Genomic DNA, 49,971 nt, shown 5'->3' with positions numbered 1-49,971 from the left:
GATACCATCGGAAGCCAGGCTGATGCTGACAAGGCTCGGGCAAAGCAATCCGGCAAAACTTCCGAAACGAGCTCTGATAAGTAATGGCATTCGCAACGGTAACGGAAGTCCGTGACCAAACTTCTTTTGGTGAGGTTACGGCTCTTTCGGATGCCAAAATCGAAAAGTATATTGACCTGGCTAATGCGTACCTCAGACGATATACAGGAAAAAATTATCGGGATGAAACTGACCCCGATAGGTTGATAGATTTGAATAGAGTCACGGTTTTGCTAGTTGAATATATATGGATGAATGACCAAATCGAAGTAAAAGAAGCCAATTTTACAGGAATGACTTCTGAGAGAATCGGAACCTATTCTTATAATCTTGGTGGAAAAGGTGAGGGCACAGGGAATCCGGAATTAGACCAATTGCTCATAAGTTTAAGAGGTAGCATTGGTCTTAATTTATTTTCGGTGAATGGACCTTCCAGGGCTAGAAAAAGAAATGACGATAATCCTCATGCCTATGTGACCGATATTGAGGGGTGATAATTTATGAGAATCAAACGACTTCTCATACACCGGGCAACCCTTTTAATTCCTGGTCAGCAAAATGGGGAGGATGATTACGGCAGACCCATTTTTTCAGAACCTAGTGAAAAAGTGGTGGCCTGTCGTTTGGATCAGTTGACTACGAGAGTCATCCAGGATGAAAACGGAAAAGACATTACCTTGTCTTATGTCCTTATTTTAGGACCGGATGACAGAGTGACAACAGATACCCAGGTAACAAATGTGATTGATAAAGACGGTTTCGTGGTTGCTGAGGGAACATTCAATGTGAGCGACATTCATGCCGTTTATTCTCTGAGAAAATTACATCATTACGAGCTCCAACTTTCGAGAGGTGATGTGAATTATGCCTAGAGATGGACTTAATATCAGAGTGAATATTGACCCGAGAGCTATACGTTGGTTTCAGTCCAATGCTCCACAGAGATTAGTACAGGCTAGAAAAAATGCTGTAGAAGCTGCCGGAATGGTATGGGCTGATGAAGCAAAGGGCATTACCCGAGCTGAGGACCATATTGATACCGGGCTTTATATTAACTCGATAGGGTACTCCACCGGAAGCCCTTCTAATCCAATTTGGGATATTCAAGAAGGAGCTCAGTCCACAAAATTGACTGCCGGAGCCGATGTGGAATATGCCGAGAGCTTGGAAAAGCGTTATAGCATTTTTATGAGAGGGCTCGATGTGGGTAAAAACCGGATGCAGCGTGTAGCTGAAACCCAGGTGAAAAATACGTTGGGCTTGTAGGTGGTGAGTGAATGTATAAATATGTGGAAGAATCATTTCCTTATGTGGAAGTACAGAATATTCTAGCAGAACAGGAGGAATAAGCCATGATTCAGTATGTGGACCCTGTTCCTCCGGCAATACGATTATTGAAATCTCATTTTCAAACTCGTTTGCGGATTTACGGAAATACGTTTCCATCTAGCATCGCACTTCCGGCTCTGTTGGTGAAACAAGCCGGGGGTACGGATGCCTACCGTTTGCAGTTATTAGTAAGAGCCAATGACGATATAACGGCTATGAGTTTTCTCATTGAAGCCATGAATCATCTGTTAATGTACGGACAGTCCATGACTCAGATCCGTGTGAAATGGGTAAGCCGTGAAAGTAATCCAATTCCAAGTGTTGATACCGACTCCGGTAAGCCGGAAGCCTGGTGTTATTTGAATATAGAAGCTATGGAAGTATAAAGGAGAGTTGAAAAATGGCTGATAATACAGGAAATCCGATTAATGCAAATAATCAAGGGAATGCAAATCAAGCTCAATCTGCTGCCAATACAGGCAATGCCTCAACTGCTAATACAGGTGGAACAATGTCACAGGCTGATTTGCAGAGTCAGAGTGCTCAGAATAACTCAACGACAGGAAACCAGGCTCAGACAAATGTTAATCCTAATGTGAATGCTAATTCTAATGTTAATAATAATGCTAATCCTAATGCGAATACTCAAAATCAGTCCGTGGCAAACGCTCCGGTAAATCCACAGGCTAACGCTGAGGCTTTACGACAACAAAATGCACCACAAGTCCAGGGAAATGTACCACAAACGAACGACCAAGTGCAAACTCAAATTGTTCCAACAGATTTAGGTAACGGTTGGTATCAATTGCCGGATGGTTCCCAAGTTCAAGGCAGAGAACAAGCCTATGCACAATATGAGCAATGGAAACAATCAAATCAAGTGACCATTCAGCAACAACAAGCCGAGGCTCAAATGGTGAGGCAACAGGCTAATACTAATCCTAATGCCCAAAATAACGTTAATACTAATGACCAGGCTAATGCTAATAATAACGCTCAAATTAACGTTGGAAATAATGCTGAAACTAACGCTAATTCTAATGTTAATGCTCAAAATAATGTTAATACTAATGCTAATTCTAACCAAGTTCCATATGAGCCGAAGCACGTTGGTGGAGGTTGGTACCAATTAAGCACAGGTGAAAAAATCCAGGGTGAGCAAAAAGCCAAAGAAGCCCAGGCTGAAATTAGCCGTGATGAAGCTCGGAACCAAGCCGGAGAGCAGAGAGCTCAAACACAAATTCAGCAACCGGTTCGTGTTCAAGTCGTGGAGGGTGAGGCTATTCAAGCATTCGGACCGACTCAGATTGGCAATTTAGCTACGGTTTTACGTTTTACCAAACACGATGACCATTCCCAAAAAATTGATATTAGCTCCGGGCAGATTTTATATGTTGGACAGGATCTGACTCCGGAAGAAGCCGAGCAACTATTGGCATTAAACAATTGGAAGTTTGAAAGGGTGAATGTAAACAATGGCTGACATTTATTCCGTTAATTCCGAGAACATCGTTGGTGGCCCAGGGCGATTAGTCGTGAAAGCCTGGGATGGAACATACCCGGATACCATTGCAGAGGTTATGAGTTTAAATTCGCCTTATTCGCTCATGGGTGGATGGAGAGATTTAGGAGCGACAACTGAAGGTATTACCATCAATCGTTCCTTTGAAACAGAGGACTTCACGGTTGACCAGGTTTCGGGTCCTGTTGATACGGATATTACCGGGTGGACTCATTCACTTACAACGAACCTGGCTGAAAATACCGTGGAAAATCGTCAACTTGCATTAATTGGTGGAACGATTATTGAAACGGCTCCTGTCCTGGGAACCTCCACCACCACGGCATCGGCAACGACTGCCGGAGGAACCATTCTGAATTTGACAGAGGCAGCCGGATTTACGGAAGGACAATATTTGCAAGTTGGTGGAGAAACATACCGAATTGCTTCCGTAACTGGAAGTGCGGTGACATTAACAAGACCTGTTACGGCTGATGTGGCAGCAGCAGCAGCCGTTTCCCCGGTCACTGAATTAGCCACAAGACGAATTGGGTACGGCTCAGTCAATGATATTCCGTTTTACACTTATGCGTTGATTAGCCAAAAGAAAGATGGTTCCTTGTATATGGCTGTTTTCCGTAAATGTAAAATCACAGGGGATGACAAGGAGCAGGTCTTTGGAGCTGAGAAGCGTGTTCTTCCATTGGGTGTGGCAGCTTATCCGGATGGAAGCCAGGCTGAAAATGAAAACGTGTATTACGAAATTGAGCAAGTGCTTTAATAGGAGGGCTTATGGAAACAAAATTAAAATCACTCGATTTGGATAGTCAAATTGGGAGTGTCACTCTGTCCGATGGGCAGAGTTTAGACATTCCCAAACTGTCCATGTTAAAGATAATCAAAATCGTAAAATTCTTAGGGATTGACGGCTCGAAGCTATATAGCCAATGCCGGGAAATTCTGATTGATGAAAACCTGGAGGATTTAGAAAAATTCGCGGTTGTCCTGGAAACGCTAGACGAAAAGCAATTGGTGAAGATATTTGCCATTACGCTTGATATGTCGGAAGAAGAAGTTTTGGCATTAGATCAGAATGAAATGCTCGAAGTGTTATTGGTGTATGTGGAGAAAACCAATTTAAAAAAAACTTATTCCCTCATTCGTCAGCTCATGGCGAAAATGTTCAACAAGGAAATGCCGGAGAGCCTGGGCGATTGGCTGAAACAAAGGCAAGAGAATCGGATGAAGCTAATGGAAATGAGACAACAAGCCCTGGCAGCAGCACAAGCGGATGGGAAAAATTCATAAATGCCTTTATCCAACAGATTGAATTTGTGTCGAAGCATTTCAACTATACCGAGGAATATGTCTTGGAGCATAGCCCTGATTGGTTGACCCGGAAATTTAAACAGGCACAGAAAGAGCAATTTGATGACCATAATACGAAAGTGTTAGAAGGTTTTCAGAGTACATTGCTTGTCCTGGATGCCGTGTTTAACAAAGGGAAAGAGTTTAATAAAATCCTTCCTCCATCCATCGAGGAAGCTATGGAACAGAGCCGTAAGAGAATTGAAATAGAAAGCAAGTTTGTCACCGGAATGTGGTGGAAAGGTCAAAATGTACATTAATTCTAATATTAATTTTAATTCTAGTATTAGGTTTAATGTTAAGGCTAAAGGCAAGGAGGTGAACCGAAATGGCTAATGTCGGTAACGCCAATATAGACATTACGGCTAACAGTGGACAGGCGAGGTCGGAAGTAGGAGGATTTTTTGGGTTTCTGAAAAGATCTGCTTCACTCGCAACAGGGATAATGGGTGGACTCGCACTCTTTGAAACGGTCAAAAGTAGTTTAAGTGGAGCCTATGAAGCGACCATTGGGGCAAATGCTGCAATGGAACAATATGAAAATACGCTGACCATCGTACAAGGTTCTGCGAAAACGGCTGCGGAAACTCTAGCTTGGGCGAAGAAGTTTGCAGCTCAAACGCCCTTTGAAATTCCGGACATTGTGGAAGCGACTACTAGACTAGAAGCCTATGGATTGAAAGCCCAGGATGTATTGGGAGCTACCGGAGATATGGCAAGTGCGATGGGTAAACCTCTTATGCAAGCAGTCGAGGCAGTTGCCGATGCTCAGACAGGCGAACTTGAAAGATTGAAAGAGTTCGGTATCACTAAGCAAATGTTAATAGATAAGGCTGCTTCAATGGGCAAGAAAGAGATTGTAAATGCCTCCGGACAAATTACGGATATGAAAGGCTTGAATGAAGCCCTTTTTGCTCTTATGCGAGAGCGATATGGTGGGGCAATGGAGATACAATCTCATTCCTTTAATGGCTTAATTTCCAATGCGAAGGATAGCATGGGGCAATTAGCCGTTACCGTATCTCAGCCTTTGTTTGAGAAATTGAAACAAGGAATGGAATCCGTTGTTCCTGTCATGGGTGCTGCACTTCAAGCCGTGCAAGGCGATTGGAAGGGAGTACAGGAGACTCTAAATGGTGCATTTGGTCCGGATACAGCCTTAAAAATTGAAAACTTTTTCCTTTCTGTTGCGAAGTTTATTCACGATCTGCAACCAACAGTCGAAAATTTCAAGCGAATTTTTATCGGCTTGGCTCCAATTCTTCAAATGGTAGGTGGAGCGATTGCCGTTGCCTGGAAAGTGGTTGCTGCCGTTTTGCCTCCGGTGCTGAAAATCATAACCGATATTGCGGCTAAGATTGTGGAATGGCAAGGCTTCATTCCGTTAGTAGCTGGAATTGCTGCCGGATTTGTAGCGTTTAAGACTACGGCTCTCATTGTTGACGGTGTAAGAAAGGCTATGGTTTTATTTCAGACGGTCATGTGGGCGGTTCGGAATGCTGCCTTTCTATTAAGATATGGAATGTTGTTACTGAATACTGCCTTTTTAGCCAATCCGATTGCCTGGGTAGTGGCATTAATTGTCGGGCTCATAGCGGTTTTTGTCACCTTGTACAACAAAAATGAGGCATTTCGGGCGTTGGTTGATAAAGTTTGGGCTGCCATAAAAAATGCCTTTGCCTCAGTTATTGAGTGGGCAACTACGACCCTTCCGGCTTGGTGGGAATCCATGAAAACCGGGTTCCAAAATATGATTGACGGAATCGTTAATTTCTTTGCCGGATTAGGTTCCCGAATTATGGCATTTCTGCAACCTTTTATCACGTTTTTTGTCCAATCCTGGGAAAATATGAAGTTATTAGTCCTCGGAATTATTCAAGTTTTTATTTCGCTAGTCACTGGAAATTTTGACGGACTGAAATTAGGGCTTCTTGCAATTTGGACTGCCGTAAAAGACCAGGCTATTAATATATGGAATTTGCTTAAAAATACGGTCATTCAATATGTCACGAATTTGTGGAACGGAGCCGTGAATTTATTCCAATCCGGAAAAAACAAAGTCGTGAGCTTTGTCACTCAGACGAAGGACAATGTAGTGAATGGCTTCCAAAACGCCAAAGATAATGCGATTCAGAAAATAAAGGATATGTGGAACGGAATTGTGACCTGGGTAGGGAAGATACCAGGCAAGTTCCAAGAAATGAAAACCGATGTAATAGCAAAGGTAAAATCTATCAATCTATATGACATTGGTAAAAATGTGGTTCAAGGCTTAATTAATGGACTGAGCGATATGCTTAGATCCGTGAAGAACAAAGCCCAGGAGATTGCAAAAGCCGTTGAGGGTGCCATCCGTGACAAACTGAAACTGAAATCACCGTCACGAGTGATGATTGATATTGGTCAAAATACAGGACAAGGTTTCATTCTCGGTTTGGATGATATGATTCGAGCAGCCATTGAGAAAGCGAAGCAGCTCGGGCAATCGGTGGCAAATGCCGTAACGAATATTCCGGCAAAAATGGAAACAGGCGTAACATTTAATGCCTCAACCATTGGAAACGGAATTGCTAATTTTGGAAAACAACTTGGTCAAATGGAAGGATTAAAAAGCGTAATTAGTGGAGCTCCACAAGGTCAGCAACTTGTCGAGCAACACGTTCATTATTGGCAAATCAACGCTGACGAAATAACCGATGTGGCTGCATTAATCCAAGTGGTTAATGGAATTGTCCAAACGGTTAGGAGTAGGTGATTAAATGGCGAGTAAAACATTTAAAGCAACCTGGATGGGTCAATATACGGCTAGCAATGCAGCTTACTATGGAGCGAGTAACCCGATTCGTGTTGGTGGTGGCTCCTGGTTTCACTCTTATTTAGGGTTTGATAAAAACGGTATTTTGGCTGCAATCAATTCTTCCAAAACGGCTGCAAGAGTTTATTTGAATGTTTATGTTACGAAGGGTGCCGAGTTTGATGTTGGTTATCACAAGGAAGGAAGCAACAAGGCTTCCAATGGATTGCCCTTTTATCGTTACGGAAATATTCATCCGATTTTGGGAACAGGTTGGCAACGAATTGACTTAACAGACGCTCCCTTACAAACCGAAGGTACAGCCGGATTTAAAAATATTATGAATGCCGGATATACCGGACCAGTCCTTTATGGTGGGAATGGTGCTACCCAGGGGGAAGCCTACGGTGTTACAAACAACCAATTCCATATTTATATAGAAGTTACAGGAACATGGAACACGGCTCCAGGAGCTCCGAAAATTACGGCTCCAACTGCCGGGCAAAGTGTCGATAAGACATTTGAATTAAAAGGTACGGCTGCGGCCGATGCCGAGCAATCCTCAACCGGACTCCGTTATGAGTGGGGTATTCGAGATGGCTCCGGAACATGGCAATATCTTGGTTTTGGTGCCTATGGTGTGATAAATAAGGTTGTCGATTTTACCAACTATGCCGAGGGAACCAATGCCCAGGTAGCCTTACGAGCCAATGATGGAGAATTAACCGGACCGTGGGCATATTCTTCTCTGTTTACGATCAGTCACAATAAAGCCCCAGGAGCTCCGACTGATTTAGCTCCGGTGGGTGGTGCTCAACGTGACAGAACACAGGCGATAACTTTTTCTTGGGTGCATAATGACGCTGATGGTCAGAGTGCCTATGATTTCCGTTGGAGACTGCAAGGAAATGAGCTTTGGAATGAGAGTGGAAAAATTTCTACGACTAGCAAAACAAGGCTTGTAGCTGCGAATACATTCCCACAGGGAGCAATCGAATGGCAAGTGCGAACCTATGACCAGGCGAGTTTAGTTGGTCCGTGGTCAGCGACTGCCATTTTTAATGCAACCGAGGCTTCCGATGCTCCGGTTATTTCAAGCCCGGTGATGAATGCCATTATTCCGACTTCAAGAGTCAACGTGACCTGGACTGCAGCAGAGCAGGATGAATATGAATTGCAGCTTGTTCAAGCCGGAATCGTGGTATGGACTGAAAGCCAGGTTTCCAATAATCGAGTGGTGGAAATCCCCTATGACCTTCTGAATAATACAAGCTATCAGATTCGATTAAGAACCCGGTTATCAACTGAATTGTGGTCAGCTTGGGCAGAAGTCACAGTCAATACTTCATTTACAACTCCGGCAACGCCCGAAGTTACCCTATTTGAATGGGTAGAAGAAGGAGCCATTGATATTCGGATTAATAACCCGGTAACAGGAACTGTTGGTGAGCCAAACGTTGAATATAACGATATTTACCGTAGGGTGTATGGAACCGATGACCCTTATGTACGAATTGCTCACAATGTATCGAATAATGGGGCATTCCGTGATTATACTCCGGCTAGTGGCGTGACCTATGAGTATTATGTCCGAGCCTGGGGTGATAATGGTACGTTCCAAGATTCTTTGACGAATACGATTTTGATAACGCTGAGTGACACGGTAATTTCCCTGGCTTCCAATCCGTTACGAGTGGTGAGGTTGGAGTACAATCCGAGCAGATCCGTGAGCCGGAAGAAAGAGAGGCAAATGATGCAATTCAACGGAAGGACATTTCCTGTTGCAGAATTTGGACTCTTTGAAACTTGGAATATCTCACTAAATTTTACGGTGCGTGACCGGGTTTCGTTGGATGTATTATTGGAGATTATCGACTCAAAAGAAACCATGCTTTACCGTGATGCCAGGGGTAGGAGAGAGTTTGTCACGGTGGATGCCGTGGATGTAGATGATAGATTTCCCGATGGTTACAATGTCAAATTTAGCCCGGAAAGGGTTGAATATAATGAGGAAGTGTAAGCCATGAAAGCAAGAGGACCGAATGATTTATTAGGTGCTGATATATCCTCCTGGCAGACCATAACCAATGCACAACAATTTTTTACCGATTTTAAATTTGTATATATAAGGGCTTATGGTTCAGACGGAAAAGCCGATGTGAAATTCAAGGAATATGTCAGTTTAGCAAAACAATACGGTGTGCCCTCCGGTGGTTATTATTTCGCTAGACCAACACCTGGGGCTGATTTAAAAACCGATGCCGAAGCACAGGCACAGTTATTTATTGATAAGCTCCAGGAGGCATATGGAACAGGTAATTTCGGTGATTTGATACCGATGATTGATGTGGAAGCCTATACCGGTAATAAGTATGACGAGGCTACCATTACACCGGATTCTGAAATGAGAGAGAATACCCTGGCATTGACAGCGTTAATGGAAACCTCGACAAGTCCACCGGATTCATTCGGGGTGACAGGTGGGAACTTTGACGGCCAGGGTATTTCTCATGGAGCTATACAATATAATTTCGGCTCCGGCACATTGCAGCCAATTTGGAAAGACTTGATTAATAAATATCCGAGTGTGGTTAGAGGGGCTATTACCAACCAGGCTGACTATGACTATTTCGTAAACATGGTACTCAATTTCACCAAAGCCGACCAGATTGCGTTTGGTGATAGAATTTCCGACCCGGCAAATAAGCATAAAGTGATTGAGCCGTGGAACACGTATTTTAAGAATTTAGGGAAAACACAGGAGTCCATTGACCGACAAAAAGAGGCAGCCGTTTGGTATTTTGACCAGGCAGTTAAATGGATGGATGAATATGGTTTGTGGACTAGGAGGGGTTTTGCCCTTCTTTTTGATATAGCCGTACAGAGTGGAAGCATTCCCCAAACAGTAAAAGATTTGATTTTAGCTGACTTTGCAGCAATGAACAATACAGGCAAAACTCCGGAGCAAATTGAAACCGATAAAATGGTGATTATTGCGAATCGGAGAGCTGATGTTGTAGATCCGACCTGGCAAAACACGTATCGTCAAAGGAAATTAGCCATTGCTAATGGTTCCGGTACTGTTTACGGCTCACTTTTAGTAGACACGACTCAGTACGATGCTATCCTGGAGCCGTGGAAACAAGAAACGGCTTGGGGTTATCCGTATGCCTGGGGCATGACCGGAACACAATTGAAAGATTGGATATTGTTTTTCCGGACATATTTCCGGTCTAAAACAAAAGCAAGAGCGATTGGTATATATGCCAATCGTTATTTTTTGACCGAAACCGAGCAAATGGGCATGAGTGCGGCCGACCTTCAAGCATTGGCAATTATGCCTTTGTGGTTGGCAGAATGGAATCAAACAGATGGCTATACTCCGGCAACATTGGGTGGATGGTCAAATTATGTAGCCTGGCAATATGCCATGATTTCGGATGCAGATACACATGGGGTGTCACACGGCACGAATGATTTAGACCACAACATTACCCAAGAATTAGCGTTGATAATGCCTCCGAAACCTGTTACTGATTTGACGGTAACACAGAAGGATAATACGACTATTACAGTTTCCTGGACACCTCCGGCAGACTCCGATTATATTGGGTCTGATATTTATATTGGGGGAGCATGGAAAGCCTGGGTAGGGAAGGGTACCAATACCAAAGATATTACCGTAACAACGCCTATTGGTGGAAATATTCAAGTGAATGTCGTTTCACAGGATAATTACCAGGATACGACTTGGAGCCCGAATGTCATTTATACGATGGTAGATATGACGGTGCCTGTTGAAACTCCGGACCAGGTTATTAATTTTGTGGGCAGAGCCTCCGGTGACAATACAAGAAAAATCATGGTTAATGGATTGGCTTCCACCGAGCTCACGCCTACTCAGTTTGGAGCTGAATGGTGGGATTATCCGGCAATTTCTTCCGATGATTCAACCAATATGAGCTATACCATTTCCCCGAGTAATGGGGCAAACAATGGTCATAAAATCCAATATTTATTTCAGTTTGAGGTAACGGCTCAACCGACTCCGGCTGAAAAACTTATTTTTAGAGTGGAAGGTCTGCAAAATCAGCCGTTTACGTTAAAGTTTTGGGATCACGTTGCCGGAGCTTGGGATGAAGCAAGTAAAATCACGTTTAATGCAACTGCTGCCGGATATGTGACCATCGAAACTACGAATATAGCAAAACATATTGGCTCCGATAATCGGGTTTATATCAGTATGCTATCGGTCAATTCCGTGGTAGACCCAGCAATTGCATACACTTCCAGGAAATATACGATTACCGATAATGCAGCCTATCGTCAAACAACAGGAGCCTATATGGGGGATACGGATAAAACCATTTATACAGGTGGTTCTTCCGGGCTCACAACATATATTTGGATGCTCCTTACTGATATTAAAAACTCGTTAAATACTTCCAGGGGTACACCGACAGCCTTTTTAAACATTAATACAACGACTGCCGGGTTAGCCCGATTAGGTTTTCATAAATTAGCGACCAATCCAAAAACAACAACAACTCCTATTCCGGCTTATGATGCGACAAATCCGAATTTGACCAAGAGTTTGGTGGTAGGGTGGAATCGTTGGGATATTTCAAATGCTGCCGTTGGTGGGCAGACAGGAATAAAAAATGTCTTGAATAATGGTGGTTATCTTGGGCCAGTCCTTTATGCTTTGACAACAGACGGCTCGACTTCCTTCTCCTATGGTTCAAGTGGGGGAGCTAATGCTCCGAATTTTGAGGTTATGGGTGATTGGCAAGCCGTTAGTGGCGTAACGCTTGGAGCTGACTATGCAGAGCTGCAAGTTTTCCGTGCCGAGCCTGTTCCTCCACCACCACCGAAACCTGAGCCTGTTACGGTTCCGGAGCATTTGACCTACGATTATACCGAAGAAGATTTATATAATATGTTCCATGCCAAATCCGGAAGCCGATTTGTAAAGTTCCGGTTTGATTTGTTGGATGTAAATGAGAACAAGATCCGTGAGCTAGATAATGTTGAGCATTGCGAGGTTGAAATGAATGCCTTCAATACAGTTAAGAGAACGGCTCGAATCCGATTGAGAGAAACCTCACCGGATGACATTAATTATCTGAATAACAGGATTCAGCCCTTTGCTTTGTTCAAGCTACCGGATAAATATGTTCAAAACTCAGATGGCAGTCGTGTCCTCATGGAAGGTAAATGGGTGGAATATTCATTAGGCATTTATCTCCTGTCCTCACCGAAAAAGCAAGAGGATGGGAACCAGGTTTTCCGTGATATTGAGGCATACGATGGCATTGTTATCCTGGAAGAAGATAAATTCACAGACCGTTATATAGCAAGAGCCGGAACGAAATATACGGATGCCGTGATTGGCATTCTCCAGGGAGCCGGAATTACGAAATACAATATTGGAGCTTCTGACAGAACGCTTCCGAACGATGTTGAATATGAGCCAGGCACCGAAAAGACCAAGCCGATTTCCGACTTTTTAAATGCGATAAACTTCACGCCTTTGTATGTCGATGAATACGGCTATTTCACGGCTCAACAGTACATTAGCCCTTCTGATAGAGAGGCTGATTTTAGATATATGGAGGACCAATTCTCTATGGTTGCAAATGGAGTGGAGGAAGAATTGGACTTGTATTCTGTTCCGAATAAGTGGGTTGCCGTTTATACAAGCGTGGACTCGACTTCTCAGAATACGACCTCATTAACTTCCACCTATACAAACGATAATCCAGACAGTGTAACTTCCACCGTGAGCAGAGGCCGGACTATTGTTGATTACCGGAAAGTCGATGAAATTGCAGACCAGGCAGCACTCGATGAATTTGTTCAGAGGATTGCGTTTGAAGCCTCGCAAATATTTGGTAAGGTTCGTTTTTCAACGGCTATTATGCCATATCACGGTTTTCAGAACGTGATTTTGTTGGAGAATAGCACACTCGGAATCAATGGAAAGTATGCTGAAACTTCCTGGCGTTTTGCCTTACAAGCAGGAGCCTTAATGGAGCATGAAGTCCGGAGGGTGGTGAATGTCTAATGTTACGGCTCAAAAATTCCAATGACCTAGTGAATGCTTTGTCGTTGTTAATTGATAAAACGCAACACAAGAAAGAAAGGAAAAGGGATGACTATATCCTCAATAATATGGACACCACGTTTAAGCTCGGGCAGATAGATCCGGCTTATTCGAGTGGCAGACCGAGGATTATTTTTGAGGGGGAAACGGCTACTTCTGTAAAAGCCTATCCTTATTTGTCATCTTATACTCCGGTTGCCGGGGATGTGGTTCTCCTGGCAAGAGTAGGTAACTCCTATATTGTATTGGGTAAAAGAATATAAAAGGAGCTGATAACATGGATGTTTTGCAATGGGTGTTAGCCCAAATCAAACAGACTGCCGTTTTGGGTGTAGATGGTCAGCCGTATGCCGTTGAAATAACGGAGCCAATTGGGTTTACGGTTTATATTGGAATGGCTTTTGTGCTTTATGCTATCCGTGAAACGAACACAATTCCAACTCGTTTTCTGCCCCTGGTTGCCATTGTAATTGGGCTCTTGTATTCCTGTTTAGTTGAATTTAAAGCCTTTGATGAAAGAAGCGTAGTTGCCGGAATACGTTTGGCACTACTAGGAATTGGTTCTGTTGCTACCGTGAAATATTTTCTAAATGGTGACGATAAAACGACTCCACCAAGCAATGGAGAGGCGAATACTTTTAAGGCTTTGAAAGAGTGAGTTAATTCTAATATTAATTTTAGTATTAATGTTAGGATTAAAATAAATATTAGGGAGTGTTTTGCATGGTAAAGATAGCCGTATCCGGTGGTCACGGACCCGAAACACCAGGAAAACGCAGCCCCGATGGATTTAGAGAAGCTCAATTTAATCATCCGACTGCTAATTTGGTGATTCGATATTTGAATGAATATGAGAATGTCCAAACCTTGAAAGTATTTGACGAGAGCCGGGATGTTCCATTAGCCGAGAGGACCAATAAGGCGAATAGTTGGGGAGCCAATTTATATGTGTCTGTTCACTATAATGCCCTGGGCTCAACATGGAGTGATGCTCACGGAATCGAAACCCTGGTGTATAGCACTTCGACTTCGAGCAGTAACGGTTTTAATGTGGCTCAAAAGGTTCATGCTCATTTGATTGCAGCGACCAAACGGACAAACAGAGGCATTAAAGCTAGACCGGAACTGTGGGAAATGCGTTCAACGAAAATGCCGAGTTTCCTTTGCGAATGTGGATTTATGAGTAACAAGGAAGAAAAAACGCTCATGGCATCGTCATCGTATCAGCAATTATGTGCGAGAGCGATTGTTGAAGGAATTGCTGAGTTTTACAGCCTTAAAAAAAAGGTAGTTGAGAAGCCTGTTTCTGCTCCGGCTCCAAAAACAGGAGAAACGCTTTACCGTGTCCAGGTCGGAGCTTTCGGAAACCTGGCAAATGCTCAGAAATTTTTAGTGACTGTAAAGGCTGCCGGATTTTCCGGAATTATCAAGTCATCCGATGGGCTCCATCGAATCCAGGTGGGTGCGTTCAGCAGTAAAGTAAACGCTGAGAAGCTAGTAAGCCAATTGAAAGCCAAAGGATTTACAGGAGCATGGATTACAAATTAAAGGAGGATATTATGACGGACACAAGTAAAAAAGATGTTCGAGTTATTCCGTTTACAGTACAAACCATTGAACAGAAAGCCGATACGATTCCGGAAGGCGTGACCATCCTGGAAGCTCAATCACTTTGGGAACAAGGTTATGAGGGTGACGGTGTGGTTGTGGCAGTCCTGGACACAGGAGTAGAAAAAGACCATCCGGATCTCAAAGATAGAATTATCGGAGGAAAGAATTTTACCGATGACGGTAAGCCCGAAGAATATTTTGATTTTAACGGTCACGGAACCCACGTTGCCGGAACCATTGCAGCGACTAATAAAAATGCTGCCGGAGTGGTTGGAGTTGCACCAGGAGTGAAACTTCTGATTTGTAAAGTGCTCGATGCCCAGGGCTCCGGTTATTTTTCCTGGATTGCCGAAGCCATCCGATATGCAAGTAATTGGACAGGTCCAAACGGTGAAAAAGTGCGAGTCATTTCAATGTCATTAGGTGGACCCGATGAAGTGCCGGACTTACGGAAAGCCATCCAGGAGGCAAATGATAAGGAAATCGCCGTGGTGGTTGCAGCTGGGAATGAGGGTGACGATAAAGAGGATTCGTTCGAGTATTCGTATCCTGGTAATTACAATGAAGTGATTGAGGTTGCAGCTTCCACCCTGGACAACAAGTTAGCTCCATTCTCGAACAATAACCAGGAAGTCGATGTAATTGCTCCGGGCGTGGATGTTTTATCAACGTGGCCAGGGAAAAAGTATGCGAGAATTTCCGGTACAAGTATGGCAACGCCTCATGTTGCCGGAGCTCTTGCGTTGCTCATTCAGATGGGAGAAAAAGAGTTTAATAGAAAACTGACCGAAGCTGAGATTTATGCCCTGTTGGTGAAAAGGACTGTTGCTCTAGGCTATAAAAAGAGCTCAGAAGGTCACGGACTAATCCGATTGAATTACATGGAAAAGGTTCGGAGTCTATTAAGCTATATTGACATAAACTTTTAATATATCAGATAGGGTGTGCCATTTTTGGTTCATCCTATTTTTTGAACGAAAATAGTCCCAGATAAAATAATGTGATATGATTGGCAACAAAAACGATTTCTGAGGTGAAAGTGATTGAGTATTTGTGATAATAAACTTCCAATATTCCAAAGCGATTTAAGGGTTATCGAAATATGTAATTCCGACATTCAATTAAGCAAACTAATAAGAATAATAGGGGATATAGAGATTGAATTAAGACAGGATTATTTTAAAGCTTTGACAAAATCAATCATTGGTCAACAGCTTTCACCTAAAGCTGCAGGAACTATATACTCCAGGTTTGAACAACTTCTACAAAATAAAATAACACCGTCATCTATGAACGAATTTAATGATGAACAACTGCGAAGTGTTGGCGTATCTAAACAGAAAATTTCCTATTTACGCGATTTATCTAACAGGTTTCTATCTGGAGAAATTAATTTAGACGAAATTGATCAAATGGAGAATGAACAAGTTATAAAAACTTTAACCAGCGTAAAGGGAATAGGTAAATGGACTGCTGAAATGTTTTTAATCTTTTCCTTAGGAAGAATGGATGTACTGCCATTAAATGATGTTGGACTACAACGTGCAGTGAAATGGCTTTATTCACAGGAGGAGGAAACGGATATTAAATCATGCTTTTTAGAAAAAGCGAAAGCATGGGGAAAGAACACAACAATTGCGTGTTTATATTTATGGGAATCTGTTAACCAGGATTTAATTAAGGTGGAGAATATAGACAAAATCTAAGCCGACTGTACAATTATACAGTCGGCTGGTTTTTTAAAACTTATTGATAAAGTTCTCTAATTCTTCTTTTCCAAAATTCGATTTTGGACCTTTATAATGTAGAGAAAAAATAACATTGATATTATTAGTTGAAGCTCTTACTTTTACGTTATAACCTCCATCTTCAGGGGATAGATAATATTGTTTGCCAAAATATCTTCCTTTTTTGTCAATTTCCAAATTCTCACTAAATGCTACAAAGGGTTTATCGCCCTTTTTAAAGTCCGTTACAGTCAAACCTAAATTTCGAGCATGTGCGTGCAACTCTTGAACACAATCTTCCATTTTAGACCTAGGAACCGACCTGGTACCACTTCTTTTCCTTCTTACAACTGCAGTAACATGGAAGTATTTCTTAATATCTTCAATAGGGAATATTGCTTTATATCCTCCTAATTCTGTTGAGGTTATTACAAAGTGGCTATCTTTATTTTTATAATGCTCAATTACCCAATCAACCATTAGATTTTCATCGATTTTAATGTTAGTCGCTTTCTGACCTTGGGGCGAATATTCATTGTTATTCGCATTAAGATGGTCAATAATAGCTTGAGTGTACTTATTCGAGAACCTTCCTGCATCAGAAAGAAAGTAAACCCCATTGTCCTCCAATATCACAAACTGGCCACTTTGAGATGGCGAAAGCTTTGCTTCGATGGAAAATAAGTTTATATTGTTTTTAAACACCTTAATATCACTTGTAAGTGAGTTTTTTCCACCAGTTTGCCGAAATTCAATTGTTGAATTAACTATTTCATTGTTTAAATATTCACATGCTTCGAGCTCAAATTCTTCCCAAGCAGGTAATACATTAGCACACATTATTATCATCCTTTTCATCTTCGAATAATTGTTTAATATCTATTTCTAAAGCGATTGCAATTTTTTCAATATTATCTATTGATATATTTCTTTCGCCTCTTTCAACAGCCCCTATGTATGTACGATGCAAGCTACAGTCCTCAGCAAGTTTTTCTTGCGATATTCCTTTAATTTTCCTATGCTTATGGATATTTTTACCTAATATAGATCTGTAATTCATGATTAATAACTCCTAATTGGATACTATTTACAAAATAAAAGAATGCTACTTATAAGTCGACAGATTATAAGTAGCATTCTTCAGTTTCCTGTGTTATTATTCATAATTATTCGGTTTCACTTTTCAAGTATTGCGTTTAGTTAATAATAAATCCCAATAAAAAATCAATGACTTTTATGATATTATAGAGATTAGTATTTACCCAACTAGAGGTGCAATTATGAGGGATATTCAAGAATTCTTAAAAGATTTCCAAAGAGAAATGAACTGGGAAATTTCTGATAAAAGTTACAAGGATTCAAGAGCTTCGATGCTAAATAACTATATGCTTCTTACAACAGAAGTAAGTGAGGTTGCCGAAGAATTTAGGGCAATTTTCAATAAAACGCATAAACTTGTTAAAGACGAGGGCTTTAATGAAGATGAGGCATTCAAGCTCGCTAAAGAGACATATAAAGAAAATATCGGCAAAGAAATATCTGATTGCATAGCGTATTTGGTAAAGTTTGCGAATTACCTAGATATTGACTTAGAAGATAGTTTTTATACAAAAATGAACGAAATTAAGTTGAGGGTAAATAAGGATCAACGGTAATTTCTATGAGGTGTGTCATTTGGATAAGGAAAAATTTATTATGGAAAATTGGGGAGAAAAGCGACTAGACGAAATAAAAAATAGATTAGGTATAAGCTTAAAGGAGTTACTTGAAACTGCTCTTAAGTTAAATTTACAAAATCGTATAACACCTCATATCGGAAGAAGATGGACCAATGAGGAAGATGCATTCCTAACTGAAAATAGCCATCGACTGTCGGTTAAGGATGCTAGCAATCTTATATACAGATCCCATTATGCTACCTATCAAAGAGTACGGGTACTAGGATTACATGAAATGATTAATAAAAAGTAAAGGAAGTTTTAAATGAATTACTTTGAAGAATATAAGGATGCACTAAAAGGAATAAAATACATTGATTTATTTGCTGGTATTGGAGGTTTCCATACAGCTATGGAATCGTTTGGTGCTGAATGTGTTTTTTCATCAGAATGGGATAAGCATGCACAAAAAACTTATTTCGAAAACTACGGTATAATGCCTGAAGGCGATATTACACAAATTGAAGCAGAAGATATACCTGTTCATGACATTCTTTGTGCTGGATTTCCATGCCAGCCATTTAGTATATCTGGTAAACGAAAAGGCTTCGAGGATACAAGAGGAACTCTCTTTTTTGATGTTGCTCGAATTGCACAACATCATAAACCGAAAATATTATTTATGGAAAATGTAAGGAATTTTGCAACTCATGATGACGGTAATACTTTAAAAACAGTTGAAGAAACACTAAATGAAATTGGCTACGATCTTTGGCATAAAGTATTAAATGCCAGTCATTTTGGTTTACCCCAAAATAGAGAGCGAATATTCATGATTGCAGTTAGAAAAGACATTAATGTAAAAGAATTTAAATTCCCTAAACCAACCTATGAACAAGTAATCTTAAGAGATATGATACTTCCTGACGAGGAAACTGAACAATATATAATAAATAGAGATGATATGGTGGTGGATGAGTCAAAGGTTCCAAATGAGAGCCTACTTAATGACTATCAGCTAAAACCGATGAGAGTTGGAACAATAAATAAAGGTGGACAAGGTGAAAGAATTTATAGTGACTTGGGGCATGCTATTACACTATCAGCTCAAGGTGGTGGGCCAGGTAGTAAAACAGGTTGCTATCTAATTAATGGTAAGGTTAGAAAACTTGCTCCTAAAGAATGTGCAAGAATCCAGGGGTTCCCTGAAGATTTTATTATCCCAGTAAGTGACGGTCAAGCTTGGAAACAATTTGGAAACAGTGTTCCTGTAAATGTATTAAAACATATTATTAAAGCATTTATTGATACACCGGAGTTAAGCTCATTATTCTCATTTAATGAAGAAGATGCCGATAAAAGAGAACTAATTACTGCCTAAACCTAAAATAAAAAAGCTACTTATAAGATGTAGACTTATAAGTAGCTTTTCTTTATTTTCTTCTTAACATCTCAATTAAGGAGAAAATAATGTACACATACGGTACCCATATCCTTCCTTTTAAAAATCAATACAAAAAAGTTATAGTTCCGGAAGAAAAGGTAAAAAGAATTAAGGATTTTGTGAACGAACTAATAAAAGAGAAAGAAAAGGAAAGTCATCACGCAGTAGATAATAGATCGCATTTTAAACGGTTTTATACAGGCACTCTAGGAGAAGCTGCTCTTGAAGAATACCTCGGAGTAGAAAATATTATTGACTGGACTATCGGTAATTCAAATAAATACCATGTACCGGATTTAAGTACCATTGGAGTAAAAGCAGGAATTAAAACAGTGGAATATGGATTATTCCCCATAATTTTCAAAAACTCATACTCACCGGAAATTATCATGATTAAGGTAAGCGATAATCATGTAGTGTTATGTGGATTGGCCACCAAAGAAATTTTAAACAAATACCAATCTGATGAATTAATAAAGGATAGTTACCTTCGTCAGAGAGGAACAAAAACTGGATTTTATGGATTTGAACATTTAGAAACCTTTTCAACAATAGAGGAACTAAGGGGATTATCTCCTTTAAAATAACACTCTTATATCATTTTATTTCAAAGTATAATAAGAATGAATAATTCATTAGGGTGATTTTTATTGAAATGTAAATGTGGTGGAGTTTTATCTGTAATAAGGATAGAAGAATATCCGGAAAACTTAAAAGATAAAATCAATTATGACCGATTATGTGACGTTGAATGTCTTTCATGTGGTCAAATTTATTACAGCCAGTCATATGACTTTGGGAAAAGAATTAACAAAGTAAAAGATTTAACACAAGATCGTCAATAGACGGTCTTTTTTAATGAATATTCCGAATGCACCTCTTTGTAATTAAGGAACATTGGAAATGCAGTAATATCAAGGGTTTGTTAGCAATCTATGAAAAAACTCTAAATGAATGTACCAAAATATAGTATAATAACCGATGAGGAACATTCACAAAAGGGGCGTATTTCATGGAATTTGTAGAACCGATTAAAGACCCGAAAAAAATTCAAGCTATGAAAACATATCTATTAGGAAAAAACAAAAGAGATTATTTGCTCTTTGTCCTGGGAATCAATTCTGCCGTTCGGATAAATGACCTCTTGCAATTAACTTGGGGAGAAGTTTTGAAAGATAATATGAAGATCCGTACTCATATTGAATTAAAAGAGGACAAGACCGATAAGAACAAAAAATTTGTCATAGGGAAACAATTACATAAAGCGATTGAGATATATATGAAAGAACTCGGTGAGATAGATTTAGAGGACTTGATTTTCAAGAGTAGAAAAAAAGGATATTCCCTCACCAGGCAACAGGCGAGAAGAATTATTAAGGAAGCTGCCGAAATGGTAGGTATTGAGGATAGGATTGGCTGCCATAGTTTGAGAAAGACATTTGGCTATAATGCGTACACGAAAGGCTATGATATTGCGATAATCCAAAAATATTTGAACCATTCTAGTCCATCGGTGACTTTACGATATATAGGTATAGATCAGCAACAAATGGATGATATGGTACTAGATTTAGACCTCTAACTCGACTGTATACCACAAATTGCAACAATTTAAACCATAGGGTTTTCTGATTGTCAACATAATTTAATATGTGTGTTTGAGTTTTGAAAAAATTTCTCTTTAAATATGACAAGTAATGTTATAGAATGATTATAAACCCAATAAAAAAACCCCAAATGTTAGCAGCATTTGAGGTTTTACGGGTTCTATCTCGGGAGGCACCCCGAACAGAAACACCAGGACAATTAAATTTGTACCCTTATTATACCCTGTTTGCGTAGAGTTATGCAATAGGTTATTAATGTTGTAATTAATGTTAATTTAAGGTACATAGTTAATTTGTTTTTGTTCGAGTCAGCCTTCCGGAAAATATTCCAGGAGGTTATTTTTATGAGTAAAAAAGAAATAGAGCAAGGCGAACGGATCAGTGGAAAACGAGTCAATCAAGACAAGTATATGCCATTATATGAATTTCTAATGTTTGACCCGATTTACAGAAAAATGCACGAGAAGGCGAAAATCCTTTATTGCTTTTTAAGGAATAAGGTTTCATATTTTGAAATGCAAACAGAAGCTCATGCTAATGGGGTAGAGGGCACCAAAAGCTATTTAGACAAGAATGGGGATATATATATCCTGGCAGATAATACAGAGCTTATGTATCTATTAAACTGTTCTGAGCCAACGCTAATAAAATATAAAAGAGAATTAGCTAATCATGGTTTGTTGTTTGAGGACCCGGTAAAAGATGCAGCTAATAGAATTTATGTTTTGACTCCGAAAACTTTGTCCGAGCAATGGTCATATATTGGTGAAATTATAGAATTGCGAGAGCAAACCAAGAAGGAGCAAAAAGAAAAACGTAAGAAATATAAGAATGAAAAAGTCGTAGGAATGAAGAAAATTGGTGACTTAAAAAATTTAAGTCACGAGGAAAATCAAGAGGAAACCGTTGAAAATCATGGTGACTTAAAAAATTTAAGTCACCATGACTTAAATAATTTTAGTCACCATGACTTAAAAAATTTAAGGGAATTAGAATCTAATTCTTTAAATCTTGAATCTAATGATTTTAAATTAGACCCTAAGACCAAAGACCATAAAGAAAAAGGTCAGGGTCAAAAGGTCATTCCTATTCATCCATCTATTGATTTTTCTCAAATTGATTCTAGTGTAGCTTATGATATATATAAAGATTTAAGAACAGGAAAATATCATTTGCCTCATCTTTTAACTACCTGGTTATCAGAGGAAATAAAGAGAACAGGTAATTTTAGAGCTGACTTTGATTTAAAAGAAGTGGAAGCACTTTATGAGAAATATGAAAATTTAATTGATAGTGATTTTGAGCCTGGTTATGGACTGAGAGAATTTGATGTTTTAACGGAAGCTGAGTTTGCTCAATTGGTAGTGGCATTATATAAAAATGGACAACCTGTTAAATCTTCTTTTAAGAAGCAACTAGAGGCATGGTTTAATAACAAGTTTGATTTTAAGAAGGCTGATTTTAAGGAACATATTAAACAACGTAATGAACTTGAAGAAATGCCGTATTAAAAAACTGCCGGGGCATTGCCCTGGCTTCACATAAATAAAATAGATCCGTGAGAGGGAGAGGGGAATTGCTTTCTACTGCCGAAATCGAAAGAGAATTTAGATATGAAATTCAAGAAAAGAAACGAGCAGCTAGTGGGGTTCATCACAAGACCGGGAAGCGTGGCTATACAGGCGTTATCCAATTTCCACACAATCTATTAAGGGGCAAAGAAAAACGAGAGTACACTAAACCAGGAAAGGTTAGGGGCTATAATATGTTTACTTCATTAATGACATTCATGGAATTACAAACGCATCCGGAGGACAGACAAAAAGAGATTCTGACCAAATGGAGAGAAACGTACAAGGCAAAGGAAATCCAGGAAGCATTAGGAATGGACCATAACAGTTATTATGAATTGCTATATAAATTAGAAGTATTAGAACGCCCGGCATCTGCCAAACCGAAAAAGAATACAGGAGTCAAAAGGGATAAGCCCGAGGCCCAGGAGCAGGACATTATTAAGTTCAATGATTTGAAATTACTGCCAAAAGAGAAGCAACTTGAAATATTGGATGACTATAACGAAAAATATAATCTTCATTCCGTGGCGAAGATATGGGGAAAAGATGTGAAAAATGTGTATAGCCTCCGTTATACGCTGCGTAAGAAGTTGGGAAAACCAAACATTTATGAAACAAATGTTGAGCAAAATGTCGAAAAGCATAAACAACCGGAGTTGAGTATAAAAATCGAGCCGAAAAATGAAATTTTTGACGAAGAAAAAGAGATAGAGGAAATTGAGAGAATTGAGGCTGAGAACAGAATGGAACCGGAAGCAGAGCAAATTATTAAAGAAGCGATTAAGGAAAAAGACGAAGTAACAGGCATGAATCGTTTAGAGTTAGAGGAATTGAAACAGTTAGTATTTGCTCAGAGCCGAATGCTCCAGGAGATAATGAACCAACAACAAACGGCACCTACGGAAGTTGTTAATTCTGAGCCGAAAAAGGCTGCTATGAATTTCAGTTTTGAGGATGAAAAAGAAGGGTTCCTATTACATAGTGACCTGGAACGCTTCATATCTGTTTTGAAAAAGAATCCGGATCAGTTCAAGGTTGAGGTAAAAATCACTCGAATAGAAAATTAGAAGGGTGTATAATGGCTCTATAATGAAACTCTAATAAAGGGGCGTTTGTTATGGAGAGAACATTGCGTGTAGGCAAAACCATGATTGATGTTTTTGTTGGGCGTAATTTACACCTGTTTGACCGTGACCAGGAAGGTACAAAGACCTTAACGAATGCCATTGACTCTGATTATCTGAACAATGTTTTAGATTGGTTGGGCGAAGTGTCATTTGATAAGGTCTTTTTATATCACACGGATGGGTACATTACAGAATGGTCCGAGCAGAGAGGTTTCAGTCATGTGAAGCCGAACAGTACAGAATTATATTATGTGTTCCTGGAAAAATGCGAGGAACGAAAAAAACAATATCAGTTTGTTCATTAATGGAGGCAATCATGTTTTACTTAATAGATTTAGAAAGAAGCATTGGCTCCGGGAGAACAACGTATTGGAAAGCTCATAAGCGAGGATATACGACTGTTCTTGAAGAAGCCGGAAAGTATTCGGATATTATGGCTGCTGAAATTGTAGAGAGTGATTTTGACAAAAGAACAGTTATGGTTCCGGAAAGCGTGGTTGAAAAAATTTTGAGAAACTGAGTCAAAGGGGCATATGAAAATGGATGCTAAGGTATTAGCGTGTTCCACCAATAAAGGGGGAGTTTTGAAATCCTCCGTCACTGTTAATCTAGCCGGGGTTTGGGCATCCCAGGGCAAAAGAGTATTGATTATTGATTGCGACAACCAGGGAAACGCCATTCTTTCGTTTGGCAAAAATCCGGATAAGTTTGAATACACCGTTTATGATGTAATGGTCGATGGATTGGCTGCCGAGGCTGCGATTGTAAATGCTTATAAGAATATTGATGTAATCCCAGCAAATGATGATATGACGTTTTTTGAATTTGACGTTTTGACCAATAAGGAAATCAAAGAAAAAGACCGTTTTATGCTGCTGAGAAATTCGATGAATCATTTGAAAAAACACTATGACATTATCCTGGTGGACAGCCCTCCAACATTGGCATTGACCCAGGCGAATATTTTGTCTTTCGTTGATTATGTCATTATTCCATTTCAGCCGGAACCGTATAGCATGAGGTCGTTGATTAAAATTGTTGAAAGCATTAATACATTGAAATTAGATACGAATCCGAATATAGAGATTTTAGGAATTTTGGGTACACTAGTAGATAGCAGAGCCAATCTTCATGTGGAAATTCTCCAGGAGTGCCGACAGTTATGTATGGACCGAGGATGGAAATTGTTCGATACGGTTATTCCTAGATCCGTTCGATTTGCTGATGAATTGAAACGGCAAGGTTTACCGGCTACTATATCGTTACCGAAACATCCATTAGTAAAAAATTATTTTGAATTTGCAAAGGAGATTGAGGAAGTATGGCAAGAGAAAAAGGAAAAGGTATAACAGGATTTCAAGATGTAGCAGATGAAAATTCTAATGTTAATTCTAATATTAATACTGAGATTAATCCTAGCGTTAAATTCAATGTTGACCCACTTGAAAAGCTCCAGGAAGAAAATCCGGCTAAGGAGCTCACGACTGTTTTAAAGGGAATTTATTTTGATAGCGAAGTGGCTGAGGTTATAGATCTGCAAGCAAAACGATTGGGCCGTGGAGGAAAATCTCAGTTGGTGAATGACATTGTAAAAAGTTACTTTATCACCAAAGGTTTGCTATAAATCTACAAAACTATGAGGAATCCTTTGCTAACATTCCACCAACCGTATGATTAAAGAATGTTAGCATGGTATGTATGCTATATGATATTTCGCAAGTTACGACATTAGAACAATTGAATTTTATCCGGAACCAAGTGGTTGTAGGAAAAAATATTAAGGTTAACCATGGTAAACGTGGTTAACCTTTGATATATTAAGGGTAAATAGTTAACTACTGAGGTGGTGGGGAAGATGGCAGACAAGACTTTTGGGGTAAAAGTAAGCGATGAACTTAATGACAAAGTACGAGATATGATTGAAGCTAGTGGAATTACGGCAAAAGAATGGTTTGAAAAAGCAGTGGCCTTGACCGAGTTGAACGCAATTAAACAAGGTGCCACAGATTATACACAGGACCTATCAGAGTTAGAAGTACATACTAATCGGATTTATGAGTTAATATCCAATATGATTCAACGCTCAATCTACATAAAAGACCATGCGGTGAAGGAATATGCAGATAAACTTGAACAGAGGGAAACTATTATAAGCGAATACCAGGAAAAAACTTCTGTTGCCGTTGAGAAGGCGAAAATATCCGATGAAGCATTGAAGGTTTTAGAGAAAGAGAAAGAAGATCTGAGTAAGCAAATCGAAGAACTCCGTTCTGTTAATCATAATAATCAGCTTTTGATAGACGAATATAAGGAAAAAAATGATACGTTAAGTGGGTTGGTAAGTAAATACCAAGCTTTTGCAGATGAAAACGAGGAATTGAAAAAGCAATATGCTACAGATACGGAACGGATGAAATCTAGCATCCAGGAATATAAAGAGACTGTTCATAACCTTCAAGGAACCGTTAACCAGTTAACCGGGCAAATTGACTCCATGAAACGTGACCATGACATTGCCCTGGAACGTCTCGAAGAAAGAAAAGAAACGGAAAAAGATCGTGCGATTATAGAAATAGAACGTGATTATCAAGCTCGATTACTTGCAGCCAATGAAGATTACAATGGAAAGCTCCGAGAATCGTATGCGGAAATCACGGCACTCCGTAACCAATATGAGGAAAGAATCGAGAAACTTCAACAACCAAAAGCACAACCAAAGGACAAAAAGTAAGCCCTGGCAGCAGCCGGGGTTTTTTCTATTTTTTGGGTGTTGTATAGGAAGCGTATGAGCGAATTAAATATGTTTTTACATACCATTACCCTACTCAATGCAAAATAGGTGATGAAGCGTGAGAGAGATAGAGAGAGTATAGACGAGAAAAAAGACCGGGGGGGAGTCCGGTCGGGAGAAAATCTATATTATTGGGGGAAATTCGGCTATTATTTTAATACCCTTTTTAACATTAAAAATAACATTAATATTAGGGTTAATATTACATTAAGAAAAGAGATAAAAATTTTAGCTAAGATGTATTTAATTTTAACAAAAAGATTCTTTTTCGAAATTAATTTTTACATTGACAAAAACCGTTGATAAAATGTAAAATCTAATTAGTAAATAAATGATTCTTTAAGGAGGAATTTAAATGTCTAATGATTCAATCGTTATGGAGTTATTTCGACGAGTTCAAAAGTTAGAGGAAAAAGTTCAATTTCTTGAGGGGAAAATCGAAAGTCAGGAAAGTCAGGAAATTGAACAAGAGGAATGCGAGAATCAAGAACAACCACAACAAGTATTGATAACCAGAGCAAATTCCAGGGATTATGTGGCGGACAGATTACAACAAGAAAATCCACAATTTAGCATTCGGAAAGCAAATCGTGAAGAAGGATCTGGATTGGTTTTAAACGATGATAAAGGTAATAAATTAATTCTTAAATATTATTACAGCAAGAGCTTCTTAGAATATCCATCGGGTTGGCATACCGTTGATATTAGCGATCTAGATAGTAACGCATTTGATATTTATTGTTTTAATGTTTCTTTTAAAGATGAATATTTTGTATTCTTCTTTACAAAAGATGAATTAAAATCATATGTTAAAGGCAAAAAACTTAATTCAGGAACTAAATATTATTTTTACTTCCACATCGAAAACGGCAAAATAATAGAAGTAAGAGATGATGAAAACGATGTGTCTAAGTATTATGATAGATGGGAATTACCGAACGAATTAGTTTAATATGAAATAAAAGAGCCATAACTGTCTTGTTCGATGACGGTTATGGCTCTTTTGTTAATAGAACAATTAATATTAATATTAATACTTATATTAATTTTAGGGTTAATATTACCATTAAAAATAATGTGTAAACCCTGGACTTAGGTAGGTAAAATGTTAGGATTAAAGTATCAAATAACACAACAAACGTTGATATGAAAGGGTTTGAGACAACATGACTGCGAAAGAATTACAAAATAGTGTTTGGAGCTTGAACGATGATTTGATGAAAGTAACAAAGGTTAAAGGCGGTTATTACGGCATTGGAAATAAATTTGATTTTGAAAGAAAGACGGCAAAAGAAACAATTTCTCAATTGAAAAAATGGGGATACGTTCATATCGGATATGAAAATTAATATTAAAATTAACATTAAAATTAGGAGGATAAGACAATATGAACAGACTTGATTTGTATGAATACCGTAAATTTTTGAAAGGTCGAATTGCTGAGTTAATTGCTGAGATGGAGGAATTTATGGAAATGGGAGCTGAGGTATTAGCAAAGGAATCTGAAATTGAGCTCGATGAAATGGAAGAACGCTTAATGCAGATTGAGGCTGAAATTGTTTTTAGAGAAAGAAGAAGATTTTTAGAAGCGACTATTTAGGCGAAACCGGGTTTCCCGGTCTATCCAGGGGTGACTTCCTGGGTACTGACGATGCCAGGTTGATTGTCAGAACATCATTTTGGAGGATGATTACATGAGCAAGAATATGAACATTTACGAAATGGTCACAGACCAAATCATTGAGCAATTGGAATCCGGAACCGTGCCGTGGCGTAAGCCCTGGAAAAACGGTGGAGCCGTTTCCTGGAAAACTCAAAAAGCGTACCGTGGTATTAACGTAATGCTATTACCGGAAGGAGAGTACGCGACTTTTAAGCAAATCACTGAGGCCGGAGGAAAGGTCAAAAAAGGTGAGAAGTCACGAATCGTAGTATTTTGGAAGTGGCTTGAAAAGGAAGAAAACGGAGAAGTCGAGAAAATCCCAATGCTCCGTTATTATAGAGTCTTTGAAATAAATACACAGGTTGAAGGGCTCCAAAGTAAGAGAGCTGCTGAATCGTTTGAGCATGATCCGATTGCGAAGGCTGAGGAAATTGTTCATGGATATATGAATGCTCCGACTTATAAATTTGAACGTAGTGGTGCCTGGTACAAGCCATTTTTGGACTTGGTTAATGTTCCACCATTGAAGGATTTTGAGAAGGCTGAGGAATTTTACTGTACGTTTTTTCACGAGTTGGTGCACGGCACTGGTCATAAGAGCCGTTTAAATAGAGAAGGCATTACCGGAACAATCAAATTCGGTAGTGAGGATTATTCCAAAGAAGAATTGGTCGCTGAAATGGGAGCTGCAATGCTTTGTGGCATTAGTGGAATTGAAACCATCACCATTGATAATACGGCAGCTTATATTCAGTCCTGGTTGCGAGTATTAAAGGATGACAAGACGATGGTAGTAAAAGCCGGAGCCCAGGCTCAAAAAGCGGCTGATTATATTCTTGGGTTAAAGTGGGATGCCGAATGACCGAAAGGCGTTGCGTGATGTGCGGTAAATGGCATGAACACGAAGATCCGTTTTGCTCGAAGGATTGTGAAAAGGAATATCAAGAATGCCTGGATGATTGGAACCATCCAGGCTATGGAGAAAAATATTAATTCTAGCATTAGGTTTAGCATTAACATTAAAACTAATATTACAACTAAGGAGAAATGACAACATGAATAACTTACTAATGAAAAGAGATTTATCAGCAGAGCAATTAGCAATGGTGCAGGCAGAAGTGAACAGAAAAGAAAAATCAAAAGGTGTGGCTTATGCTTTATGGTGGTTCACAGGAGCAATTGGTGGACATCGTTACTATGCCGGAAATGTAGGTATGGGAGTGGCAATGACATTGACATTAGGTGGTTTGGGAATTTGGGCATTGCTCGATGTGTTTGCTATCGGGAAAGCCATTGAAAAGAAGAATGAACAAATTGAATTAGAAGCCATCACACAAGTTAAAGCGTTGGCATAAAGAAAAAGGCAGTCCTGGTCGGGCTGCCTTTTTTGTACATACAGAATGTCTGTTCCTGGGAATGTGTTGCCAGGCTTGTTAGACTCCTTTACAATTAAAGGAATGGCTATGGGGGGAGGACTTTACCATGAAACTTGTGAACGTCTTGCAACGGCAGCGTTATAAAAAGGAGATAAACGAGTTTATTAAGCAGATTGCTCCAGAACTGTTGGCATTTGAGGGAAAAGAAACATTAGCCTTCCAAAAACTTTGTTTAATGGGTGCTATCTCCAAACAGGAGAAAGTCTATTTTGATATGAAGCTCGAAGCGAAAATAATTTGTTTAATTATTGAACATATGTATAAGGAAAAGGGTATGGAGGTTTTTTGTGCCGTTAACTTTATAGATTTTGATTATAAGAGTCCTGGTATCATCGGGAAGCTCATTCATTTATCCGGACCTCATGTACCGGATGAATATGTTCGAGTGGTAGACGGATATTTGATAGATCCGTTTAAGTGTCCATGTGGCAGAGCCATCATATTGAATGAAATTGTTCATACGAATAATGCACCGGATGACCCGATTTCTGAGGATGGGTTAAGAAATGTGTTTAAGAAGTATCATATACAAGGGGTTACTTCTTATCCAATCCATATAGATGGTGAGGCAATCGGTACATTGACGGCTATGCGTTGTCACGACCCGGTTTTGGAACCGGAAGAAGCACGTAAATTCCAGGAAGAAATTCATGAGCGTATCATGGATATGGAAAACGTGTTTACCGTGCTCCAGGAGAAATGGAAAAACATGAACGTTACAAGCTGGAAGTATATTGTTTCCGGTGATGGGCAATTGTATTATGCGGAGGAACCTGTTGAGGAAGTTTTCGGATATAATCCATCTGATTTAATGGGCGAGAGTTTTTATGAAATCTGCCATCCGGATGATAAGGATAAATTAAGAGCCGTTCTGAAAAAGGTGTTTGAAAATCACAAGGCAAAGAAAGTGGTTGTCCGGTTCATCAATCCGGAAGGGAAATATATTACAACCGAAAATCTATTCGTTCCGGTACACGATAACGGAAAGCTCCGATATATTGAAGTCTTTATTTCCGTAAATACGAAGGGTTGTCAAAAATTCGATAGAGAGCGAAAAATAAAAGAAGCCATAAATTATTTCACAACGATGAAAAGTTTGTGCCTTCCTACTGCGATTTTGCCGTTTTTAAAGTATATAGATGTACCATTTATATAAGAACAAAAATAAACGACTGCCGGAATGCAGCCGTTTTTTTATTTGTCGTTTTCAGCCTTATCTTCTTCCATCATTTTAGGAAGTCGGTCTTTGACCACGATCTCGAATAAATCTCGGAGTGGTTTTAGGTCATCATTGGACAAAGGTACTCCGTTCCAATTCAATTTTTCAACAGAAGTCAGATATTCGTCTACGTTTTTAGGAACTTCTTTTGGCTCCGGATTAACTGTTAGCCCGATAAGATAATCCGTGCTTGTTCCTAAAACCTCAGCAATTCCGGCCAAGACTTCAATTGGTGGAAAGCGTTCCTGGGTTTCGTATCCGGCATATGTAGACCTGGCAACGCCAACACGGTCAGCAACATACGCCATGTTTACGCCTCGTTTATTTCGTAATTCTTTAAGGCGTTGTCCAAATTTCTTTTTAGTGTATTCCATTTTCTAACCTCACCTGGTTTTAGTTTGACCATATGCCCCAATGGTCCTGGTTTCCGTTATTTACCTGTTTAAAAAAATCCTTCCATAGTCCGAAGGAATTTATATTTGTATATTCCCCAAAGTTGTTTGAGTAAATCAACACTTTTACTCTAATCTAATTTTATTTTATGTCTAAAAGCTCAAATTGTATAGTTGTTTTTTGCTGACAAACTCAAACAAATTCCATTATTTCTCTAAAAAAAAAGGGTTCTGCAAGCCCTTTATTGTTTACATTGTTGAGTTTCTCAACTATAATAAAGATATACAAAATGTTGCAAAACGCAAACAAAGAGGGGAAGGAAATGAAAAGAGAATGGTTAATTCGTGACCGACAACTCATGGGATTAACCCAGGAGGAAGTTGCGAAAAAGGTTGGTATATCAAGAAGCTACTACAATCAGATAGAAACCGGAGAACGGAATCCATCGGGTAGTGTGGCTTTGAGGATTGCAACGTATTTTCAATTCGACATGAGCAAATTTTTTTGTGGTAAATGTTGCGAAACTCAACATTTAAAGGGGGTGAGATAGAATGTTGACCTCCACAACACAATGGAAGGAAATGACAGCTTTTGAGAAAAAGAAACGATTAATTAAGGCCTATTTTCAGAATTTAGACAGGTGGGAGAGAAAACTGAATGAGATTGAGAGAAGATATAGAAAATCCTATGGTTCTTGATAGTCTTTGGAGAAATCGGACAATGAACGATGATTATTTTGCGGATCTGTTCGAGCCAGGAGAATTAGACGAAGAAGTTTGCTGCAGCGTTTGTAGACAGAGAATGTTAAAGGAGGATGAACCTCATGAGAGCCAAATATGGGAAGATACTTGGTTATGCGACAATCGGGCTTGTCATAACAAGCATTATCAAGGTTGGGCTGAAAGCATGGAGCTCCAAAAATACTATATAAAACAGAAAAAGCATTCATCGGGCAATGAACACTTTTTCCAGGGCATAGTTAATAAATAACATGACAAATTCTATCATAAATTGCCGTACTTAGACAATACGGCACCGGGGAGGAAATATGAAAATCTTTATTCAAGAGCTTGAAATGTGTAATTTCAAGGGGCACAGAAATTTCAAAGCAGAGTTTGATGAAATGGTGAAGGTTTCCGGCAAGAACGGTGAAGGCAAATCCTCCATTGGTGAAGCCATCACCTGGAACCTGTACGGAACAGACACGTTCGGCAATACGTTAGACCCTACTCCATTATATGAACATGAGGGTGAGATTAGTACAACGGTTTTGCTGAAAGTGGATGAAAAGGAAATAAAGCTGAAACGAGCCATCGAGAACGGAAAGAATATGTTCTATGTGAATGACGTTCCGACAAAGGCAACCGAGTTTAAGGAATTGATAGAGTCGTTGTTTGATAAGAATCTGTTTCTATCAATCTTCAATCCTGGTTATTTTTCGAGTCAGCATTGGAAAGAGCAACGAGCTCAGTTGTTGCGTTATGTATCGGAGCCGTTGAATAAAGAGGTTTTTGAAAGCATGACGAATGTGGGCAAAGTCCAATTAGAGGAACCGTTGAAAAAGCACTCACTGAATGAATTGGACAAGCTGCATAAAGACCGATTTAAGAAAAGAGATAAGGAAATTGAGAGAGCCGGGGCTCGGGTTACGACTTTGAAAGAGCAATATGAGAAGTCGCTTGGTGACGGAGCCGTGGATTTAAAGGATATAAAGGCAAAAATGTTAGCGTTGGAAACAGAGATTTCACAGGATATGAAAGTGAATAGCGGTATTGAGAAACAGGAGAGGAAACTCCATGAGCTCGATATGAAAGAGAAGTTTATCCGTGAACAGATTATGAAGAAAAAAGAGCTCATTGACAAATTACAGGATATGCCATTGCAAGAGAATTGTAATGAGTGTGGACAGCCGTTGGATTATAACGCTAAAGAATCAGTAAAGCAAAAGCACCAGGAGCGTATTCACTCCGTGAAAATGGAAGGGAAAGACCTGGTACTTGAACTTGAAGAAATGAAAAAGCTCCGTGAGGAAATTGGTAAACCAGGAGAACGAATCGACATTGCTCATAAAACGCAAGAGATTGAAAAGTACCGTCATATTCTCCTGGACAGTCATCGAATTTCAGAATTGAGCCAGGAAATTAAAAAAGCAGAGGAAGAATACGAGCAGATCCGTAGAGAGCGTTTGGAGTCACAGAGCATTTTGGAAGCCATTAAAGAATTTGTGGATGTGAAAGCATCGTTAATGGTGAGCAAAGTGAATGCGTTGTTTGACAAATTATCCGTGAAACTGTTTGAGCAACAGAAGAATGACAGTATCAAGCAAACGTTTGAGATTGAAATGGATGGGAAGCCATACGGAAAATTGAGTACGGCTGAACGTATCAATGCCGGAATCGAGCTGATTTATGTATTGCAGAATGAGTCCGGTGTGGAAGGTCCAACGTTCATTGATAACGCTGAGAGTATATTGAATCTGAAGGTTGCACCAGGACAGGCGATTATTGCTACCGTTAAAAATAACAAGCTGAAAATTGAAGGAGGCACACTAGCATGAGTGAAGCAGCAGAGAGAAAAGCCGAAGTAAAAGCGATTTATAACGAAAAATTTGTAGGGAATTTTACCAGGAAAGAATTAGATACGCTCCGGGCTACCATTGCTCGGGGTACCAACGATGAAGAATTTGGGTTGTTTGTCCAAACGTGCGTGAATACCGGGTTAAATCCATTCTTGAACCATATTCATTGTATGGTATATGACGGTAGAAACGGCAGACAACTCAGCATTCAAATATCTTCTGAGGGTGTTCTGTACCTGGCAAGAAAGTCGAAGGGCTTCAAGGGCATTGATGCTCAAATGGTACATGAGAACGATGATTTTAAAATTGACCTGGCAACGAAAAAAATCATTCAGCATGAGATTGGTTTTCCGAGAGGTCGAATTATTGGCGGTTATTGCATAGCTCGGCATGAGGATTTTGAGGATAAAATTCTCTTAATGGATGTGGCTGAGGTCGAGCATATGAAGAAAGGTCGAAACGCTAATATGTGGAATACCTGGTTTGCCGATATGTTCAAGAAGCATATGCTCAAACGGGTTGCGAAAGAGCAGTACGGCATTGACTTAACAGAGGATGAAGTACAAGCGAGTCCTGTTGATACCATTGAGTCGTACCAGGAGAAGCCGAAAGTCATCCAAATTAACGAAGAAGAAACGGTATCCGAGGAAGTAAAATTGCAGGAGCTTTGGAGCGAGATTGAGAGCAACGTTCCGGATGATGTGATTTTTGCCACCATGAAGAAATATTTTAAAGGTAAAAATGAGAAGGAGCTGCAACTGCAAGAGGTTGTGGCATTGAGAAAATTCATTCAGTTAGAAATGTCATCACAGAAGAAAAAACAACAAGAAGAACCGATTGAAGCAGAGTTTGTTGAAAAGCCCGATTTTCTTCCTGGAAATAAACAGGATGATGAAATAAGCGAGTTCAACGGTTTCTTTGACTAAACCATTGGGCCCGATTATTCGGGTCCTTTTTGGTATAAGGAGTGATAAAAATGCGTTCCACTAAAAACAATAGAGTCATAGTTTTGTGTAGCTCATGCAAAGCTCCGACTGCATTACCGAGAGAAGTTGAAAGGCAAGTCGATAAAATCCTGAATTATGAATGTTGGGAATGCAAAAATGTGGTTCCCATAACACAAGATTTGCGAAATTTCATATATGCGACTAGGGAGTGATTGAATGGGTGAGCATGATTATTTATCAAAAGTGACAACCTGGCAAATGACACCGGAAGAATTGGCAGCATACCGGGAAAAGTATCCTCCGAAAATGCCATTGAGTGCTTCAAAGAAAAGGTTATGGAAGCGAATTACGAAAGAGCAGTATATGAAGTACAAAAAACAAGGCTTGACCATCGGGCAAATTGCTAATAAATTTCCTGGTATTTCAAGAGAGCATATAAAGGCTTGTATCGAACGTTGGGGGGTCGAAGAATGAGTGGTCAATCTTTCGAGGAAATGCTGAAAAAATCGTGCGAATATTATAAGTATATGGGTATTGCGTTAATGCACAAGATACCGACTCCGTGGAGCGTGACATATGACAAACGGAATTATAAAGTCATCCGAGCCCATCCGGAAGAAAAGAGCTCAGTCGATTTTGAAGGAGTTTGGCACGGTAGATCCGTAGCGTTTGAGGCGAAATCGACCAGGGAACGGAAGCGGTTCGACTTGAAAAATATTAAGCAGCACCAGGTTGACTATTTAAGGCATCACCAGGAACAGGGCGGTTTGTCCTTTTTCCTTGTAGAGTTTGCAAAATTAGGAGAAGTGTATCTGATATGGCATGACCAGGTATTTGAATGGTGGGAAGCTGCCAAAGAAGGTGGAAGAAAGAGCATTCCCTATGATTGGATTCAGATAAATTGCTGCATTGTCGTACCTGGTAGAGCTCCATTAGATTTTATCAGAGTGCTAGAAAGGGAGAAAAAAAATCCAACGTTAAAAAAAGTTTTATAAAGGGGCGAGAAGATGGGTAAAGGAACACAAGTGAACAACGCAAATAAGAGAAGGCAGCGGAAAATTGAGTCGCACTTGAAAAACTACCATCAGTATAAAATCGGCATTAAAAATCTGAAACTGCAATTGGACAGTATTATGCCGAATATCACCGTTTCCTTTGATGTGCTAGAGGGTAGTGTTGGAACATTCGTCATTAAATCTCCGACTGAAAAATATGCAATTGACCGGATTGAGTCGAAACGTGCATTAGATCTGTATGAACAGATGGAGCAGTACCAGTTAATTGTGGATTGCATTGATTCAGCCATCGAAGGACTAGAAGAAGAAGAACAGAAATTCGTGGAGTACCGTTATTTCAGCAATTTCTCAGCACGAAAAATGGCTATGATGCTGGGGTATGGAGAGAGTACCATCTTCCATATTCGGAATAAAATCCTGGACAAGTTGGCTCATAGTTTACGAGCTATTTGTGACATTTAGAGTTTTCTTAGAGTAAGTTTAGAGTTTTCTGTTAATTTGGGGTGTTACTATGGTAAATAAGAAATCCTTTACCTGGTGACTCCAACAATGCCCCTTGTTAGAGTTCCGAGCCGTGTTCTGTCCTGGGAGCACGGCTCCTATATGCGAATGTGGTGTAGTGGTAACACGCTAGGCTTCCAACCTAACAACGGAGGTTCGATTCCTTCCATTCGCTCCATTACTCACAATAATGGTCCTTGACAATTGAATAGTGAAGATCACACCTACTGCTTTTTTAAGATTTTTGATGTTGCGATTGATTACAGCCTTTTTGTTCGTGGATTAAATACCCCCTCCATCCAAGAATAGCCTTCATTTATTGAGGGCTATTTTCTTTTTGGGCAAAAAAAATAACCCGGTATAGGGTATGTAGCGGAGCAGCCTAACTTGGAGAAGAAAGGCATACAAGTTTGTGACTAGCAAACCGGGCTCCGTTCTCAATTATATCAAAAATGAGTGTTTGTATGAAGCAGTACAAGCAAATTAAAACAAGAAAGTAATACCATTACCCACCTAATTTTGCGTATGAACATTAGTTTTAACATTAATTCTAGGGTTAATATTACCATTAATTTTATTGCTAGTCTTATTGCAATAGGTAGGTAAAATGTTAGGATATATATATAAGTTAATTAAATATTCAGAAAACGAGGTGACAACATGAGATACCAACTAGAAAACCAGGAAGGCAATAAAGTGAAAGTAACCGATACTGTAACCGGAGCAACTTATTATGGATCAGTAGAAAATGGTTATGCGAGAGCGAACACTTCATTAGCCATGCAAATCATCAGTAAAGCGTTAAAACAAAGCAAGTAATCAATTATATCAACGGCCAGGAATTGACTACTCCTGGACCGATAACGACACTGTGGAGGGTGTATTTATTATGCAAACAAATAAGGAAAAGTATCCGACTGCTAGATATGTAAAGTTTGAGAAAGTAGTAAGAGAAAAAGAGGAAGCCGGATATTATCACATTCCGGAAGCGTGTAACAGTCCAGAAAGAGCTTATGACACGATTATTGAATTAACCCAAGCTAATAGAGAAACCCAGGAAGTATTCGGGGTTATTTCATTGAATACCAAAATGAGAGTGCTAGGCTGCGAGATTATCCATAAAGGTTCCGTTAATTCTAGCATTGTAACTCCGAGGGATGTATTCAAACAGGCGTTATTGAAGGGTGCGACAAGCATAATGGTTTTTCATAATCATCCATCCGGAGATAGTTTCCGAAGCCAGGAGGACATTCAAGTTACTCGGAGATTAGCGGAAGCCGGAAAATTGATGGGCATTGAATTAATCGACCATATCATTGTTGGTGACGATGAATTTTATAGCTTAAAAGACCGTGGCGACTTCTAAGGGAGTTGCCAGGAACCACCTATATACGTAGGTAGGTATAATGTTAGGATTAATATATACATTAATTCTAATGTTAATTTTAATATTAACAACTAAGAAGGGAGCAGAAAAAATGGACAGATTACTACTTTCATTTATTAAAAGAGCAAAAGAGCAAGTGGAAAAAGGCGAGGCATCAGCGACAGAATATGCCAAGTCTTTGAACGAAATCTATCAAAAAATGAACGAGTTCAACGGCATGACAAAAGATGAATTTTGGAAAATTGTAGAACAACTTTAATCATAAAAGGGGCATTGAAATGAAAAAAATCTACACTTCTTATTATGCAAACGTTAAGAATCTACCGTCTAACATGGTTCCAGTCGGAATCAGCGTTGGGAAAAATAAATGGTTTAATGGTCCAAATGATTTAAGATTGGCTCCAACGTGGGCAATGATGAAAATGGACCGTGAAGATTACGACAAAGCGTTTTTCGCAAAACTATCAAAATTGGATGCGAAGAAAATATATGACGAGCTGCCGGATAATGCGGTGTTGCTATGCTATGAAAAATTCAATGATTGGTGCCATAGACGAGCCGTTGCAGAATGGTTGGAAACGGAGCTTGGCATTGAGGTATGTGAGTGGGGATTAGAGCGTGAAGAAAGTTTCCCATATAAAGAATGTTGCGAAGCGAACAAAGGGAAAAAGCGGAAGGCGAAAGCAGAGGTGAAGGAGGAAGTAAAAACACCTCCGGTCCGATATGAAAGAGAGCCGGATTTATTCGAGCTTCTAAGAAAGGGTGAGCTTGATTGAAAAAGAAAACCGACCTGGCTTGTGAATATTGGAAGGACTTGAATTATAAAGCGGCACTCAGATTAGCTTCTGAGTTCCGTATTGGCATAACCGAAGAAGAACGAAAGCAAATGAAATTAGGCTATGAGTGTATTGTCCATGAGGATTTTTATAGACAACTAGGCAAGGACATAGAGAAAGAGGTTGATAGAGCGATTGAAGTTTTTTTTTACAAAATCTATGTACCGTACAAGGAGAGGACAGCATGAGCAAGTGTTACCGATGTAATGGAAAAGGCGGTATGCAACAAGTGACAGGGTATTTTCCGGATGGAGAGCCCGATGTGAATTGGGATGTATGCCCGGAATGTGATGGAAAAGGCAAAGTAGAGGAACCAAAATATGAAAATGAATAAATATGTTTTCCTGGCTCCTGGACAGAAAGTGTATCTGTCCGAGGGTCCGACACAACTGGAAGCCTATGAAAAACTGAAAAGTCATTTGAGAGTAAACGACATTGATATTATTGCAACCTATAAAGTGACGGAGGAAATACACCATGATGTTCAGAGTGCTTTTTGATTTTGGCGATATTGAGGTAACTGTTTTCCATAGAAGCAATGCAACTAATAATGAGGACATCATAGACGGAGCTATTCAGCAAGTGATTGACCGAGGATTTGGTTTTCCGGCAGAGCCTAGCATTACAAATGTTGAGCCGTGTCCGGAATGGGATGAAGAATGAAAACTTAGTGAAGGCATCAGCCTTCTTTTTTTTACCGAAGGAGTGAGAGCGTGGCGAGTGGCTGCATATTAGGGGAATGTCCTTACTGCAAGGATTTGATTTGGGAGGATGAAATATTTGTGTTTTCCCGGTATGAGAGGATAGCTCATTTAGCATGTGATTACAAAAACGAGGAAAAGGATAAAACCATCCTGGCATTGGAGCATAAGCTGAGAGCTGCGGAAAAGCGAATAAAAGAATTGGAAGGGAGGTTGAGCTAATGTTTGTCGGGAGTATCAATCAAGATTTACGAGCATTGGTTTCGGAAGTTACGAAGTCCTGGGATACGGAGGACATTTATATTGGTTGCTCCGGGAATTTCACCATTGAACGCATTCTGAAAGACAGGGGGCTAAACTTGCACGGGAATGACGTTTCCATTTACACATGCACAATCGGGAATTATTTAGCCGGAGTGCCGGATGAAATGAGTGTCCAGGCAGAGGAATATAAATGGTTGGAGCCCTATATGGAACAGGGGCCAGATAGAATTGCCACGATTTTGCTCTGTACGACTATGCTTGACGGCTATCATCGGAATGAACAGTTTTTCGTGAGAAGGCGAAAAGCCTATAAAGACCAATGGGAAAGGCTTCATGCGGAAACATTAGTTAAAGTGAAAAAGGGAATTGATGATTTGAAAATGTCCGGTTTTTGGTGTGGGGATGTGGTCGAGTGGGCTCACATGGCTCCAAGAGAAGCCGGATTTATTTCATTTCCACCTACATACACCGGAGGCTATGAGAAGTTATATTCTGCCTTGATGGAAGTTTTTCAATGGCAAGAGCCGGAGTATGAAATGTTTGACCAGGACCGATTAGCCGTGATGGTGGAAGCCGTTAAAGAAAAACAGTTTTGGATGATGGCGAGGGATGAACCGATACCTGGCTTAGAAGGTTATGAGGTAGGGAAAATTCAAACGAGCTTACGTTCCAAGCCATTGACGGTATATGCAAACAAAGCTCCGAAGCGGATCACTATGCCCCGGCAGAAAACTGAGATACTGAAAATACCGAGATTTACAGAAAAGGATGAAATCACAGACGAAAGCAGATTGTCCGTGACGAAAATCACCCAGGCACAAATGAATACGCTAAGGAGCTTATATCTCAATCCTGGCATTGCTCCGGCATCTGCCGGGCTAAATTTAGGCGTGTTGGTAGATGGGAAGCTGATTGGTGCCATTGGCTTATCGAAATCGAATTACGGAAAAAATGAAGCGTATCTCATGAGTGATTTTGTTATACGCCCGGTGAAATATAAGAGGCTGAGTAAATTAATCCTGGCAACTGCCATTACCAAAGAAGTGAAGCTACTTATTGAACAGGCATTTAATCAGAGAATGAGGCATATGAGCACAACAGCCTTTACGGAGAAGCCGGTAAGTATGAAATATCGGGGTATATTTGAATTAGAGAGTCGCAAAAAAGACCCGGCTCGATTGAATTATGGAGCTGATACAGGAAAATGGACATTAAAGGAGGCGATGAAATGGTGGAACAACAAGCACAGGAAAGTCACAGTATAAACCGAATTAATCAAGCGTTACCTGGTAGTTTTAAATTGGCCGTCATTCCGGTGGAAGAATTGGAGTTCCTGGAAAAGAACGCCCGATTTATGAGAAATGAAACATTTCAGAACCTGGTGAACAACATTAAACGTGATGGAGCTATTTCGCAACTGCCATTCTGTTATCTGCAAGAGAATGGGAAATACAAGGTACTGAGTGGGAATCACCGTTCAAAGGCTGCCATTGCAGCAGGACTAACCGAAATTCCGGTACTGTACACCGATGAACCATTAACCAAAGACGAGCAAATTTCTATCCAATTGAGCCATAATTCGATAAGTGGAGAAGATGATCCGTTTATCCTGGCTGAGTTGTATAACGAAATTCAAGACCTGGATATGAAATATTATGCCGGGCTCGATGATAAGCAATTAGAGCAATTGGATAAAGTCACCGTAGAAGGTTTAACAGAGGCACAGTTAGATTACCTCATGTTGACCTTTTTATTTTTACCGGATGAAGCTGAGGAAATGGTAAGAGTATTTGAAAAAGCTCGAGATTTTCTCACAAGTGATTCCGTAGCCGTGAGTATGAGGGAATATGATAGATTGCTAGATGCCCAAGCAAAAGTGCAAACTGCCTACAATATTCATAATGGAGCGACCTCCTTAATGCTGATTATGGACATATTTGAACGACACCAGGAAGATTTAAAAAATGGGTGGCTTGATGAAAATGGTGAAGCTGCTCATAAAGGATGGGCACCGTTGAGCTCGATATTTGGCACGGATAATGTTCCGGCTGAGAGTGCTGCCGTTATCAATAGAGCCGTTGAAAAAATGATGAACGAGGGCGATATTGATGTGAAAAATAAATGGCAGTTAATCGAGTACCTGGCTGCCGATTATCTGAATACATGAAAAAAGCCGTATATGAACGGCAAGAAGGAGAGAGCCAAAAGGCATTTGAGGCGTTTGCAACCTATCGTGATTTAGGCATTACCAGGAGTATTAGAGAAGTTGCACAGAAGTTGAACAAATCTGTGGCGTTACTTGGGCGTTGGAGCTCGAAATATGAGTGGGTTGAACGTGCCCAGGCATTCGATGATGAAATGGACAGGAAAGCCATTTTGGAGAATGAGAAAAAGCGTAGGGAAATGGTGAAACGCCATGCCCAGGCTGCAACCATGTTCCAGGGAAAAGTCATAGAACGGCTGAATGGGTTAGACCCGAAAGAGTTATCTCCATCTGATTTAATTCGATGGTTTACAGAAGCCGTTAAAATAGAACGATTAAGCCGTGGCGAAAGTACGGATATAGCGGAGGTGAATCATAGCGGAGAGGTGAACGAAAAACATGAGTATAATATCTTCCAACGAATCGACCAATACGCAGACGTTTACAAGAAACTTGCTGAGCGAGGAATATCAAAAAGCGTTGATGAGGGTGACGATATTTGAAAATGAGTATATTCCTCATGATCCGACCGTAAAACAGGCTGAGTTTTTATTGTGCCAGGAGAAAGAAGCGTTATATGGTGGAGCTGCCGGAGGGGGAAAATCGGATGCCCTGTTAATGGCTGCCTTGCAATATGTGAAGGTTCCACAATATGCAGCGATTATTTTCCGTAGAACGTATAAGGATTTAGCGTTACCAGGAGCCTTGATGGACAGGGCTCATAGTTGGCTAGATACAACCGATGCCAAATGGAGTGAAAATAACAAGACCTGGCATTTTCCGAGTGGAGCGACTTTGACCTTTGCATATCTGGCAACCGAGAACGATAAATATAATTATCAAGGTTCCGAATATCAATTTGTAGGATTTGACGAGCTGACTCAATTCGAGGAAAGCCAATACCGATACCTGTTCTCACGTTTGAGAAGGCTAAGTGGTTCCAGGGTTCCATTACGAGCCCGAGTCGCTTCCAACCCAGGGGGCAGAGGGCATGAATGGGTTCGACAACGATATTTAGTAGAGGGTCCGGAAAAGGGAAGAATCTTTGTTCCGGCAAGTTTGGAAGATAACCCTCACTTGGACACTTATGAATATGAGCAATCGTTAATGGAATTAGATCCGGTAACAAGAGCTCAATTGCGAAACGGTGATTGGGATGTACTGCCGGAAGGAAATAAATTTAAGAGGCATTGGTTTAAAGTTGTAGAGGATTATCCGAAAGACGGCAGAATAGTCCGTTATTGGGATTTGGCTGCAACTGAACCAAAAGAAGGTAAAGACCCCGATTGGACTGCTGGATGTAAAATGCTAGAGAAAGACGGACAATATTGGATTCTTGATATTAGGCGTGACCGTTTATCTCCGAAAGGCGTAGAGGAATTAATCCATCAAACGGCTATGCTCGATGGTCGAGAGGTTCCGATATACATGGAGCAAGAGCCAGGGAGCTCCGGTAAAAATACGATTGATTATTATGCCCGGAAAGTATTGTTAGGATTTGCATTCTATGGTCATGCGACCACCGGAAGTAAGGAAGTACGAGCCAATCCGGTTTCGTCTGCTGCTGAACATGGAAATATTTTTCTTGTTCGTGGGCCGTGGATTAATACATTCCTGGATGAAATCACGACATTTCCATTCGGTTCGCACGATGACCAGGTGGATTCTGTGAGTGGAGCCTTCTCGAAATTAGTTGAGGCAAGAGAACGGAAATATGCAGTTCCTCCAAGAGTTGCCGGAGTGAAACGAGGTTAATTCTAATATTAATATTAATTTTAATGTCAGAAATAATGTTAAAATTAAAGGAGGTGAGGCGTTGAGAAGGGGTGTATTTCATACCTGGTACTGCTTACGAAAAAAAGGCATGGAAATCAAAACCACTAGCATATGGAAAGCCAGGGTAAAACAACTGTTTGGGTGGAAGCTCATGAACAAGTATTACGATGGAATCCTAAAATAGGAGGAATGTTCTATTGGAATTATACGAAATTCTATTTGCCATTGCAGCCGAGCGTGAACGACAAGAAGAACTCCACCCAAACGTACATTCAGAGCCTCACCTGTTAGCCGTTCTTATGGAAGAAGTGGGAGAGGTAGCCAAAGCCTTGCAAGAAGATAGCAATATCACAGAGGAATTAATTCATGTGGCAGCCGTAGCGGTGCGCTGGCTCGAAACCCGAGAATCATAGTGTTTGTATGAAGCAGTATGAGCAAATTAATTAAGGTTTCACATACCATTACCCTACTCATTTTGTTGTAGGTTCAGCAAGGAGGTGAAATGGTGGCATTTTGGGATAAATTTTTTAAGAAATCGAATGCAGAGCTCCGGAATGTTGTGAGTAAGTCTGTTATGAGTGCCGTTAGAGCTTTGCCCAGGGATGGGAAACAGACGAGCAATAAATGGGAGCAGCAATGGTTTTGGTATGAGGGTTTAATCAAGAGAAAAGATTACCGGACTAAAGAAGTTATGGAAAATCTGAAAATTATCCGTGACTTGAACCCCGATGCTTCAATGGCAATATGGAATTTCCTCAGACTTGCGAATAGTGGACATACGTTGGAAGCCGTGACTCCAAACGGCAGACCCGAAAAAGCGACAACTGATTTATTGAACAGTTATGCCCCAAGAGTAGGGAAACTGTATGGTGGAGGATTAGATCAGCTTATAAACGTTTTGCTATTGACGGCATTTACCCAGGGAGCCATTGCCCTAGAGGTTGAGCTGACCGAGGATATTTCTGATATTGTCGATTTTCATGCCGTGGACCCGAGTACCTTAGACTTTGTAAGGAACAAGGAAACAGGCGTAATTGAATTAGTGCAAGTGCAATGGGATGGACAGTATAAGGTTTTGAATCCGGAAACGGTATTCTATTATCCGATTGACCCGGACATTTCAGACCCTCATGGGCGTTCTCCTATTCTGCCAATCTTGCAAATTATCTTTTTCCAAATTCAAGTGCTGAAGGATTTGCAGAAAGTCATCCATCACCAGGGCTATGACCGTTTTGATATTAGCATTGTGGAGGAAGCGATTATGGAAAACCTTCCGGACCATATCAAAAACAGTAGCCCCGAAGAAGTCCAACGGTATGTGACGAGCTATATTACCGATGTTCAGAAGCAGATGGAGGAATTGGAGCCGGATGATGATTTTTACCATACGAGCTCCATTGAAATTAAGTCCGTTGGTGCCAATAAGAACGTGTCTATGTCAGCCCAGGGAGTCATTGACATTATTAATCAGCAAGTCGTGACAGCCTTGAAACAGTTGCCGATATTGCTAGGGCGTAATGAGGGAACGACTGAAACGCATGGTACAGTCCAATGGCAAATATATGTTGCCGGGATTGAAAGCATTCAGAGGGCATTGAAGCGTATCCTGGAAAAAGCATATAACGTGGTATTGCAGGTCAATGGCAGACAACTTCAAGCCAATCTCGAATTTAATCAGCTCCGTGTGTCCGATAGACAAGCTGAGGCTAATGCTGAAAAGACTGAAACGGAAACGAAGATTATGCAGCGTAAAGAAGGTTGGATTACCAATGATGAAGCTGCTATGGAAATGGTGGGGCATAATGCCGTAGCAGAGCCGGAAGCTCCTGTTGTGGTTAGTCCGATTGGTGGTACTACTGATAACAACCAGGATGATAATGCAAACAATGATGAAGCTCAACGAATTTTACGCTTAAAAAAAAAGTCGAGAGCCGATGAACCCGATGAATTTATAGTGAGCACCGGAGATCCATGGGCTGATGACCTGGGAAAATTGACTGTTCGCTCCAAACGAGCGTTCAAGAAATTAATGGATAGCCAATTGGACAAGTATCTTGTACGGTTGCGAAATTCTTCTCCAATTCCGACCAGGATTCTCTATAATGCCATGACCCGAGCCGATGAACCCGATGCGGATTTTGAGAGTTGGGTAAGAGCTGAAATCCTTACTGATTCCGAGGAACAAATGAGTTTGTGGGATGAATTAGGACAGGATTGGATTTTACAGGCTGCCATTTTAGCGGGGGAGGCTGCTTTGGTAGAGCTCACAACACAGATTGATTTTAATGCTAAGGATGAACGGCTATTAAGGTGGTTGAGCAATCGAGCCAGGAGAGAGGCTGAATTAATCCAGGGAGCAACCGACAGGGATGTAATCATGACCTTGTGGGATGTGGTAGCAGATGGGAAATTCACAATTCCGAAAGCTGCTAGAGCCCTGGAGGATGCGTATTCGTTTTCTCCAAGCCGGGCTGAAACCATTGCAAGAACTGAAATTATTTCTGCCGGAAGAAGTGGGCAGTATTTTGCTGACATTCAGAGTGGCATGGTTGTCGCTAAAACATGGATGGCAGCTCAACAAGACCGTACTCGGGATGGGCACCGAAAAGCAGACGGTCAGACTGTTGCGGTTGATAAGCCGTTTCGAGTCGCAAATGGCTCCGGAGAATTGGAGTCATTACTTTTTCCAGGGGATACAAGTTTAGGGGCTACTGCCTCAAACGTGATTATGTGTAGGTGTTGGTATAAACGGATACTAGAGGGAGAGGATTGGTAATGAATCCGTTACATCATCCGGGGGAAAAATTGTACACCATTTATAAGCACAAAATGAAATACGAGCGAGAGCAAAATGCTATTCTGTTCGTGAAATTGTCCGTTAAAGTGCTGAGAAATGAATTTGGTTTTAGCCCCGAAATGGTTAGGGAATTTACGGAGACGTTTGAAAAGGAATTAGAGAAACATGATAGGTTTTAATATTAATTTTAATGTTAATATTAACTGAAAGGGGGTGAAAAAGTGACTGAGGCGAACATTTACGTTCCGGTTCGAGTTACTGCCGAGCCAATTGCTGATGACCAATGGGAAGCAGTCATGAGCAGAATCAATCGTCATAGCTTAGACCCTTTGACGAAAGAGGATGTATTCACCTTCTCCGGTATTTGCTCCAATGACAGAATGGATGCTTATTTAACCAGGATGGACCCGGTAACAACGCTGAGAAACTATGTGGAAGATTTGCAAGGTGGTATTCCTTTGCAAGAAGGGCACGACATTTACAAAAATCCATATGGTCGTTCCTACGATGCGGAGTTCCTGGAATCATCCGAAACGGATAATGCCAATTCTGTCCGTGGTCATTGGTATGTGTTACGAGATTTAACGATTAACGGTGTGCCAACAAATGATACGATCCGTGCGATTCGTGGAGGTATCATTAAAGATATGAGTGTCGGTTTTGGGGGAAACAAGACCTGGTATCGTTGTTCTAGTTGCGGAAGGGATATTTTCGATTGGGAATGTCCACATATTCCAGGACTAGAGGATGAACACGGTCGTATGAGCTTCTCCTGGGTCGTAGACGGTCGATTGCGAGAAGTGTCAACAGTGTATAACGGAGCAACGCCAGGAGCCTATATCGACAAGGCTAGAGCCTTTGTAGAGCAAGGAGAATTATCAAGAGAAAATATTGTAATGTTAGAACGTAAATTCCAGGTGCGATTAGACGATGGGAAACGTTCTATTTTTATGCCCAAAAAGGAGGGAAATCGAATGGATTTGTTAGCTCAAATTAGACAAGCCTTGCAAGAAGGCAAAATTGAAAAAGCCCGATTATATGAGGTGTTATCAGCAGAGGGTGAAACATTCCGTCAGCCGGATGACATTGCAATTCGTAATGAATTGGGTGAACAATGCTCCGTGGATGGTATCAAGCAATTGAAATCTGAGGCTGAAATGGGCCGTACCTATATGGTGGATTTGATTGACCAGGCGGTAGCTGCAAGGGTAAAAGCTCAGGGAGAAAAATTTAATGCCGAGCAATACAAGCAAATGCTTGTCCGTGTGAATGATATGGAATTTATTAAGGGTGAAATTGACTCTTACGAAAAACAAGCATTGGAGCGTTTCACACCCGGTCGGCAAACTGCTCCCGATGATTTGGATGGCGAGGATCCAAAAGAAGTTCGTTCCAACCCGGTAAAACCGATTGATGAAAATATTTTTGACTAATAAGGAGTGAATGAAAATGGCAAGAGTTGGTGGAGTTGTACCAGATTCCTATGGACTGTCCTTGACTGTGACAGTTCCAACTGCAAGTGCAGCAAACCCTGTTGAGGCTGATGATTTATTAGTTTTTGCCACAACCGGACCATACCAGGCAGCAAAAGCCCCGGCTGGAGCAGCCATTGTAATGAAAGCAAAACACCCGGTAAGTGATGGTTTAACTCCGTTGGGTGTTCACGTTTACGGATATAGCCGTGTAGATAAATTCACTTATTCCGGTACGGCTCCGGCAATTGGAGCATCCATTGAAAGTGCCGGGGATGATACCGTTCGGACAGCTGCGGCAGCCAATGGAAGTTTTGTCCTTTATGTAGATACGGCTCGAAGCTATGTTGAAGTTGCAATGCCATAACTTTATTTGAGGAAGGTGAGAGAATAATGGGTAAAGCATTAAAGCTATTTAACCGGAACAAGCAGGAAATCGAGCTTGATTTAGGCTCAAAAATGCGTTCCTTTATGACAGACCGTTTTGGTAAAGAGGCAAGTGAGAAAAATTCTTCCTCAGCCTTCAAGCGTTATTTAGTAGAGAATAACGTTTCGATGAAAGAAATTGTTAATGCACTAGGATATGACCGTGTTGGGCAAATTCAAGTCCGTGCTTTATTGGATAACGATGGTACGGCTCCATTGTTCAATGCGATTGTGGAGGATGGTTTGAGAATTGGTTTTGAAAGACAGTCAAATTGGCAGCGACTTGTTGCTCGTTCGATTGATAGTGACCAATTCACACAAGCCTGGTATTATCTCGAAGATCCGGACACGGATGATTACGATTTAAGGGATATTGGTCAAGGGGCTCCAATTCCGGTTGGAACCATCAAACTTGGCGATAACTCTATCAAAATGCACAAGCGTGGTCGTGGTATTGAATGGACCGATGAAGCAAAACGTGCCAACATTGACCTCGTTAGCCTTTGGTTCCAACGCCTGGGCAGACAGTTAGGCCGTTCTTATGAGGATGTTGCCGTTGAGCGTTTACTGAATGGATATTTTACAGACGGAACCGATGCAGCTCCGACCCTGGGTGTAGCAACTGCCGGAACATTAGCCTTAACGGATATGTTCTATGCGAGTGCATTTATGGAGGACACTTACGGTTTCACTCCGAATGTAGCCATTATGAATCTAGCAACTGCGACAACTTGGGCAGAAATTCGTGATAATGGAGCCCTGTTATTCCAGGATGACATTAGAAACGGTAATTTCCCGAACGTTATTAACGCTGCTCCATTCATTAGTGGTGAGGTTCCGGACAACCGGATTATCCTGGTTGATACGGCTGCAGCATTAGTCCGTTATGTCGGTAAAGCCTTTGGAGTAGAATCCGAGCGAAATGTTAAGACCCAGGTTGAAGGAAGCTACGGCACAGAAATTTCGGAATTTGTTCCGTTTGAAACTGAGGCTCGTTTAGTTATCACATTAGACCAAGCACGATAATTAATATTAATTTTAATATTAGTATTAACATGAGCATTAGATTTAATACTCGAATTAACAAATTATTAGATTTAATGCTCAAATTAATGTTAGGAGTAACAATGAAAATAATTAAGGAGGGTTTGAAATGGCTGAAAAGAAAACTCAATCGAGTGCTAAGTCTGCTAGCAGTAAAGCTAGTGGACAGGCACAAGGACAAGGACAATTGCCGGAAGAAATCCTAGCGAAACTGCCGGAAAGCGAGAAAAAAGCCGTTGCAGAATTAGAGGCATTTGCAAACGGTGGAACAGGTAAAATATATCGTCTGAAAGACCCGGATACGCAATATGTTGACCTGGAAACAGGATGGTCATTAGCCGGAGAACAAGCCAAGCCATTGCCGGAAGCATATGGAGCTGAAACCTTTGCCCGAATTAAAGATGGATTCCTGGTAGAAGCTGATGCTGAAAATCCTGGTATTGTTCTGAGTGGTCCTGTTGTGGCAGCCGGAACAGAGGAAGCCAAAGCAAGAGCCCAGGAACAGGCTAAAGCTCAAACTCAGACCGATGGTGTAGTGAGAACAAGCAATGAGCCAAGAGATACCATCGGAAGCCAGGCTGATGCTGACAAGGCTCGGGCAAAGCAATCCGGCAAAACTTCCGAAACGAGCTCTGA

At 40.4% G+C, this 49,971-nt stretch carries 63 protein-coding genes and 1 tRNA gene; 61 read left to right on the top strand and 3 right to left on the bottom strand.

Translation table 11 applies throughout. The features are described 5' to 3' along the window. Positions 1 to 83: 83 nt before the first annotated feature. The 16 genes from RBB45_RS24405 to RBB45_RS24330 all read left to right on the top strand — a co-directional run bounded on the left by RBB45_RS24405 (position 84) and on the right by RBB45_RS24330 (position 16,454). Complete coding sequence (locus tag RBB45_RS24405) at positions 84 to 533, top strand: head-tail connector protein (protein ID WP_306010540.1); 450 nt, start codon at positions 84 to 86, stop codon at positions 531 to 533. A gap of 6 nt (positions 534 to 539) precedes the next feature. Continuing rightward, the gene (locus tag RBB45_RS24400; RefSeq protein WP_306010539.1) at positions 540 to 911 is read left to right on the top strand and encodes a hypothetical protein; all 372 of its coding nucleotides are present in this window, start codon (positions 540 to 542) and stop codon (positions 909 to 911) included. Continuing rightward, positions 904 to 1,305: a hypothetical protein gene (locus RBB45_RS24395; RefSeq protein WP_306010538.1), complete on the top strand. Its 402-nt coding sequence runs from the start codon at positions 904 to 906 to the stop codon at positions 1,303 to 1,305. Before RBB45_RS24400 ends, RBB45_RS24395 begins: the two co-directional genes overlap by 8 nt. An 86-nt stretch (positions 1,306 to 1,391) precedes the next feature. Next, a complete protein-coding gene (locus RBB45_RS24390; protein WP_306010537.1) occupies positions 1,392 to 1,754 on the top strand; it encodes a hypothetical protein in 363 nt (120 codons plus the stop codon). A 14-nt stretch (positions 1,755 to 1,768) separates the two neighbouring features. Then, positions 1,769 to 2,851, top strand: a complete 1,083-nt coding sequence (locus RBB45_RS24385) for a hypothetical protein (RefSeq protein ID WP_306010536.1) — start codon at positions 1,769 to 1,771, stop codon at positions 2,849 to 2,851. A 52-nt stretch (positions 2,852 to 2,903) separates the two neighbouring features. Continuing rightward, positions 2,904 to 3,650: a hypothetical protein gene (locus RBB45_RS24380; RefSeq protein ID WP_306010535.1), complete on the top strand. Its 747-nt coding sequence runs from the start codon at positions 2,904 to 2,906 to the stop codon at positions 3,648 to 3,650. Positions 3,651 to 3,661: 11 nt separating this feature from the next. Then, a complete protein-coding gene (locus RBB45_RS24375) occupies positions 3,662 to 4,177 on the top strand; it encodes a hypothetical protein (RefSeq protein ID WP_306010534.1) in 516 nt (171 codons plus the stop codon). Positions 4,178 to 4,260: 83 nt separating this feature from the next. After that, a complete protein-coding gene (locus RBB45_RS24370) occupies positions 4,261 to 4,497 on the top strand; it encodes a hypothetical protein (protein WP_306010533.1) in 237 nt (78 codons plus the stop codon). Positions 4,498 to 4,565: 68 nt separating this feature from the next. Beyond that, positions 4,566 to 6,992, top strand: a complete 2,427-nt coding sequence (locus RBB45_RS24365; RefSeq protein ID WP_306010532.1) for a phage tail protein — start codon at positions 4,566 to 4,568, stop codon at positions 6,990 to 6,992. A 4-nt stretch (positions 6,993 to 6,996) separates the two neighbouring features. Then, a complete protein-coding gene (locus RBB45_RS24360) occupies positions 6,997 to 9,051 on the top strand; it encodes a phage tail protein (protein WP_306010531.1) in 2,055 nt (684 codons plus the stop codon). A 3-nt stretch (positions 9,052 to 9,054) separates the two neighbouring features. After that, the gene (locus tag RBB45_RS24355) at positions 9,055 to 13,098 is read left to right on the top strand and encodes a GH25 family lysozyme (protein ID WP_306010530.1); all 4,044 of its coding nucleotides are present in this window, start codon (positions 9,055 to 9,057) and stop codon (positions 13,096 to 13,098) included. Next, on the top strand, positions 13,098 to 13,400 hold the full coding sequence (locus tag RBB45_RS24350; protein WP_306010529.1) for a hypothetical protein: 303 nt from the start codon (positions 13,098 to 13,100) through the stop codon (positions 13,398 to 13,400). Before RBB45_RS24355 ends, RBB45_RS24350 begins: the two co-directional genes overlap by 1 nt. A gap of 14 nt (positions 13,401 to 13,414) precedes the next feature. Beyond that, positions 13,415 to 13,795 carry a hypothetical protein gene (locus tag RBB45_RS24345; RefSeq protein ID WP_306010528.1) on the top strand — a complete coding sequence of 127 codons (381 nt, stop codon included), beginning with the start codon at positions 13,415 to 13,417 and terminating at the stop codon, positions 13,793 to 13,795. Between the two features lie 65 nt (positions 13,796 to 13,860). Next, entirely contained in the window at positions 13,861 to 14,685 is an 825-nt protein-coding gene (locus RBB45_RS24340; protein ID WP_306010527.1) for an N-acetylmuramoyl-L-alanine amidase, read from the top strand. Beyond that, a complete protein-coding gene (locus tag RBB45_RS24335; RefSeq protein WP_371931664.1) occupies positions 14,670 to 15,677 on the top strand; it encodes a S8 family peptidase in 1,008 nt (335 codons plus the stop codon). Before RBB45_RS24340 ends, RBB45_RS24335 begins: the two co-directional genes overlap by 16 nt. Positions 15,678 to 15,791: 114 nt before the next feature. Further along, positions 15,792 to 16,454, top strand: a complete 663-nt coding sequence (locus tag RBB45_RS24330) for a DNA-3-methyladenine glycosylase family protein (protein ID WP_306010526.1) — start codon at positions 15,792 to 15,794, stop codon at positions 16,452 to 16,454. A gap of 33 nt (positions 16,455 to 16,487) precedes the next feature. On the opposite strand, the gene RBB45_RS24325 is transcribed toward RBB45_RS24330, so the two are convergent. Beyond that, a complete protein-coding gene (locus RBB45_RS24325; RefSeq protein WP_306010525.1) occupies positions 16,488 to 17,315 on the bottom strand; it encodes a PDDEXK family nuclease in 828 nt (275 codons plus the stop codon). Next, on the bottom strand, positions 17,305 to 17,535 hold the full coding sequence (locus RBB45_RS24320) for a helix-turn-helix domain-containing protein (protein WP_306010524.1): 231 nt from the start codon (positions 17,533 to 17,535) through the stop codon (positions 17,305 to 17,307). Before RBB45_RS24320 ends, RBB45_RS24325 begins: the two co-directional genes overlap by 11 nt. A 220-nt stretch (positions 17,536 to 17,755) precedes the next feature. On the opposite strand from RBB45_RS24320, the gene RBB45_RS24315 reads away from it, so the two are divergent. From RBB45_RS24315 to RBB45_RS24225, 19 genes are all read left to right on the top strand, one after another. Beyond that, positions 17,756 to 18,130, top strand: a complete 375-nt coding sequence (locus RBB45_RS24315) for a MazG nucleotide pyrophosphohydrolase domain-containing protein (protein ID WP_306010523.1) — start codon at positions 17,756 to 17,758, stop codon at positions 18,128 to 18,130. 19 nt (positions 18,131 to 18,149) lie between these two features. Continuing rightward, positions 18,150 to 18,446, top strand: a complete 297-nt coding sequence (locus tag RBB45_RS24310) for a hypothetical protein (RefSeq protein WP_306010522.1) — start codon at positions 18,150 to 18,152, stop codon at positions 18,444 to 18,446. A 12-nt stretch (positions 18,447 to 18,458) separates the two neighbouring features. Continuing rightward, positions 18,459 to 19,514, top strand: a complete 1,056-nt coding sequence (locus tag RBB45_RS24305) for a DNA cytosine methyltransferase (protein WP_306010521.1) — start codon at positions 18,459 to 18,461, stop codon at positions 19,512 to 19,514. A gap of 89 nt (positions 19,515 to 19,603) precedes the next feature. Then, the gene (locus tag RBB45_RS24300) at positions 19,604 to 20,164 is read left to right on the top strand and encodes a hypothetical protein (RefSeq protein ID WP_306010520.1); all 561 of its coding nucleotides are present in this window, start codon (positions 19,604 to 19,606) and stop codon (positions 20,162 to 20,164) included. 425 nt (positions 20,165 to 20,589) lie between these two features. Next, the gene (locus RBB45_RS24295; protein WP_306010519.1) at positions 20,590 to 21,159 is read left to right on the top strand and encodes a site-specific integrase; all 570 of its coding nucleotides are present in this window, start codon (positions 20,590 to 20,592) and stop codon (positions 21,157 to 21,159) included. A gap of 369 nt (positions 21,160 to 21,528) precedes the next feature. Beyond that, on the top strand, positions 21,529 to 22,695 hold the full coding sequence (locus RBB45_RS24290; protein ID WP_306010518.1) for a replication initiator protein A: 1,167 nt from the start codon (positions 21,529 to 21,531) through the stop codon (positions 22,693 to 22,695). A 65-nt stretch (positions 22,696 to 22,760) separates the two neighbouring features. Further along, complete coding sequence (locus tag RBB45_RS24285; RefSeq protein WP_306010517.1) at positions 22,761 to 23,825, top strand: hypothetical protein; 1,065 nt, start codon at positions 22,761 to 22,763, stop codon at positions 23,823 to 23,825. 50 nt (positions 23,826 to 23,875) lie between these two features. After that, the gene (locus RBB45_RS24280; protein WP_306010516.1) at positions 23,876 to 24,190 is read left to right on the top strand and encodes a hypothetical protein; all 315 of its coding nucleotides are present in this window, start codon (positions 23,876 to 23,878) and stop codon (positions 24,188 to 24,190) included. An 11-nt stretch (positions 24,191 to 24,201) separates the two neighbouring features. Continuing rightward, complete coding sequence (locus RBB45_RS24275) at positions 24,202 to 24,405, top strand: hypothetical protein (RefSeq protein ID WP_306010515.1); 204 nt, start codon at positions 24,202 to 24,204, stop codon at positions 24,403 to 24,405. Between the two features lie 19 nt (positions 24,406 to 24,424). Next, positions 24,425 to 25,234, top strand: a complete 810-nt coding sequence (locus tag RBB45_RS24270; protein WP_306010514.1) for a ParA family protein — start codon at positions 24,425 to 24,427, stop codon at positions 25,232 to 25,234. Further along, the gene (locus RBB45_RS24265; protein WP_306010513.1) at positions 25,207 to 25,509 is read left to right on the top strand and encodes a hypothetical protein; all 303 of its coding nucleotides are present in this window, start codon (positions 25,207 to 25,209) and stop codon (positions 25,507 to 25,509) included. The genes RBB45_RS24270 and RBB45_RS24265 overlap by 28 nt, the downstream gene beginning before the upstream one ends. A 231-nt stretch (positions 25,510 to 25,740) precedes the next feature. Continuing rightward, entirely contained in the window at positions 25,741 to 26,616 is an 876-nt protein-coding gene (locus tag RBB45_RS24260) for a hypothetical protein (protein ID WP_306010512.1), read from the top strand. A 415-nt stretch (positions 26,617 to 27,031) separates the two neighbouring features. Continuing rightward, positions 27,032 to 27,628 carry a hypothetical protein gene (locus RBB45_RS24255; RefSeq protein WP_306010511.1) on the top strand — a complete coding sequence of 199 codons (597 nt, stop codon included), beginning with the start codon at positions 27,032 to 27,034 and terminating at the stop codon, positions 27,626 to 27,628. A gap of 214 nt (positions 27,629 to 27,842) precedes the next feature. Then, positions 27,843 to 28,025 (top strand): hypothetical protein, encoded by a 183-nt coding sequence (locus RBB45_RS24250; protein WP_306010510.1) that lies wholly within the window; start codon positions 27,843 to 27,845, stop codon positions 28,023 to 28,025. A 38-nt stretch (positions 28,026 to 28,063) separates the two neighbouring features. Next, the gene (locus RBB45_RS24245) at positions 28,064 to 28,276 is read left to right on the top strand and encodes a hypothetical protein (RefSeq protein WP_306010509.1); all 213 of its coding nucleotides are present in this window, start codon (positions 28,064 to 28,066) and stop codon (positions 28,274 to 28,276) included. 94 nt (positions 28,277 to 28,370) lie between these two features. Continuing rightward, complete coding sequence (locus RBB45_RS24240; protein WP_306010508.1) at positions 28,371 to 29,201, top strand: ArdC family protein; 831 nt, start codon at positions 28,371 to 28,373, stop codon at positions 29,199 to 29,201. Further along, on the top strand, positions 29,198 to 29,332 hold the full coding sequence (locus RBB45_RS24235; RefSeq protein WP_306010507.1) for a hypothetical protein: 135 nt from the start codon (positions 29,198 to 29,200) through the stop codon (positions 29,330 to 29,332). The genes RBB45_RS24240 and RBB45_RS24235 overlap by 4 nt, the downstream gene beginning before the upstream one ends. Before the next feature lie 62 nt (positions 29,333 to 29,394). Beyond that, complete coding sequence (locus RBB45_RS24230) at positions 29,395 to 29,694, top strand: TM2 domain-containing protein (RefSeq protein ID WP_306010506.1); 300 nt, start codon at positions 29,395 to 29,397, stop codon at positions 29,692 to 29,694. A gap of 127 nt (positions 29,695 to 29,821) precedes the next feature. Further along, positions 29,822 to 30,931 carry a PAS domain-containing protein gene (locus RBB45_RS24225; protein ID WP_306010505.1) on the top strand — a complete coding sequence of 370 codons (1,110 nt, stop codon included), beginning with the start codon at positions 29,822 to 29,824 and terminating at the stop codon, positions 30,929 to 30,931. Between the two features lie 38 nt (positions 30,932 to 30,969). On the opposite strand, the gene RBB45_RS24220 is transcribed toward RBB45_RS24225, so the two are convergent. Beyond that, a complete protein-coding gene (locus tag RBB45_RS24220) occupies positions 30,970 to 31,368 on the bottom strand; it encodes a helix-turn-helix domain-containing protein (protein WP_306010504.1) in 399 nt (132 codons plus the stop codon). Between the two features lie 341 nt (positions 31,369 to 31,709). On the opposite strand from RBB45_RS24220, the gene RBB45_RS24215 reads away from it, so the two are divergent. The 26 genes from RBB45_RS24215 to RBB45_RS24090 all read left to right on the top strand — a co-directional run. Further along, on the top strand, positions 31,710 to 31,937 hold the full coding sequence (locus tag RBB45_RS24215) for a helix-turn-helix transcriptional regulator (protein ID WP_306010503.1): 228 nt from the start codon (positions 31,710 to 31,712) through the stop codon (positions 31,935 to 31,937). Between the two features lie 107 nt (positions 31,938 to 32,044). Further along, positions 32,045 to 32,377: a hypothetical protein gene (locus RBB45_RS24210; RefSeq protein WP_306010502.1), complete on the top strand. Its 333-nt coding sequence runs from the start codon at positions 32,045 to 32,047 to the stop codon at positions 32,375 to 32,377. Positions 32,378 to 32,435: 58 nt separating this feature from the next. Then, on the top strand, positions 32,436 to 33,944 hold the full coding sequence (locus tag RBB45_RS24205) for an AAA family ATPase (protein WP_306010501.1): 1,509 nt from the start codon (positions 32,436 to 32,438) through the stop codon (positions 33,942 to 33,944). Further along, positions 33,941 to 34,891 carry a RecT family recombinase gene (locus RBB45_RS24200; protein ID WP_306010500.1) on the top strand — a complete coding sequence of 317 codons (951 nt, stop codon included), beginning with the start codon at positions 33,941 to 33,943 and terminating at the stop codon, positions 34,889 to 34,891. The genes RBB45_RS24205 and RBB45_RS24200 overlap by 4 nt, the downstream gene beginning before the upstream one ends. A 237-nt stretch (positions 34,892 to 35,128) precedes the next feature. Then, entirely contained in the window at positions 35,129 to 35,386 is a 258-nt protein-coding gene (locus RBB45_RS24195) for a DUF433 domain-containing protein (RefSeq protein WP_306010499.1), read from the top strand. Continuing rightward, the gene (locus tag RBB45_RS24190; RefSeq protein ID WP_306010498.1) at positions 35,383 to 35,907 is read left to right on the top strand and encodes a Holliday junction resolvase RecU; all 525 of its coding nucleotides are present in this window, start codon (positions 35,383 to 35,385) and stop codon (positions 35,905 to 35,907) included. Before RBB45_RS24195 ends, RBB45_RS24190 begins: the two co-directional genes overlap by 4 nt. A 30-nt stretch (positions 35,908 to 35,937) precedes the next feature. Beyond that, positions 35,938 to 36,390 (top strand): sigma-70 family RNA polymerase sigma factor, encoded by a 453-nt coding sequence (locus tag RBB45_RS24185; protein ID WP_306010497.1) that lies wholly within the window; start codon positions 35,938 to 35,940, stop codon positions 36,388 to 36,390. A 143-nt stretch (positions 36,391 to 36,533) separates the two neighbouring features. Beyond that, a tRNA-Gly gene (locus RBB45_RS24180) sits at positions 36,534 to 36,607 on the top strand. Between the two features lie 482 nt (positions 36,608 to 37,089). After that, a complete protein-coding gene (locus RBB45_RS24175; RefSeq protein ID WP_306010496.1) occupies positions 37,090 to 37,248 on the top strand; it encodes a hypothetical protein in 159 nt (52 codons plus the stop codon). Between the two features lie 70 nt (positions 37,249 to 37,318). Continuing rightward, complete coding sequence (locus RBB45_RS24170) at positions 37,319 to 37,795, top strand: JAB domain-containing protein (protein WP_306010495.1); 477 nt, start codon at positions 37,319 to 37,321, stop codon at positions 37,793 to 37,795. 112 nt (positions 37,796 to 37,907) lie between these two features. Then, the gene (locus tag RBB45_RS24165; RefSeq protein ID WP_306010494.1) at positions 37,908 to 38,075 is read left to right on the top strand and encodes a hypothetical protein; all 168 of its coding nucleotides are present in this window, start codon (positions 37,908 to 37,910) and stop codon (positions 38,073 to 38,075) included. Positions 38,076 to 38,094: 19 nt separating this feature from the next. After that, on the top strand, positions 38,095 to 38,592 hold the full coding sequence (locus RBB45_RS24160) for a hypothetical protein (protein ID WP_306010493.1): 498 nt from the start codon (positions 38,095 to 38,097) through the stop codon (positions 38,590 to 38,592). Further along, entirely contained in the window at positions 38,589 to 38,840 is a 252-nt protein-coding gene (locus tag RBB45_RS24155) for a hypothetical protein (protein WP_306010492.1), read from the top strand. The genes RBB45_RS24160 and RBB45_RS24155 overlap by 4 nt, the downstream gene beginning before the upstream one ends. Then, a complete protein-coding gene (locus RBB45_RS24150) occupies positions 38,837 to 38,986 on the top strand; it encodes a hypothetical protein (protein ID WP_306010491.1) in 150 nt (49 codons plus the stop codon). Before RBB45_RS24155 ends, RBB45_RS24150 begins: the two co-directional genes overlap by 4 nt. Continuing rightward, positions 38,973 to 39,152: a hypothetical protein gene (locus RBB45_RS24145; protein WP_306010490.1), complete on the top strand. Its 180-nt coding sequence runs from the start codon at positions 38,973 to 38,975 to the stop codon at positions 39,150 to 39,152. The genes RBB45_RS24150 and RBB45_RS24145 overlap by 14 nt, the downstream gene beginning before the upstream one ends. After that, positions 39,130 to 39,315, top strand: coding sequence for a hypothetical protein (locus RBB45_RS24140; protein ID WP_306010489.1), 186 nt, complete (start codon positions 39,130 to 39,132; stop codon positions 39,313 to 39,315). The genes RBB45_RS24145 and RBB45_RS24140 overlap by 23 nt, the downstream gene beginning before the upstream one ends. A 259-nt stretch (positions 39,316 to 39,574) precedes the next feature. Further along, positions 39,575 to 40,882: a putative antirestriction adenine methyltransferase gene (locus RBB45_RS24135; RefSeq protein WP_306010488.1), complete on the top strand. Its 1,308-nt coding sequence runs from the start codon at positions 39,575 to 39,577 to the stop codon at positions 40,880 to 40,882. Then, entirely contained in the window at positions 40,846 to 41,784 is a 939-nt protein-coding gene (locus RBB45_RS24130; RefSeq protein WP_306010487.1) for a ParB/RepB/Spo0J family partition protein, read from the top strand. The genes RBB45_RS24135 and RBB45_RS24130 overlap by 37 nt, the downstream gene beginning before the upstream one ends. Continuing rightward, complete coding sequence (locus RBB45_RS24125) at positions 41,739 to 42,323, top strand: hypothetical protein (RefSeq protein WP_306010486.1); 585 nt, start codon at positions 41,739 to 41,741, stop codon at positions 42,321 to 42,323. Before RBB45_RS24130 ends, RBB45_RS24125 begins: the two co-directional genes overlap by 46 nt. Continuing rightward, positions 42,220 to 43,575 (top strand): phage terminase large subunit, encoded by a 1,356-nt coding sequence (gene terL / locus RBB45_RS24120; RefSeq protein ID WP_306010485.1) that lies wholly within the window; start codon positions 42,220 to 42,222, stop codon positions 43,573 to 43,575. Before RBB45_RS24125 ends, terL begins: the two co-directional genes overlap by 104 nt. Before the next feature lie 218 nt (positions 43,576 to 43,793). After that, entirely contained in the window at positions 43,794 to 44,009 is a 216-nt protein-coding gene (locus tag RBB45_RS24115) for a nucleoside triphosphate pyrophosphohydrolase family protein (protein WP_306010484.1), read from the top strand. An 89-nt stretch (positions 44,010 to 44,098) separates the two neighbouring features. Further along, complete coding sequence (locus RBB45_RS24110) at positions 44,099 to 46,372, top strand: phage minor head protein (protein WP_306010483.1); 2,274 nt, start codon at positions 44,099 to 44,101, stop codon at positions 46,370 to 46,372. A gap of 242 nt (positions 46,373 to 46,614) precedes the next feature. Further along, complete coding sequence (locus RBB45_RS24105; protein ID WP_306010482.1) at positions 46,615 to 47,826, top strand: hypothetical protein; 1,212 nt, start codon at positions 46,615 to 46,617, stop codon at positions 47,824 to 47,826. 16 nt (positions 47,827 to 47,842) lie between these two features. Next, positions 47,843 to 48,232 carry a hypothetical protein gene (locus RBB45_RS24100; RefSeq protein ID WP_306010481.1) on the top strand — a complete coding sequence of 130 codons (390 nt, stop codon included), beginning with the start codon at positions 47,843 to 47,845 and terminating at the stop codon, positions 48,230 to 48,232. A gap of 26 nt (positions 48,233 to 48,258) precedes the next feature. After that, positions 48,259 to 49,317: a phage major capsid protein gene (locus RBB45_RS24095; RefSeq protein ID WP_306010480.1), complete on the top strand. Its 1,059-nt coding sequence runs from the start codon at positions 48,259 to 48,261 to the stop codon at positions 49,315 to 49,317. A gap of 127 nt (positions 49,318 to 49,444) precedes the next feature. Beyond that, a partial coding sequence (locus RBB45_RS24090) for a hypothetical protein (RefSeq protein ID WP_306010479.1) occupies positions 49,445 to 49,971 on the top strand: 527 nt, incomplete at its 3' end.

The organism is Bacillus sp. MMSF_3328 (genome assembly GCF_030733525.1).
Taxonomy (GTDB): Bacteria; Bacillota; Bacilli; order Bacillales; family Cytobacillaceae; genus Bacillus_AB; species Bacillus_AB infantis.
The sequence above is the reverse complement of the archived record's forward strand: the minus strand, read 5'-3'. Positions and strand labels throughout refer to the sequence as shown.

Bases quoted from the DNA above. Each gene is read 5' to 3' on its own strand.
- RBB45_RS24405 (WP_306010540.1), top strand. From the start codon at position 84: ATGGCATTCGCAACGGTAACGGAAGTCCGTGACCAAACTTCTTTTGGT.
- RBB45_RS24400 (WP_306010539.1), top strand. From the start codon at position 540: ATGAGAATCAAACGACTTCTCATACACCGGGCAACCCTTTTAATTCCT.
- RBB45_RS24395 (WP_306010538.1), top strand. From the start codon at position 904: ATGCCTAGAGATGGACTTAATATCAGAGTGAATATTGACCCGAGAGCT.
- RBB45_RS24390 (WP_306010537.1), top strand. From the start codon at position 1,392: ATGATTCAGTATGTGGACCCTGTTCCTCCGGCAATACGATTATTGAAA.
- RBB45_RS24385 (WP_306010536.1), top strand. From the start codon at position 1,769: ATGGCTGATAATACAGGAAATCCGATTAATGCAAATAATCAAGGGAAT.
- RBB45_RS24375 (WP_306010534.1), top strand. From the start codon at position 3,662: ATGGAAACAAAATTAAAATCACTCGATTTGGATAGTCAAATTGGGAGT.
- RBB45_RS24365 (WP_306010532.1), top strand. From the start codon at position 4,566: ATGGCTAATGTCGGTAACGCCAATATAGACATTACGGCTAACAGTGGA.
- RBB45_RS24360 (WP_306010531.1), top strand. From the start codon at position 6,997: ATGGCGAGTAAAACATTTAAAGCAACCTGGATGGGTCAATATACGGCT.
- RBB45_RS24355 (WP_306010530.1), top strand. From the start codon at position 9,055: ATGAAAGCAAGAGGACCGAATGATTTATTAGGTGCTGATATATCCTCC.
- RBB45_RS24350 (WP_306010529.1), top strand. From the start codon at position 13,098: ATGTTACGGCTCAAAAATTCCAATGACCTAGTGAATGCTTTGTCGTTG.
- RBB45_RS24345 (WP_306010528.1), top strand. From the start codon at position 13,415: ATGGATGTTTTGCAATGGGTGTTAGCCCAAATCAAACAGACTGCCGTT.
- RBB45_RS24340 (WP_306010527.1), top strand. From the start codon at position 13,861: ATGGTAAAGATAGCCGTATCCGGTGGTCACGGACCCGAAACACCAGGA.
- RBB45_RS24335 (WP_371931664.1), top strand. From the start codon at position 14,670: ATGGATTACAAATTAAAGGAGGATATTATGACGGACACAAGTAAAAAA.
- RBB45_RS24325 (WP_306010525.1), bottom strand. From the start codon at position 17,315: ATGTGTGCTAATGTATTACCTGCTTGGGAAGAATTTGAGCTCGAAGCA.
- RBB45_RS24320 (WP_306010524.1), bottom strand. From the start codon at position 17,535: ATGAATTACAGATCTATATTAGGTAAAAATATCCATAAGCATAGGAAA.
- RBB45_RS24315 (WP_306010523.1), top strand. From the start codon at position 17,756: ATGAGGGATATTCAAGAATTCTTAAAAGATTTCCAAAGAGAAATGAAC.
- RBB45_RS24305 (WP_306010521.1), top strand. From the start codon at position 18,459: ATGAATTACTTTGAAGAATATAAGGATGCACTAAAAGGAATAAAATAC.
- RBB45_RS24300 (WP_306010520.1), top strand. From the start codon at position 19,604: ATGTACACATACGGTACCCATATCCTTCCTTTTAAAAATCAATACAAA.
- RBB45_RS24295 (WP_306010519.1), top strand. From the start codon at position 20,590: ATGGAATTTGTAGAACCGATTAAAGACCCGAAAAAAATTCAAGCTATG.
- RBB45_RS24290 (WP_306010518.1), top strand. From the start codon at position 21,529: ATGAGTAAAAAAGAAATAGAGCAAGGCGAACGGATCAGTGGAAAACGA.
- RBB45_RS24280 (WP_306010516.1), top strand. From the start codon at position 23,876: ATGGAGAGAACATTGCGTGTAGGCAAAACCATGATTGATGTTTTTGTT.
- RBB45_RS24275 (WP_306010515.1), top strand. From the start codon at position 24,202: ATGTTTTACTTAATAGATTTAGAAAGAAGCATTGGCTCCGGGAGAACA.
- RBB45_RS24270 (WP_306010514.1), top strand. From the start codon at position 24,425: ATGGATGCTAAGGTATTAGCGTGTTCCACCAATAAAGGGGGAGTTTTG.
- RBB45_RS24265 (WP_306010513.1), top strand. From the start codon at position 25,207: ATGGCAAGAGAAAAAGGAAAAGGTATAACAGGATTTCAAGATGTAGCA.
- RBB45_RS24260 (WP_306010512.1), top strand. From the start codon at position 25,741: ATGGCAGACAAGACTTTTGGGGTAAAAGTAAGCGATGAACTTAATGAC.
- RBB45_RS24255 (WP_306010511.1), top strand. From the start codon at position 27,032: ATGTCTAATGATTCAATCGTTATGGAGTTATTTCGACGAGTTCAAAAG.
- RBB45_RS24250 (WP_306010510.1), top strand. From the start codon at position 27,843: ATGACTGCGAAAGAATTACAAAATAGTGTTTGGAGCTTGAACGATGAT.
- RBB45_RS24245 (WP_306010509.1), top strand. From the start codon at position 28,064: ATGAACAGACTTGATTTGTATGAATACCGTAAATTTTTGAAAGGTCGA.
- RBB45_RS24240 (WP_306010508.1), top strand. From the start codon at position 28,371: ATGAGCAAGAATATGAACATTTACGAAATGGTCACAGACCAAATCATT.
- RBB45_RS24235 (WP_306010507.1), top strand. From the start codon at position 29,198: ATGACCGAAAGGCGTTGCGTGATGTGCGGTAAATGGCATGAACACGAA.
- RBB45_RS24230 (WP_306010506.1), top strand. From the start codon at position 29,395: ATGAATAACTTACTAATGAAAAGAGATTTATCAGCAGAGCAATTAGCA.
- RBB45_RS24225 (WP_306010505.1), top strand. From the start codon at position 29,822: ATGAAACTTGTGAACGTCTTGCAACGGCAGCGTTATAAAAAGGAGATA.
- RBB45_RS24220 (WP_306010504.1), bottom strand. From the start codon at position 31,368: ATGGAATACACTAAAAAGAAATTTGGACAACGCCTTAAAGAATTACGA.
- RBB45_RS24215 (WP_306010503.1), top strand. From the start codon at position 31,710: ATGAAAAGAGAATGGTTAATTCGTGACCGACAACTCATGGGATTAACC.
- RBB45_RS24210 (WP_306010502.1), top strand. From the start codon at position 32,045: ATGAGATTGAGAGAAGATATAGAAAATCCTATGGTTCTTGATAGTCTT.
- RBB45_RS24205 (WP_306010501.1), top strand. From the start codon at position 32,436: ATGAAAATCTTTATTCAAGAGCTTGAAATGTGTAATTTCAAGGGGCAC.
- RBB45_RS24200 (WP_306010500.1), top strand. From the start codon at position 33,941: ATGAGTGAAGCAGCAGAGAGAAAAGCCGAAGTAAAAGCGATTTATAAC.
- RBB45_RS24195 (WP_306010499.1), top strand. From the start codon at position 35,129: ATGGGTGAGCATGATTATTTATCAAAAGTGACAACCTGGCAAATGACA.
- RBB45_RS24190 (WP_306010498.1), top strand. From the start codon at position 35,383: ATGAGTGGTCAATCTTTCGAGGAAATGCTGAAAAAATCGTGCGAATAT.
- RBB45_RS24175 (WP_306010496.1), top strand. From the start codon at position 37,090: ATGAGATACCAACTAGAAAACCAGGAAGGCAATAAAGTGAAAGTAACC.
- RBB45_RS24170 (WP_306010495.1), top strand. From the start codon at position 37,319: ATGCAAACAAATAAGGAAAAGTATCCGACTGCTAGATATGTAAAGTTT.
- RBB45_RS24165 (WP_306010494.1), top strand. From the start codon at position 37,908: ATGGACAGATTACTACTTTCATTTATTAAAAGAGCAAAAGAGCAAGTG.
- RBB45_RS24160 (WP_306010493.1), top strand. From the start codon at position 38,095: ATGAAAAAAATCTACACTTCTTATTATGCAAACGTTAAGAATCTACCG.
- RBB45_RS24150 (WP_306010491.1), top strand. From the start codon at position 38,837: ATGAGCAAGTGTTACCGATGTAATGGAAAAGGCGGTATGCAACAAGTG.
- RBB45_RS24145 (WP_306010490.1), top strand. From the start codon at position 38,973: ATGAAAATGAATAAATATGTTTTCCTGGCTCCTGGACAGAAAGTGTAT.
- RBB45_RS24140 (WP_306010489.1), top strand. From the start codon at position 39,130: ATGATGTTCAGAGTGCTTTTTGATTTTGGCGATATTGAGGTAACTGTT.
- RBB45_RS24135 (WP_306010488.1), top strand. From the start codon at position 39,575: ATGTTTGTCGGGAGTATCAATCAAGATTTACGAGCATTGGTTTCGGAA.
- RBB45_RS24130 (WP_306010487.1), top strand. From the start codon at position 40,846: ATGGTGGAACAACAAGCACAGGAAAGTCACAGTATAAACCGAATTAAT.
- RBB45_RS24125 (WP_306010486.1), top strand. From the start codon at position 41,739: ATGGCAGTTAATCGAGTACCTGGCTGCCGATTATCTGAATACATGAAA.
- terL (WP_306010485.1), top strand. From the start codon at position 42,220: ATGAGTATAATATCTTCCAACGAATCGACCAATACGCAGACGTTTACA.
- RBB45_RS24110 (WP_306010483.1), top strand. From the start codon at position 44,099: ATGGTGGCATTTTGGGATAAATTTTTTAAGAAATCGAATGCAGAGCTC.
- RBB45_RS24100 (WP_306010481.1), top strand. From the start codon at position 47,843: ATGGCAAGAGTTGGTGGAGTTGTACCAGATTCCTATGGACTGTCCTTG.
- RBB45_RS24095 (WP_306010480.1), top strand. From the start codon at position 48,259: ATGGGTAAAGCATTAAAGCTATTTAACCGGAACAAGCAGGAAATCGAG.